Genomic DNA, 56,097 nt, shown 5'->3' with positions numbered 1-56,097 from the left:
CTTGCTGCAACGCTTGCTGCCACAGCAATCGACACTGGAACGGGCGCTGGCGTTGATCTGGCTGCAACGCAGCATCGAGCAGGCATCGCCCACCATTGCATTGGCGCCGGGTGAAGGCTGGAAGAAACAGTACGGGGTTTCTGGTGAGATGTATTGGACGTGGCAGGGGCCTGCGCCAGTGCCGACGGTATTGACGCTGACCGGCGCGCAAGAGCGTCCGCTGCGCGCTGCGTTGAGCTACCGCAGCCAGCAACCGGTGGTCGATCCGATGGCCGTGACCATCACCCGTCGCCTATCGCGACTGGTGCCGGGGGATGAAGCCTTCACCTTCAAACTCGAAGCGGTCGGCAGCGCGCCGCTTTCGAGCGACAACCTCTATCTCGACGAAGTGATCGTCACCAGCAAAGCCGCCAGACCGCTGCGCTACGGCATGCTTGAAGTGCCGCTGCCCCCCGGCGCCGATGTCGAGCGCACGACCTGGGGCATCAAGCTCATGGGCAAGGTCGGCACCGAGCCGACGGCGCTGGAGAAGGCGCGTTTCGAACCTGGGCAAATGGCTTACGCCATTCCGGTCGATGCCTTGAGTGGTGAATTGCGTCTGCGGCATTTGGTGCGTTTCTCGCAGAAGGGCCAGTTCAACTTGCCGCCGGTGCGTTTCACTCAGGTTTATGCGCCACAGCATCAGGCACTGGAACAAAAGGCAGCCCTTGGCCAGGTCACGGTTCACTGAGGTGCACAGGCTGCTGGTGGGTTGGCTGCTGTGTTTGATTCCTGTGCTGGCGACGGCACAGGACGAACCGCTGCGCCTGGCCTTCAACGGCGATTTGCTGTCGCTGAGCCGGACGCAGGTGATCGCCCGCGAGTCGTTGCCGCCGACGTTGCAGACGCCGCTGGGCAGTGTGTGGAAGTTGTTCGTCTACGCCTGGCTGGCGGATACCGGCGCACATGAGCCAGCTTATGAATGTCGCGGCCAGTCGAAGGAAGAGGTTTATTGCTGCACGGCGGGCGGCAGGATCGAGCGCGATCAGGCGTTGGTGAAGTCATGCGGTTTGTATTTCGAACCCGCGCGACTGGGCATCAGCGATGCAGGTTGGCGGGCGTATTGGCAGGCGCATCAAGCACCGCAATGGCTGTTGGATTTACCGTCGTTGCAACCGGCTACACGGGTTTCGGTGGCAGAACTGTTGAAGGTGTTGGCCGTGCTGCCGGCACAGGATCAGGCCCGGCGTGTGCTGCTCGACGTTGTACTTAATGCCGCCGATGGCAACGTCGTCGGCGCGCTCGGTAGCCGTTTGCGCGTGAAGACCTGGAGCTGGCTGGCTGATCAGGATGGCGCGTCGCGCCAGGGCGGATTCGCTGGTTGGGCGGCGGACGGTACACCGATCTGGGCCGGAGGACGGGGCACCAGTCAGCGGGTACTGCGTGATTACACCCAGGCATTGTCTACGGTGATTCCTGTTGCATGGCCTGTGGATGCCGGGAAATGTGTAGAGGTCGACCTGTTCTCCCGCTATCCACTCAAGCGCGTGCTGTCAGAGGGCAGTGTGGTGTCCTCCGGGGCGTTGCAGGGTGACTACCGCGTCGAATTCGCCAATGGTAATGCGCTGGATATTCACAGCGACGGCGAACTGTTTCTGTTCAACGACAAACTTGTCGCGCGACTGGATCGCGAAGAGTACGTCGCCCGTGTGCTCCAGCGCGAAGCCAGTGCCGAACCGGTCGAGGCCGCCAAAGCCCTGGCCGTGGCCATCCGCACGTACCTGCTGCAAAACGCGACGCATAGCGGTGACTGCCTGAGCATTGACGACAGCAGCAGCCGTCAGCGGGTCGCACCGCGTCCGGCGTCGCCCGAATCACGCGACATTGCCGCGTGGACCAGCGACCTGATCCTGGCTGGCAGCTCCGTCACCTACCATTCCGATCAACCCGGCCCGGACAAACTGTCCTGGCAGCAAGCCGTCGAACAGGCCCGTGCCGGCCAGCGCTACGATGCCATCCTGCTGCACGCCTACCCACGCGCCAGTCTCAGTCGCTGGGACAACCCGGTCGCGTCCTGCGAAGCCTTGCCCGCCGCGCAGGCCTGGCTGCAGAAACAACGGCGCGGTTGGCGCCAGAAACTTGAAAGCGAAACCGGCTACAACGAAGTCAGTAGCTTCGCCGTATGCCGGCTGGCCTTCGGCCGCCCCTATGTCGACCGCGAACGCCAGCGCATCTACGTGCGCGGCGCGCAGACGCTGCAAGACCGCCTCGACCTGACCCACGAATACCTGCACCTGGCCTTCGAAGCGCACCCCAATGGCCAGGATGAAACCTACATCGAAGGGCTCGCCCGCCACCTCTTGCTGGAATAGGCCATGAAACTCCGTTATCCACAGGTCTTGCTGTTTCTCCTTTCGCTGACGGCATTGCCGTGGGCGATGGCAGCGGACAGCGTCAAACTCGACACCCCCGCAGGCGGCTGGCGCACTGGCGCGTCCGAGGGCGAAGGGGAAAACTTCCGGCAGACCGTCAACTACCCGGCCTCGTCGGTGAACACCCCGACAGGGCAGGCCAACACCGCTCGTATCAGCGGCCAGATCAAAGCCACAGCCAAATCCGCAGAGCCCGGCCGGCTGATCGTCAACGGGGTGAGCATGCCGCTGAAAATCGACCCGGCAGGCCGCTTCGATCGCCCGTTCTCATTCCCCAATGGCAGCAACAGTGTCGAGGTGCGCAGCCCTGATGGCCAACAACGCCACCGCACGCAATTCCTCAACAGTAGCGGCGGTGCGACCCCGGCCAAACTACGCGTGTTGTTGTCCTGGGACAGCGACAATACCGACCTCGACCTGCACCTGATCACCCCCGACGGCGCGCACATCTGGTACGGCGACCGCGTAGCCCCCAATGGCGCGGCGCTCGACGTCGACGTCACCACTGGCTACGGCCCGGAAATCTTCGCCATGCCCGCGCCAATCAAGGGGCAATATCTGGTGTATGTGAACTACTTCGGCGGCGGGTACAGCAGTGATGAAGAGGGGCAGGAAGACGCGGTGCAAGCGCTGACCACGGCGCAGGTGACAGTGATTACCGAGGAGGGAACGCCGAGCGAAAAAATGGAAACGTTCCCGGTGCCGATGCGTGCGGTGGGGGAGTTGACGTTGGTGAAATCGTTCAGCTATCCGTGAGGTTGAGGTACAAGAGGTCGCTCACGGGTTTAGCCAGAAAAGTCGGCGTCCTTGATCTCACACTTTGTTACCGCATACCCCAGCCGGGTGTAAAAACTTGCTTCGGTAACAGCCCGGCAGCTACCCCAACCTCTACACTCACCTGCCTGCCAAGCCCATCGCAGAGGGCTGTACGCGCTTTCTCAAACGCCCAACCCGCGAATTGGCCGGGTGATTGCATATGCTTGTCTGTACAAGTATCTGCGTGTGCATAGGACATATCGCCACGCAGTACATGCGCTCTTGCGGCACAAGCGCTTTCGATGGTCCCTGGGAATAAAACAATGAAAAAAGCATTTCTCACCATTTCTGCATTGGCTTTGTGTATGGCTGCCGGTTCTGCGCTGGCCAAGGAGTACAAGGAGTTGCGTTTTGGCGTCGACCCCTCTTATGCGCCGTTCGAATCCAAGGCTGCCGATGGCAGCCTGGTGGGCTTCGATATCGACTTGGGCAACGCGATCTGCGCTGAGCTGAAGGTCAAGTGCAAATGGGTCGAAAGTGACTTCGACGGCATGATTCCTGGCCTCAAGGCCAACAAGTTCGACGGCGTGATCTCTTCCATGACCGCCACGCCAGCGCGTGAGAAAGTCATCGATTTCTCAAATGAGCTGTTCTCTGGCCCGACCGCGCTGGTATTCAAGAAAGGCGCGGCCATCGGCACCGATCCGGCCTCCCTCAAGGGCAAGAAAGTCGGCTACGAGCAAGGCACCATCCAGGAAGCCTACGCCAAGGCGGTGTTGGACAAGGCAGGCGTAGAGACCCAGGCCTACGCCAATCAGGACCAGGTGTACGCTGACCTGATCTCCGGACGCCTCGATGCCTCAATCCAGGACATGCTGCAAGCCGAGCTGGGCTTCCTGAAGTCGCCACCAGGCGCCGACTTCCAAGTCGGCGAGCCGGTCGAAAGCCCGCTACTGCCAGCCAAAACCGCCGTGGGTCTGACCAAAGGCAACGCCGAACTCCAGGCCTTGCTGAACAAAGGTATCAAGGCGCTGCACGACAATGGCACCTATGCGGCCGTCCAGCAGAAACACTTTGGCGATCTGAATCTCTACAGCGGCAAATAATGACCCTGCGCTCATTTGCGGATGGGCGCTTTTCGGATTGATGTAGGGCTGCCCAATGTTAGAAAACCTGTTGACGATTCTGGGGCTGTCAGGCTTCAGCCTCAAGGGCTTCGGCCCTCTGCTGCTGCAAGGCTCGTGGATGACTGTCAAATTATCCTTTCTGTGCTTGCTGGTAAGCGTTGGCCTGGGCCTGATCGGCGCCAGTGCCAAGCTTTCGAAATCAGCACTGCTGCGCGTCCCTGCGCAGGCCTACACCACGCTGATCCGCGGAGTGCCGGACCTGGTGCTGATGCTGCTGATTTTCTACAGCCTGCAAACCTGGCTGACTTCGTTTACCGATTTCATGGAATGGGAATACATCGAGATCAACCCCTTCAGTGCCGGGGTCATTACCCTGGGCTTCATCTACGGGGCGTATTTCACTGAAACCTTCCGCGGCGCCATCCTCGCCGTACCGCGAGGGCAGATGGAAGCGGCTACCGCCTACGGCCTGACCCGAGCCCAGCGCTTTCGCTTAGTGGTGTTCCCGCAAATGATGCGCTTTGCCCTGCCGGGCATCGGCAACAACTGGATGGTGATTCTCAAGGCCACCGCGCTGGTGTCGATCATTGGCCTGGCCGATCTGGTCAAGGTGGCCCAGGACGCGGGCAAGAGTTCCTATCAGCTGTTCTTCTTCCTGCTGCTGGCCGCCTTGATCTATCTGGTGATAACCACCGTTTCGAACTACGTCTTGCGCCGGATGGAAATCTTCTACGCCGCAGGCACCCGGGAGGCCGTGCGATGATCGAGCTACTGCAGGAATACTGGAAACCTTTCCTGTTCCAGGACGGCAATCACATCACCGGGCTGGCCATGACCCTCTGGCTACTCAGCGCCTCGATCTTCTTCGGCTTCGTGATGTCGATCCCGCTGTCGATTGCCCGGGTCTCAACCAATGTCTGGGTGCGCTGGCCGGTGCAGTTCTACACCTATCTGTTTCGGGGGACGCCACTCTATATTCAGCTGCTGATTTGTTACACCGGCATTTACAGCCTGGCCGCCGTGCGCGCTCAGCCAGTACTGGATGCGTTCTTTCGCGATGCGATGAACTGCACCATCCTGGCCTTCGCCCTGAACACCTGCGCCTACACCACGGAGATCTTCGCCGGGGCCATTCGCAGCATGAACCACGGCGAAGTCGAGGCCGCCAAGGCTTACGGCCTGACCGGCTGGAAGCTGTATGCCTACGTGATCATGCCGTCAGCCCTGCGTCGTTCGCTGCCTTACTACAGCAATGAAGTGATTCTGATGCTGCACTCGACCACCGTGGCCTTCACCGCGACCATCCCGGACATCCTGAAAGTCGCACGGGACGCCAACTCGGCGACTTTCCTGACCTTCCAGTCCTTCGGCATCGCCGCGTTGATCTACCTGGCAGTCACTTTCTCTCTGGTCGGCCTGTTCCGCCTGGCTGAACGCCGCTGGTTGTCTTTCCTCGGCCCGGCTCACTAATTCAGGATGCTTGTTCATGTACAAACTGACCGTTGAAAACCTGCACAAAAGCTACGGCAACCATGAAGTCCTCAAGGGCGTTTCGCTAAACGCCAAGACCGGCGACGTCATCAGCCTGATCGGCGCCAGTGGTTCGGGCAAGAGCACCTTTCTGCGTTGCATCAACTTCCTGGAAACGCCCAACGACGGCGCCATGAGCCTGGACAACCAGCCGATTCAAATGGTTCATGACCGCCACGGCATGCGTGTGGCCGACGCCAATGAACTGCAACGCATCCGTACTCGCCTGGCGATGGTGTTCCAGCACTTCAACCTGTGGAGCCACATGACGGTGCTGGAAAACATCACCATGGCCCCACGCCGGGTGCTGGGCGTCAGCAAGAAGGATGCAGAGGAGCGCGCCCGGCGTTACCTGGACAAGGTGGGCCTGCCGTCGCGGGTGGCCGACCAATACCCGGCGTTCCTCTCGGGTGGCCAGCAACAGCGGGTCGCCATTGCCCGTGCCCTGAGCATGGAACCGGAGATCATGCTGTTCGACGAGCCGACTTCGGCCCTGGACCCGGAACTGGTGGGCGAAGTGCTCAAGGTGATCCAGGGCCTGGCCGAAGAAGGCCGCACCATGATCATGGTGACCCACGAAATGAGCTTTGCGCGCAAAGTGTCGAACCAGGTGCTGTTCCTGCACCAGGGGCGGGTCGAAGAGCAGGGCGCACCCGAGGACGTATTGGGCAACCCCAAAAGCGAACGCCTGCAGCAGTTCCTCAGCGGCAACCTGAAGTAACCAGAGCACCTTCGAGCGACTCGGCCGCAGGGGCGCTCGAAGGCGCTGGCTCAACTCTCAAAACGCCCGCATTCCACCACCTCAAGATCAAATCCGGTCATGCCGGCTTACTTACCCTCATCGGCCAGGCGCGGAAGGTGTGTTCGCCGGCCCCCTACAAATGGCGTTGAACACCATCGGACAGGGGAATGCCTGAAGCGCCCGGAATAGCTAGGCTGTCGGGAGGATTCCTGGATGGGACGGGATTATTTTGGGCAATTAAAAAGCCGGCTTGTGGCCGGCTTCTCGGGGACTGGCTTGGATCATTTTTGGTAAACCGCGCCAGCCTTCAAAACGTACACCCGGATCTTGCGTCCGGCTGTGGGACCTGGTGAGAAAGTCATCTGTCAGGTCAGTGCATCTGAGCCGCGGGGCGGGTCGATGCGCAAATGTGGGGCGCAGCATACGCAGGTTTGACGGAAATTCCCAGCGGGAAGTGCCATGCAGAGCCGTTCGGCTACCCGGGTGGGTGGCCGTTGGAGGTTCAGGAGCGCTTAAAGAAATGGCACCGCCGGCCGCCGTTTGTTCAGGGTCGACCACCAGAACACCCAACCCAGCACCCTGATGTTCTGCTCTTCGATTTGTGCGGCCCTGAAGATTTCATCCGGGTACTCGGCGCGGTTGTGGCTGCGCAGTCGCAGGGAGTTGCCCGGTAGGCGGTGCAGGTACTTGATGCGTAGCATGCCGTCATGTTCGATGGCGTAGATCTCGCCATCGATAATCTGGGTCAAGCCACGGTCAATCGCCAGGGTCGAACCGTCTTCAATTTTCTCGCCCATGCTATTACCGCTCATGACGGCACAGATGGCGTCGGCGTGGTTGATTTCCAGGGAATCAAGGTGGTTGCGGGGCAGGCGGATGGATTGCCCGGGGTCTTCTATGACGTGGGTTTTGTTGGAGCCCGGGGCGATGACAGCTTCTTTGTACAAAGGCAATTCGACGTCGACAGGCTCGATGACCGTGTAGACACCGCGTATGGTCTGGGCATCGAAGGTGTTGCCGGATACGTCGAGCAGGCGCAGGTGTTGGGCGTCTTTCGAGCCTTCGCCGGTTTTCAGCCAGTCGCTGCTGACGGAGAGTTTTCTGGCGACTTCTTCCATGCAATGGGCGGGCACACCACGGGTGTACCAGTTATGTACATTTTGTGGAGCCGTATCCAGAAATTCGGCAAATCCGGTGGTCGTGATGCTCGCTGCTTCGAGGAGCGCTTTGAAGCGTGGGCCGCTAGTGTTCTTTTTCATGACCGCGAGTCTACTGGCGGCTAACAAGGGTTTGAATAAACGCCTCGTTCAAATTTCGCGGGAAATTTACGACTGGATGTAAGACGCTCTTGGGGAATTTTAAACAAGAAAAAACCGAGATCGAGCCTGGTTAAACACTGTGTTTGGCGTACGAACCAAGCACCCACAAAAAACCCCGGATCAACCGGGGTTTTTCTTGCAGCTTGTCGCTTGAAGCTTGCGACTGCTCTTAACCTTTATAGGCAGCAACCGACCTGGTGATCGCGTCGCGGGCGGCGTCTGCGCCGGCCCAGCCTTCGATCTTCACCCATTTGCCTTTTTCGAGATCTTTGTAGTTCGCGAAGAAGTGCTCGATCTGCTGGATCAGCAGCGCTGGCAAATCGGTGTATTCCTTCACGTCGACGTACAGCTGGGACAGCTTGTCGTGTGGGACTGCGATGACTTTGGCATCGCCGCCGCCGTCGTCGGTCATGTTCAGGATGCCGACCGGACGCGCGCGGATCACCGAGCCTGGAGCAACCGGGTAAGGGGTTACGACCAGCACGTCGAGGGGATCACCGTCGTCGGCCAGGGTGTTCGGGATGTAACCGTAGTTGGCCGGGTAGAACATTGGGGTGGCCATGAAACGGTCAACGAACAGGCAATCGCTGTCTTTGTCGATTTCGTATTTGATCGGCGCGTGGTTGGCCGGAATCTCGATCGCGACGTAGATGTCGTTCGGCAGGTCTTTGCCAGCCGGAATCTTGCTGTAGCTCATTGGGCGTTGCCCCCGTTAGTTGACCAAAAACACTTGGCCGGATTGGCCAAAAAGTGGCGGCGATTATAGGCATATTCCTGGGTCGACGCCATGTACCAGAAGTCGTATGGCGCTCACTGGTGTGCCTGATAGACAGGGTCGTGCGCCTGAAGTTGCTTCAACCTCGCCAGCGGGTCCTGGCGATAGAACAGCTTCAACTGCTGGTACACCTGTGGATAAGCCTCGTGCAGCAAATCCGGGGCGCTGAAGAAGTATTCGCTGGTGACGGCGAAGAATTCGCCGGGATTTTCCGCGGCATACGGGTCGATGGCGGTTTCGGCATCGGGATTGTGGTCCAGTTGCCGGTTGAGGTCTTCGTAGGCCGCTTGCATGACGCTGGCCCATTCGCTGACCCGCATGTCAGGGTGCAGCGGCGGCAGGCCGTTGGCGTCACCGTTGAGCATGTCGAGCTTGTGCGCCAGTTCGTGGATCACCAGGTTGTAGCCTTCCCAGCCACCGCTGGCCATTACGCCGGGCCAGGCGAGGATGATCGGGCCTCGCTGCCAGGCCTCACCGCTGTGTTCACCGTCCCATTCGTGTTCGACGCCGCTGGCATCGCGATGGCGCTGGGGGCTGAGGAAGTCGTCGGGGTAGAGAATGATTTCGTGGAAGCCCTGATACCAGTTCAGGTCGCCGAGGTGCAGCAGCGGCAGTTGCGCCTGGGCGGCGAGCAACAGGCGTTGCTCCTGATGCAGTTCGACACCGGGCAGGGCGGTCAGGTGCTTGTCTTCGAGGAACAACACACAGGCTTCGCGCAGCCATTGGTCTTCGGCGGCACTGATGCCATCGAGAAAGCTCAGGTGATGACGCACCCGTTGCCACATGTCATCGGCAATCGGGTGCTTTGCCAGGGTGCGCCGGCGACGCCAGGCGCTCAGGGACCACATCGTGTCAGCGCGATTCGGCTTTGGAGCTCGAACCCGCCAGGCGGCTACGCACGATGCTAATGATCATCGGCAGCAACGACACCAGGATGATGCCGACTACCAGAAGCGACAGGTTCTTCTTGATGAACGGCACGTTGCCGAAGAAATAGCCGAGCGTCACCAGACCGCCGACCCACAGGACAGTGCCGAAGACACTGAAGGCAAAGAAACGCGGATACGGCATTTTCCCCACACCGGCGACGAATGGTGCAAAGGTGCGGATGATGGGCAGGAAGCGCGCCAGGGTCACGGTTTTGCCGCCATGCTTGTCGTAGAAATCGTGGGTTTGTTGCAGGTAGTCACGACGGAAGATCTTCGAGTCCGGATTGCTGAACAGTTTTTCACCTACCGTTCGTCCAATGATGTAGTTGGTGCTATCACCCAGAATCGCCGCCAGCATCAGCAGACCGCCGAGCAGTACCGGGTCCATGCCGCCACCGGCCGCCACGGCCCCGGCGATGAACAGCAGGGAGTCGCCCGGCAGGAAGGGCATAACCACCAGGCCGGTTTCACAGAAGATCACCATAAACAGAATGGCGTAGATCCATGCCCCGTAGTTGGTTACGAGCATGTCGAGGTAGACGTCGAGATGCAGGACAATGTCGATCGGGTTGAAATCCATGGAAAGCACCTGTGGTAATGGCCCGACTCAGCAGGCCTGTGCGGATGACTTCGCGTAAGACTACGTATAGGGGTAGTTTTTCTTACAAGCCGGGAAGATCGGGATTATACGAGGCGAGAGGTGAAAATCGCGTCGAGATTGTAGCGAGGGATGTCATGACTGACCGATGGCCTGATACCGAACCTGTGGGAGTGAGCCTGCTCGCGATGTCATTGCCTCGGTGGATCAGTGTCACCCAGTCGATGCCATCGCGAGCAAACTCGCTCCCACAGGTTCAGATGCTTCAGAGTTCGTCGCTGATCGGCAGCACATAGTTCTTGAACTCGGTATCTTCCTTGAATCCGATGGACTCGTAGGTTTTCTGCGCGACTTCATTGTTGCTGCTGGTGGAAACACGCATGCGCACGGCATTGGTTTCCTTGGCCATTTTTTTTGCGGTGCGGATCAGGTTATCGGCCACCAACTGACGGCGGGCGTCTTCGGCGACATAAATATCGTTGAGGATCCACACACGTTTGAGCGAAAGCGATGAAAAGCTTGGGTACAACTGGCAGAAGCCCATCAGTTTGTTGCTGTCGTCATCGGACAGCGCCAGGTAGATCACCGATTCCTTGCGACGCAGTCGTTTCTCGAGGAACGCCCGGGACGAGTCCGGATACGGCAGGGAACCATAAAACTCGCGATATTTGACGAACAATGGGGTCAGCAGGTCCAGGTGTTCGAGGGTCGCTTGAATAATCCGCATGGTAGGTCTCGTCTTCAAGTGGCTGTCTAACGTCTCTGACGGCAATGGGAAACCCTTGGCGGCCGCGCAACGATCCTGCCTGAAACTGGTACGAGTGTGCAATGCGCAAGCGGTTCAGGCATTCGGCGGGCCGAGCAGGAAATTACCTTTCATGTCAGTTCCTGCGTCTGACTCCAGTGTCTGAACCTGCGCCTCGTCCTTCAGATTGACCCCTGACAACTGCCGCCGGCAGGCTTCGCGCATCAAATACAGCAAACGGTGTGCCGCCATGCCGTAGCTCAGCCCTTCGAGCCGGACATTGGAGATGCAATTGCGCCACGCGTCCGTCAGGCCGACCTTTGGATTGTAGGTGAAATATAAACCCAGGCTGTCCGGGGAGCTGAGGCCAGGGCGTTCGCCGATGAGGATCACGGTCATTTTTGCGCCAAGCAACTCACCGATCTCATCGGCGACCGCCACTCGGCCCTGTTCCACGAGTATGACGGGCGCGATGGTCCAGTCGTCTGCCATTTGCTCTTCGAAGCGCGCAAGAAACGGCAGGGTGTGGCGATGGACGGCCAGTGCCGACAGGCCGTCGGCGACCACAATCACCAGATCCACGCCACCCGGATGGGCCGCCGCGTAATCACGCAGGATCTGCGCCGATGCATCACTGAGTTTTCGCCCCAGATCGGGGCGTTGCAGGTACATGTTGCGATCCGTCGCCGCGCTGTGCAGCAACAGGCTTTCGCGTCCGCGTTCGGCCAATTGCGAGCTGAGTGCCGCATGTTCGAATGGCAGATGCACTGCATCCCGCGCCTGAGCGTGGGCGTACTGGAAATCCAGTTGTGCGTGGGTGGGAATGCTGGTGCCGGTTCGGCCCAAGGCAATCCGCGCTGGCGTCAGACGCCGCAGTTCCAGCCATGGGTTGTGAGGGTCGAAGGGTAGTTTATCCATGTCATTGCTCATCCCAATTGCGCCAAGGCCTGCCGAAAGGCCGGTGGCAGGCTGTCGCCGAAGAGAATCCTGCCGTCCGCTTGAGTGAATATGCCCATTTTCGCCAGCCATTGTTCGAACTCCGGTGCAGGCTTCAGGCCCAGGGTCTGGCGGGCATAGAGCGCGTCGTGAAACGAGGTGGTCTGGTAGTTGAGCATGATGTCGTCGGAGCCCGGGATACCCATGATGAAGTTGATCCCGGCCACGCCCAGCAGGGTCAGCAGGGTGTCCATGTCGTCCTGGTCGGCTTCGGCGTGGTTGGTGTAGCAGATGTCGCAGCCCATGGGCACGCCCAAAAGCTTGCCGCAGAAGTGGTCTTCTAGGCCAGCTCGGATGATCTGTTTGCCGTTGTACAGGTATTCCGGGCCGATGAAGCCGACGACAGTGTTGACCAGAAACGGTTTGAAATGTCGTGCCACGGCGTAGGCGCGGGTTTCGCAGGTTTGTTGATCGACACCGTGATGGGCGTTGGCCGACAGCGCGCTGCCCTGGCCAGTTTCGAAATACATCAGGTTTTGCCCGAGTGTGCCGCGATTGAGGCTCAATCCTGCGTCGTAACCTTCCTGCAATAGGTTGAGGTTGATGCCGAAGCTGGCGTTGGCCGCTTCGGTGCCGGCAATCGACTGGAACACCAGATCCAGCGGCACGCCGCGATTTACCGCTTCAATCGAAGTGGTGACGTGGGTCAGCACGCATGCCTGGGTCGGGATCTCGTAGCGCTGGATGATCGCGTCGAGCATTTCCAGCATGGCGCAGATCGAGGCGATGCTGTCGGTGGCCGGGTTGATGCCGATCATTGCATCACCGTTGCCGTGCAGCAGGCCGTCGAGAATGCTCGCGGCAATGCCGGCCGGTTCGTCGGTGGGGTGATTCGGTTGCAGGCGTGTGGACAGTCGACCGCGCAGCCCCAGGGTGCCGCGAAACTTCGTGACCACACGGATTTTCTGCGCCACCAGTACCAGGTCCTGCACGCGCATGATCTTCGAAACGGCGGCAACCATTTCCGGGGTGAGGCCGGGGGCGAGGGCGCGCAGGACCTGTTCGTCGGCGGCATCGCTGAGCAGCCAGTCGCGAAAACCACCGACGGTGAGGTGACTGACGACCGCGAAGGCTTGTTTGTCGTGGGTGTCGATGATCAGTCGGGTGACTTCATCGGACTCATAGGGAATCAACACTTCCTGCAGGAAGTGGGTAAGCGGGGTGTCGGCCAGGGTCATTTGAGCGGCCACGCGCTCGCCATCATTAAGGGCCGCAACGCCGGCCAGAAAATCCCCGGAGCGCGCAGGGCTGGCCTTGGCCATCACTTCCTTGAGGCTGTCGAAGCGATAGGTCCGGGCGCCGACGGTATGGGCATATACGGCCATGGGGCGGGGCCTCCTGATCAATTTAAAATGCGATCCGCTTTTCTGTGGGAGCGAGCTTGCTCGCGATAGCAGTCTTACATTCGCCACATGTGCTGAATGACACACCGCCATCGCGAGCAAGCTCGCTCCCACAGGGGAATTGTGTGCACTTCAATAATGCAGGCGCCGGGCAGTGGGCCCGGCGCCGGTGCATTTCATATACCTTCGAGCATAGCGTCTGCCGGTGCCTCGGAACGTTGCCTGGCGGTCAGCTGGAAATACAGGTAACCGGCAACCATGAAACCGAGGAAAATCAGGCCGATCAAGGTGTTGAACCACGCCATTGCCACCAGGCACACCACTGCCAGAAACAGTGCGATCCCTGGCACGATCGGATAACCCGGGGCGCGGAAGGTGCGTTCCAGGTTGGGTTCGGTTTTACGCAGCTTGAACAGGCTCAGCATACTGATGATGTACATCACGATGGCGCCGAATACCGACATGGTGATCATTGCCGCCGTCAGGGTCATGCCTTGCAGGTTGACCAGGCCATCGCTGTAGATCGCCGCAATGCCGATCACACCGCCGGCCAGAATCGCCCGGTGCGGCGTCTGGAAGCGCGAGAGTTTGGCCAGCCCTTTGGGCAAGTAACCGGCGCGAGCCAGGGCGAAGAACTGCCGTGAATAGCCAAGAATGATCCCGTGGAAACTCGCCACCAGGCCGAACAAACCGATCCATACCAGCATGTGCATCCAGGTCGAATTGTTGCCGACCACGGCTTTCATCGCCTGGGGCAATGGATCGTTGATGTTCGACAGTTGACGCCAGTCGCCGACGCCACCCGCCATCACCATCACGCCGATGGCCAGAAACACCAGGGTCAGAATGCCGCTGACGTAGGCCTTGGGGATGGTGCGTTTCGGGTCCTTGGCTTCCTCGGCGGCCATGGCTGCGCCTTCGATGGCGAGAAAGAACCAGATCGCGAAGGGAATGGCGGCGAAAATGCCAGGAATCGAGCCCATCGTGAACTCATTGGCACCTGACCAGCCGTTGAGCACAAAGTTGCTGAAACTGAAGCCCGGCGCGACCACGCCCATGAACACCAGCAGTTCAGCGACGGCCAGCACAGTGACCACCAACTCAAAGGTGGCCGCGATGCTGACGCCGAGGATATTCAGGCCCATGAACACGAAATAGGCGCCAACGGCGGCGATCTTCGGGTCCAGTTCCGGGTATTGCACGTTGAGGTAGGCGCCGATGGCCATGGCGATGGCCGGTGGCGCAAAGACGAATTCGATCAGGGTGGCGATGCCGGCGATCAACCCGCCTTTTTCACCAAAGGCCCGGCGGCTATAGGCAAATGGCCCGCCAGCGTGGGGAATCGCAGTCGTCAGTTCGGTGAAGCTGAAGATGAAGCAGGTGTACATCGTCGCCACCATCAACGCGGTGACAAGAAAACCCAGTGTGCCTGCGGTGCCCCAGCCGTAACTCCAGCCGAAATACTCGCCGGAAATCACCAGGCCGACAGCAATCCCCCATAAATGCAGGGTGCCGAGTGTGGGTTTGAGCTGTGTGGAAGAAGTAGTCATAAGTCCTCTCTATTTTTTATTGTTCGATCTTTTGGACTTTCGGGTACGACGGTTTGGGTGCAATTCCTGAATGACGGGTACGCAAGGCCCGTGCCAGAGCGGCCAGGCTTTTGTTTTGTGTCATTTAAGACGCCATCGCGAGCAGGCTCGCTCCCACAGGGTTATGGGGTGAATTCACTATTGAGAGCCAGCCCGGATCCACTGTGGGAGCGAGCCTGCTCGCGATGGCTGCTTGAAGGGCGACACAGAAACACCTGTGTCGCCCCGGTTTTTAGAAGAAGCCCAGCGGATTGATGTCGTAGCTCACCAGCAGGTTTTTGGTCTGCTGATAGTGGTCGAGCATCATCTTGTGGGTTTCACGGCCGACGCCGGACTTCTTGTAACCACCGAACGCGGCGTGCGCCGGGTACAGGTGGTAGCAGTTGGTCCACACACGACCGGCCTTGATGGCGCGGCCCATGCGGTAGGCGCGGTTGATGTCGCGGGTCCAGAGGCCGGCACCCAGGCCGAACTCGGTGTCGTTGGCGATGGCCAGGGCTTCGGCTTCGTCCTTGAAGGTGGTGATGCTCACCACCGGGCCGAAGATTTCTTCCTGGAACACACGCATTTTGTTGGTGCCTTTGAGCAGCGTCGGCTGGATGTAATACCCGCTCGCCAGGTTGCCCTCGAGTTTTTCCACCTTGCCGCCGGTCAGCAGTTCGGCGCCTTCGCCCTTGGCGATTTCCAGGTACGAAAGGATTTTGTCGAATTGCTGCTCGGACGCCTGGGCGCCGACCATGGTGTCGGTGTCCAGCGGGTCGCCGCGTTTGATCTGCAGGACTTTCTTCATCACCACCTGCATGAATTCGTCGTAGATCGACTCCTGCACCAAGGCGCGAGACGGGCAGGTGCAGACTTCGCCCTGGTTGAAGAACGCCAGTACCAGGCCTTCGGCGGCTTTTTCGATGAAGGACGGTTCGGCCTTCATGATGTCCTCGAAGAAGATGTTCGGCGACTTGCCGCCCAGTTCCACGGTGGACGGAATGATGTTTTCCGCCGCGCATTTCATGATGTGCGAGCCGACCGGGGTCGAGCCGGTGAAGGCAATCTTGGCGATGCGCTTGCTAGTGGCCAGCGCTTCGCCGGCTTCTTTGCCGAAGCCTTGCACGATGTTCAGCACGCCCGGTGGCAGCAGGTCGCCGATCAGTTCGACCAGAACGGTGATACCCAGCGGGGTTTGCTCGGCGGGTTTGAGCACCACGCAGTTACCGGCAGCCAGGGCCGGGGCGAGTTTCCAGGCGGCCATCAGGATCGGGAAGTTCCACGGGATGATCTGCCCGACCACACCCAGCGGTTCATGGATGTGATAGGCCACGGTGTTGCCGTCGATTTCGGCAGCGCTGCCTTCCTGGGCGCGCAGGCAACCGGCGAAGTAGCGGAAGTGGTCGGCAGCCAGCGGGATGTCGGCGTTGAGGGTTTCGCGCACGGCCTTGCCGTTGTCCCAGGATTCGGTGATCGCCAGGGTTTCCAGATTTTGTTCGATGCGGTCGGCGATTTTCAGCAGCACCAGCGAGCGCGCCTGGGCGGAGGTGGCGCCCCACGCGTCGGCAGCGGCGTGGGCGGCGTCCAGGGCCTTGTCGATGTCTTCGGCCGTGGAACGGGGGAATTCGGCAATTGGTTGGCCATTCACTGGCGAGGTATTGGTGAAGTACTGACCTTTGACAGGCGCGACGAACTCGCCGCCGATGTAGTTACCGTATTTGCTCTTGAACGAAACGATAGCGCCTTCAGTACCGGGGTGAGCGTAACGCATGGTGGTTTCTCCTTGCTTTTGTGCTTATAGGGAGTCGCGCATGTGCGCTTGCTTTAAGCGTAGAGCAAGGGCCGGGCCAGTGCGTTGCATGCCAGGAAAATCAAGGCCTTGCGTAGTTTTTGTCGGACAAACGGGGTTGGCTTGTGGCGCTTTCGGTACAGCGCCCGTGACACTTTGTACCGTTTTTGGCACGGTGTGTGACCGAGCGGTCTTGCCGGCATTGCAATGCGGGTCAGGCTGGAGGATGCTCGGCATCACATAACGCAATGCACATGTAGCAGCTGCCGAAGGCTGCGTTCGAGGGCGAAGCACTCGCCTCGGTTCGGCAGTGAAATCCAGGACACAGGTTTTACGACCGCTCCGCGCCCGAATGCAGCCTGCGGCAGCTGCTACACGGAGGCGAGCCAGATCTTTCTGGGAGAATAATAAGAAATGCACGACAACCACTTGAGTCGCCATGCCCAGCAAGTATTGACCGTGACCCAGGGCAAGACCCACCTGCACGGCCCCGGAAGCGATCCGTCCATCGCCCGTTCCTGGCTGCGTTGCCTTGAGGACTATCACCTCGATCCGGCCCTGAGCATCGCGCCGACGGTGCTGGAACATGGCCGTGTCCTCGAAAGCCGCGAACGCTTGCAGCAAGTGCTGCACATCGCCGGCAATGAAATGACCAGCCTGCACCAGCAACTCTCCGGCGCCGGCCATGCGGTCTTACTGACCGACGCCCGCGGCGTGATCCTCAACTGCGTCACCGCGCCCGCCGAGCGACAGATTTTCGAACGTGCCGGGCTCTGGCTCGGTGCCGACTGGAGCGAGGCCTGCGAAGGCACCAACGGCATCGGCACCTGCCTGGTGGAGCGTCAGTCGCTGACCATCCATCAGGACGAACACTTTCGCGGCCGCCACACCGGCCTGACCTGCTCGGCGAGCCCGGTCTTCGATCCCCATGGCGAATTGTTGGCGGTGCTCGACGTGTCGTCGGCGCGGCGTGATGTGTCGCGGCAGAGTCAGTTCCATACCATGGCGCTGGTCAATCTGTCGGCGAAGATGATCGAGAGCTGCTACTTCCTGCGCTGCTTCGACAACCAATGGCTGCTGCGTTTTCACCTGCAGGCCGAGTCCGTTGGCTTGTTCAGCGAAGGGTTGCTGGCGTTCGATGGAGAAGGGCGCATTTGCGCGGTCAATCAGAGTGCGCTGAACCTGCTGGGACACATTCGCGGCGGCTTGCTGGGTAAACCGGTGGAGGCGTTCTTCGATTGCTCGCTCGATGAGTTGTTGGGGCGCGCGAGCCTCAATGCCGCGGCTAGTTGGCCGTTGCGCACCCGTGATGGTCGCAAGCTGTTCGCGGTACTGCGCGGTGAGGCGCGGCGGCCGCTTCCGACTCCGGCGGTGCCTGCTCCCACGGTTGCACAAGCACCGCGCCTGTCGGGCATTTGCCTGGACGATGCGGCGTTGCAGGCGGACTTCCGCAAGGCCTTGCGCGTCTACGAGCGCGACGTGCCGCTGCTGATCAACGGCGAAACCGGGTCCGGCAAGGAGGCCTTCGCGAAAGCGGTGCACCACGCCAGCCAGCGGGCGGAAAAAGCCTTCGTCGCCCTCAACTGCGCGGCCATTCCCGAAAGCCTGATTGAAAGCGAGCTGTTCGGTTATCGCGGCGGCAGCTTTACCGGTGCGCGCAAGGAAGGCATGCGCGGCAAGTTGCAACAGGCCGACGGCGGGACATTGTTCCTCGATGAAATCGGTGACATGCCACTGGCCCTGCAAACGCGGTTGCTGAGAGTACTGGAAGACCGGCAAGTGGTGCCGATCGGTGGCGAGCCGGAATCGGTGAATGTGCGGATCATCAGTGCCACTCACCGCAATTTGCTGGATCGCGTGCAGGACGGCAGCTTCCGCGAGGATTTGTATTACCGGCTCAACGGGCTGGAAGTTGCATTGCCGGCCTTGCGTGAGCGCAGTGACAAATCCCGGTTGCTCGATTTTTTGCTGGCCGAGGAGGCGGGCGGAGAAACCGTGTTGATCGACGAGCCGGCGCGAGAGGCTCTGCTGGGCTTTGCCTGGCCAGGCAACGTACGGCAATTGCGCAATGTGCTGCGTACGTTGGCAGCACTGTGTGAAGACGGACGGATCGGTCTGGAAGATTTGCCGGCGATGATTCGACAGGCGCGTCCGGTGGTGTCGGCGATTGAAGAAGTGTCGGAGCATCCGCTGGAAGATGCCGAGCGGCTGGCGTTGCTCACGACACTGGAGCAGACACGCTGGCATATGACGCATACGGCGGAGCAGCTTGGGGTCAGCCGCAATACCCTCTATCGGAAGCTGCGTAAACACGGTATCGCCCGGTAAACCGTGTCGCGGCCATTCGCGAGCAAGCCCGCTCCCACATTGGTCTTATAGTGAACACAAATTTGTGAACACCTCCGAGCAAATGTGGGAGCGAGCTTGCTCGCGAAGGCGTCTTCGGATCTGAAACATCAGGTGCGATTTTTCCCACCCTACGCTAACCTGCGGCCATGTTTTACGAGGTCGACTAATGCACATTCATATTCTGGGTATCTGCGGGACTTTCATGGGCTCGATGGCGGTTCTGGCCAAAGAGCTGGGCCATCACGTGACCGGCTCCGATGCCAACGTCTATCCGCCGATGAGTACTCAACTGCAAGCCCAGGGCATTGAGTTGACTCAAGGCTATGACCCGGCACAACTTGATCCGGCCCCCGACCTGGTGGTGATCGGCAACGCCATGTCGCGGGGTAACCCGGCCGTGGAGTACGTGCTGAACAAAGGCCTGCCTTACGTTTCCGGCCCGCAATGGCTGGCCGATCACGTGCTGCAAGGTCGCTGGGTGCTGGCGGTTGCCGGTACGCACGGCAAGACCACCACCAGCAGCATGCTGGCCTGGGTGCTGGAGCACGCGGGCATGGCCCCGGGCTTCCTGATCGGCGGCGTGCCGCAAAACTTCTCGGTGTCGGCGCGCCTGGGTGATACGCCGTTCTTTGTCATCGAAGCCGATGAATACGACAGTGCATTCTTCGACAAGCGCTCCAAGTTCGTGCACTACCGTCCGCGCACCGCGATCCTGAACAACCTCGAATTCGATCACGCGGACATCTTCCCGGACCTGCCAGCCATCGAGCGGCAGTTCCATCACCTGGTGCGGACCATCCCGAGCGAAGGCCTGGTGATTCATCCGACCACTGAGCCAGCCCTGCAGCGCGTCATCGAAATGGGTTGCTGGACCCCGGTACAAACCACTGGTGCCGGCGGTCAGTGGCAGGTCAAGTTGCTCAGTGAAGATGGCTCGAAGTTCGAAGTGATGTTCGACGGTGTTGCCCAGGGTGTGGTCGAGTGGGACATGACTGGCCAGCACAACGTCGCCAACGCCCTGGCGACCCTTGCCGCCGCACGCCATGTCGGTGTGGTGCCGTCCATGGGCATTGCTGCGTTGAGCGCCTTCAAGAGCGTGAAACGCCGGATGGAGAAAGTCGCGGAGGTCCGTGGCATCACCATTTATGACGACTTCGCTCATCACCCGACCGCTATCGCCACCACCCTCGACGGCCTGCGCAAGCGCATCGGCGATGCACCGCTGATGGCGATCATCGAGCCGCGTTCCAACTCGATGAAGCTCGGCGCGCACCGTGACGGATTGCCGGAAAGCGTGGTCGATGCCGATCAGGTGATCTGGTACGCACCGGCCAATCTCGGGTGGGACCTGGCGGGCACCGCAGCGCTGTGCACTGTGCCGTCGATTGTCAGTGATTCCCTGGAAGGCATCATCGAGCGCGTGAAGAGCCAGGCCCAACCCGGTACTCACGTGGTGATCATGAGCAACGGCGGCTTCGGCGGCCTGCACGGCAAACTCGCCGAGGCACTGAAATGAACAACGGCCCGGACCGCATCACCCTGGCGATGACCGGCGCTTCCGGTGCCCAATATGGTCTGCGCCTGCTTGACTGTCTGGTGCGGGAAGATCGTGAAGTGCACTTCCTGATTTCCAGGGCCGCGCAATTGGTGATGGCGACCGAAACGGATGTCACGCTGCCGTCCAAACCGCAGATGATGCAGGCGTTTCTCACAGAATACACGGGGGCCGCCGCCGGGCAGATTCGGGTGTACGGCAGGGAAGACTGGATGTCGCCGGTGGCTTCGGGTTCGGGCGCGCCAGCGGCGATGGTGGTGGTGCCGTGTTCCACGGGCACGTTATCGGCCATCGCCACCGGCGCCTGCAACAACCTGATCGAACGAGCCGCCGACGTGACACTGAAAGAGCGTCGGCAGTTGATCCTGGTGCCCCGTGAAGCGCCGTATTCGAGCATTCATCTGGAACACATGCTCAAGTTGTCGAACATGGGCGTGACGATCCTGCCGGCATCACCGGGCTTTTATCATCAGCCGCAAACCATCGACGACCTGATCGATTTTGTCGTGGCGCGGATTCTTAATCTGCTGAATATTCCTCAGGACATGCTGCCGCGCTGGGGCGAGCATCATCTGACCAGCGATGAATAAGTTGCTGATGGTTGTGCTGGCGCTGCAATTGGCCGGATGCGCGACGGCGCGCACGCTCGACGCGGCCAAGCCGGGGGCGCCAGTGGTGTACGCCGGGACGCGGCTGGATTTGTATGCGATGAATGGCGGTTGTTGCGCGATGGACCGTTTCGGCGCGCAAGCGCCGAGCTATCCGGGCGTTGATCTGCCGGCCAGTGCGTTGCTCGACACACTGCTGTTGCCGTTGTCGGTGTTGACGGTTTTGGGCGTGAATTTTCAGGCGACGGGTGGATTGTAAGGGAGCGCTTCGCGCTCAATCGCGAGCAAGCTCGCTCCCACAGGTTTTTCAGCGATTACAAAACTCATGTACGACACAAAACCCTGTGGGAACGGGCTTGCCCGCGATGAGGTCCGCTCGGGCACCATAAAACTACTTGCCCAACTTCCTCAGCTCATCCGACTCGACAACCCGCACGCCATCCTGCTCTTCCAGCGCCAGGCGCCACATTGCGCGGGCCAGCTGGCACGCTTCGATGCCGTGGTATTTGCCAGGAATCAGCCGTGACAACGGCCCTGCGACTTTTTCGCCCAGGCGCGGCTCAGCGCGATCACCCAGCAACAGCGAAGGGCGGCAAATAGTCAGCTGCGGCCAGTTCTGCGCGCGCAATGCGTACTCCATCTCGCCCTTGACCCGGTTGTAGAAAATCGAGGATCTGCGATCGGCTCCCAGAGCACTGATCACGATCAGGTGCCGTGCGCCCATCTCCCGTGCGCGTTTGGCAAAGGCCACAACCATGTCCAGGTCCACCGCGCGGAACGCTTCTTCCGAGCCCGCCTGTTTGATGGTGGTGCCCAGGCAGCAGTAGGCGATGTCGACACGGCCGTTCAATTGCGGCAGAAACACCGCCGGGTCGCCGACAGGGTTTTCAAGGTGGGGATGCTTGGCCAAGGGGCGGCGTGACGGCGCCAAAACCCGCGAAATCGTTGGCTCGTTAAGCAGGCGATCAAGCAGATGTTCACCCGTCAAACCGGTGGCTCCGGCGAGCAGCACATGCTGAGGCGTCAAGTACATAGTGTTTCTCCCTTGATACTGTTCAGCTTAGTTGCTGTTTGTATCCTTGCTTTCCATAGATGCACTTTGCAGTGCTTTTCGTGCCTGTTGTTTGCGCAATAGTTGCCAGTGCGAAAGGACGGTTTTCGGTGCCCAGATCTGTGGTTCGGATGCTTCGAAGCCGTCCGCCAGTTCACGTTCGGCGACAGTGGCCTTGGCCCGTTTGAAGGCTTGTTCCAGATCATCGGTCTGGTTCAGGGCTTGGGCGAACAGGGCGTCGCCGAAGTAGGTGAAGTTGGCTTCCTCTGAGCAGCCGAAGGACACTCGGTCGGCCCGCGAGGCCGTCATGATCAGGGTCCGTTCATCCTTGAGCGCGGGGATGAAACCGCCGGAGTAGCAGGACGAAATCACGATGATCTTGTCGCGGTTTTTCAGCGGGGCAAGCACCGCGGCCATTTCGTCGGCTGGCAGATCGGCCAGTTCCATCCGCGGCTGGTCAAGCACCAGCTCGTGTTCGCTGGTGCCATGGCTGGTCAGGTAGATGAAAATCAGGTCTTCCGGACCGCTGCGTTCGGCCAGCGTCAGGGCGGCGCGGCGCAAGTTTTCCCGAGTCGCCATAGGGCGGTCGGCGAGGTGGTCACGATGGTTCACCAGGCGGATCTGGCCAAAGGTGCCGAACCGGGTGGTGAGCATGTTGGCGACGTAGTCGGATTCGCGCAGAAACACACTTTGCTTGCCATCACCGCCCAGGGTCAACGAATACAGTTCCACCGCCGGGGTCGAGGCCGGAACGTTGGCCAGCACTGTGTCGAGCAGGCGCCCCTGTGCCAGCAGGCCGAGTTCGAGTGTGTCAGGCAGCAGTTTGCCCTCGGCATCGCGCACGCGCTGGCCGTTGATCCAGGTGCCGCTGAGCACGGTACCATCGGTCAGCACCAGCGTGCCGCGCCCCTGGTAGCTGTCGTTGTCGAACTGGCCGGTGTAAAAGCTGCCGTCGGCCAGGTTCAGTCGGCCCTGGCCGGAAAAACGCCAGTCGTTGAACTGGCCGATGTAGTGGCTGCCGTCAGTGCCGATCAACTCGCCCTTGCCGTTCAGCGAGCCTTCCTTGAACTGGCCCAGCCAGACATCGCCGTCCGCGTTTTCATAACGGCCCTTGCCGTGCAGTTGATTGTTCTTGAAGCTGCCGACATAGATGTCGCCATCGGCGCTGTTGAAAGTCCCGTTGCCTTCCAGCTGGCCGTCGACGAAGTGCCCGGTGAACTGATTGCCGCTGGCGTCGCCGCGCTGGCCTTCGCCATTGGGTTTGCCGTGGGCGAACTGGCCCTGGTAGGAGCTGCCGTCTTCGAGTTCGAGACGACCCAGGCCGGCGTATTGATCGGCCTTGAACTCGCCGCGATAGCTCATGCCGTTTTCTTTGAGTGTGCCTTCGCCGTCGCGCCGGCCGGCCTTGAAGCCGCCGCTGTAGCTGCTGGCGTTGGTGGTCAGTGCCCCCTGGCCGTCGAACAGTCCCTGATTGAACTGCCCGCGATAGACTTCGCCATTGCTGCCGTGCCATTCGCCCTGGCCGTGCCACTGGCCTTTGTCGAATTCGCCGGCGTACCAGCTGCCGTTCGGGTAGTCGATACGTCCCTTGCCTTGCAGCAAGCCATTGACCAGGTCGCCGCGATAGCGTCCGCCGTCCGGCAGGCGGGCGTCGGGGGGCAAAGGCGATTCGCCGTCGCCGCAAGCGGTGAGCATCAGGGTCAAGGCAAGGAGTGCAAATGGGCGCATAGCGGATTCCGGGCAATTAGGCGAGGGAGTATGCCGCAGCCATGTGTCCTTATATAGGGCGAGGTACCGCGAGAGGGCGCGAAACAGCAGGAGCTGCTTCGCATCCGGGGAGGTTTACACGAAGCACAGGGACAGGGGTTCGGCGATATACGCCGGTTTGTCCGAACCTTCGATTTCCAGGGTGGTGGTGGCCTTGAGCAGCCATTGGCCGGGTTTTTTCTCGATGACTTCGGTCAGGTCGACCTTCAGCCGCACCCGCGAATTGACCTTGACCGGCTGGATGAAGCGCACACTGTCGAGGCCGTAGTTGACCACCATCTTCAAGCCTTCGGGCATGACGAGGATGTCTTCCATCAATTTCGGAATCAGCGACAGCGACAGGAAGCCGTGAGCGATAGTGCTGCCAAATGGCGTTTGCGCGGCCTTGACCGGGTCGACGTGGATGAACTGAAAGTCCCCTGTGGCTTCGGCGAACAGGTTGATGCGGTCCTGATCGATGGTGAGCCATTCGGAACGTCCAAGTTCCTTGCCGACATAATCTTTGAGCTCTGCAACTGGAACATAGGGCATTGAGACTCTCCTTGGGTTCATCGGTTTTATAGTTTTGAGTTGGGGGGATTTGACCTCCCGGCTTACCACTTTAGATCAACATGGCCAAACGCTCCGGTCAACTGACCATGCTTTTGGCGAATGCCGATCTATAGCGCGAGCATGCTTATAATGCCAGGCCAATGCGGATGACGGATTTTGCAGGAGATCAACAATGTTGTTACGGGGCCTGACATGGCTGGTGTTGTTCCAATTGCTCGGCACTGCGATCAATCATTTGTTTTTGCCGGTGCTGCCGGGGCCGATTGTTGGGTTGCTGCTTTTGCTGGTGTACCTCATCTGCAGGGGCCAGGTCGGCGAGCCACTGAACCTGGCGGCCGGCAGTCTGCTGCGCTACCTGCCGCTGTTGCTGGTGCCGCCAGCCGTGGGCGTGATGGTCTACGCCGCTGACATCGCGGCGGATTTCTGGGCGATTGTCGGTGCGCTGGTGTTGTCGTTGCTGCTTTCGATGGCCTTCGCCGGGGTGCTGATGCAGCGCATGGTCAAGCGTCACGCTCAGCCAGAGGATGGCCAATGATCTTCGACTGGCACGGCGCCTGGGCGTCGGTGATTCACCATCCGCTATTCGGCATTGGCATTACCCTCGGCGCCTATCAACTCGTCCTTGCGGCATTCGAGAAAACCCGCTGGATCTTTTTGCAGCCGGTGCTGGTCTCCATGTTGCTGGTGATCGGCGTGCTGGTGGGCTGCGGCCTGACCTACGCCGAGTACCGCAAGAGCACCGAAATCCTCAGTATTCTGCTCGGCCCGGCCACGGTCGCACTGGCGGTGCCGCTTTACCTCAACCTACGTCGGATTCGGCAGTTGTTCTGGCCGATATTTACTACGCTGGTGATAGGTGGTGTCGTGGCTACTGGCATGGGCGTGTTGCTGGGCTGGTGGTTCGGTGCCGAGCACATGATCCTGATGACCATGGCACCGAAGTCGGTGACCTCGCCGATTGCGATGCTGGTGGCTGAGCAGATCGGAGGCGTCGCGGCGCTGGCGGCGGTGTTCGTGTTGATTACAGGCGTGATCGGCGCGATCTTCGGCCCGAGCCTGTTGACCCGTCTCGGTGTCCACAGTTCCGAGGCGCGCGGCATGGCGCTGGGCATGACCGCCCACGCGGTCGGCACGGCGGTGGCGATGCAGGAAAATGAAGAGTGCGGCGCCTTCGCGGCGCTGGCGATGAGTCTGATGGGCGTGGCCACGGCGGTATTGCTGCCGTTGGCGGTGTCGATGGTGGTGTAAGGAAATGTCTATGAGTCTGCCGCTTTTTCCGCTCAACACAGTGCTGTTTCCAGGCTGCATACTCGACTTGCAGATTTTCGAAGCGCGCTATCTGGACATGATCGGTCGCTGCATGAAACAGGGCGGCGGTTTTGGCGTGGTGTGCATCCTCGATGGCGAAGAAGTCGGAATCGCCCCGGCCGGTTACGCCCTGGTCGGGTGCGAGGCACTGATCACTGATTTCAAACAGCAGGACAACGGCCTGCTGGGGATCCGGGTGCAGGGCGGGCGGCGCTTTCACGTTTTGCGTACCGAAGTACAGCGAGATCAGTTGACCATCGCCGAGGTCGAGTGGCTGGAAGATGAGCCCGAGCAACCGCTGCAGGATGAAGACGCCGATCTGGTGGCCTTGCTCAAGGCGTTGGCCGAGCACCCGATGGTCGAAGCGCTCAACATGGGTACCGAAGCGACCGGTCAACAGTCACTGGCCAATCAGTTGGCGTACCTGTTGCCATTTGCCGAACTGGACAAGATCGACTTGCTGCAACTAGATGATCCGCAGCAACGACTGGATGCGATTCAGGCGTTATTGGATGAGTTGCAGGGAGAGTTGTTTGCCTGAGTAGTACTTCGTAAATGTTGAGCGCTTTAGCTACCATTGCCAGATATCGGCATTTTGATTAGTTTGGCGCTACTCGCATGAAGCGAGTTATTTCATACTCAAAAAGGATTTAAAATCATGAATGTTTACACATCTGAACGCGCGGCCTGGGAAGCAGCTGCTGTGGGCTACCTGCTAAAGATCGCGGGTAACAGTCAATCTTTCGAGGAATACGCAACGACTGCATGCCAGCTCGCCGATGCACTGATTCTGGAAATGCGTAAACGTCCTGGCGGTTCAGGTCGAGCATAAACTCCAATAAAAGAACCCCGGCTGATTGGTCGGGGTTCTTTTATTGGAGTTTCAGATTGGGCTGCCCTCGTTTTTCAATAGGCATACCGCAACATCGTATTTGGCAAATGCCACAACGCGAAGACCCCGAACAGTGCCACCAGCGATGGCAGCATCAGCCACCAGACCTTGGGCGGCATCGCGTTGAGTGAGGTAGTGCGCTGACTTAGCCATAGGCTGGCCGCACAGATACACGCCGCCAACATTGCGCCTGCCAATACATCCGTCGGCCAATGCGCGCCGAGATAGACCCGCGACAGCGAAATCGCCAGCGCCGGCATACACCCTACCAGCAACCAGGTCAGACGCATCCGCGGTGGTTGGCCACGACCGGCCAGTACGGCCAGGGTCAAGAACAGCGCGAAGGAGCCGGAGGCGTGACCGCTGGGCATGCTGTAGCTGGTTAGCGGATCGCTGAGCACTTCGGGGCGCATGCGGGCGAAAAAGTGTTTGGTCACGGTGTTGCCCAGCGCCGTGAAGAACAATGTGTTGCAGGCGAAGATCGCCTGGCGCCATTGCCGGGTAATCAGTAACAACGCGACCAGCAGCGCGCTGAACAGCAGCATGTTGCGGAATTCGCCGATCAGCGTGAAGACCACCGCGACCTCATCGAGCATCGGGCTGCGATGTTCTTGCACCAGCGTCATCACCCCTTGGTCGAGGGCACTCAGGTGCGGAAAACCGATAAACAGCACCACCAGAATCAGACAACTCATGCCGGCAATCAGTGCTGTAGCCCGGCGATGCTGGCGCAGGCTGCTGGTGGCGCTGAGCCCCACCATCACGGCAATGCTGCCGACAACGATTCCGGCCTGAGGCCAGAAACCTTCGGGTAGCGGCAAACGAATCGCCGCACCGGTGGCCCATCCAGGCAACAGATAGGCCACCGACCACCCCGCACCGGCCAGCAGGCTGACGGCGATGAACCGCGGGAAAGGCATGTCGCACATGCCGGCGACCATTGGCAGCATTGGCCGCAACGGTCCGATAAAGCGGCCGACCAGCAGGCTGGCGATGCCATAGCGCTGGAAATAGGTCTCCGCCCCGGCAATCCATTCCGGGTGATGGCGCAAACCGGGCAGGCGCCGGATGTTCTGGTGAAAGTGCCGTCCAAGGAAATACGAAACCACATCACCCAACACACCGGCGAGGAAACCCAGCAGCAAGGTTTCACTCAGCGGCAACGCACCGCTGCCGGCAAGCACCGCTACGGTGAACAGTAAAACCGTACCGGGGACGATCAGCCCGGCAATCGCCAGGCATTCCACAAAGGCCACCAGAAATATTGCTGCCGCCAGCCATTGCGGGTTGACCGTCAACCAACCGGTTACGCTATCGAGCCATTGGCCCATACAAACCACTCCATTGAATTCAATTGGCCCTTGGTGGGCAAACGCAAGTTTTCGTAACGGCGCCGAACCCTGTGGGAGCGGGCTTGCCCGCGAAGGGGCCCTTCCTGTCGATATTTGTGTCGCCTGACACGGCGCATTCGCGGGCAAGCCCGCTCCCACAGGGAGTCACTTTTACTTCAAGCCCAGGGTAGTCAAGTCAGTACAAAATAATCGCGACCTTCGACCTGTCCCCGTCGTAGCGGGTTTCGCGTGCAATAAGCCGCGTAGGCACCGTCGACGAAGCGGTACATCAAGTGCTCGTCGCGCCCGTGTGGGATGCCCAGGCGCGTGGTCTGGATGATGTGGGCGGGCGACTGGCCGACGTCTTCCACCAGCAGCACCTCATGGTCGAAGCGTTTGGCGTCCCACACCGGCACTTTCAGGCCCATTGCCTTGCAGAGCAGGGTTTGCCCGGCGCAGAGCTTTTGTGACGGGCGAGGGTGACCCTGGGCATCGGGATTGTTCAATAGCATCTGTGCCAGGCTGGCCGGCCCGCTCAATTCATCGACCCACGGATAGGCGGACTTGATCAGCACGGCGTTGCCGGGCCCCTGGGCGCTGAAGTTCAGGGAATCGCCGCCCCGGGCGTAATACATATAGATGTGGCCGCCATCCAGAAACAAAGCCTTACGTTTTTCTGTGTAGCCGAGGGAGGCGTGGCTGCCTTTTTCTGCGCAGTAATAGGCTTCGGTTTCGATGATCCGGGCGCTGAGCCACAGGTCGCCAACTCGATGGCGAATGACTTTGCCCAGTAAATCCCGGGCCAGAATTTGCGCGTCACGGTCGAAAAACGCATCCGGGAGGCCCGCGGGCAGGCTCATGGCGGACGCTCGAACAGTCAGATTGGACATGATGGCTGGCGTTTGTCAGGGCTGAGTGAGTCGTGATGATAACAATTTGCAGCTTAATCCCGGCTGAACGTCGGCAAATACCCCTCCATTTCGACCATCCGCCCGTCACCGCTGTTAGTCCCGGGGCGCGACAGCTATAATCTGCCGCTTTACTCTTTACCAAGACCTTATCAAAGACCACGCCAGACCATGACTGAGTCCGTTCTTGACTACATGACCCGCCTGGGTTGCGCTGCCCGCGAAGCTTCCCGCGTGATCGGCCGCGCCAGCACGGCGCAGAAAAACCGCGCCCTGCAGGCTGCCGCCAATGCGCTGGATGCTGCCCGCGCCGAGCTGGCGGCGGCCAATGAACTGGATTTGGCCGCCGGTCGCGCCAGTGGCCTTGAGCCAGCGCTGCTCGAACGACTGGCGCTGACCCCGGCGCGTATCGACGGCATGATCGTCGGCCTGCGTCAGGTTGCGGCTCTGCCGGACCCGGTTGGCGCGATTCGCGACATGAGTTTCCGTCCGTCCGGTATCCAGGTCGGCAAGATGCGCGTGCCACTGGGCGTGATCGGAATCATCTACGAGTCGCGGCCGAACGTGACCATCGATGCCGCGAGCCTGTGCCTGAAGTCCGGTAACGCGACCATCCTGCGTGGCGGTTCCGAAGCCATTCATTCCAATCGAGCCATCGCTGCCTGCATTCAGCGTGGCCTGGCCGAAGCCGGTCTGCCGGCCGCCGTGGTGCAAGTGGTCGAAACCACGGATCGCGCTGCCGTCGGCGCGCTGATCACCATGCCCGAGTACGTCGATGTCATCGTGCCCCGTGGCGGTCGCGGCCTGATCGAACGCGTCAGCCGGGATGCGCGCGTGCCGGTAATCAAACACCTGGATGGCATTTGCCACGTTTACGTGAGTGAACACGCCGATCTGGCCAAGGCCCAGCGCATCGCGTTCAACGCCAAGACCTACCGTTATGGCATCTGCGGCGCCATGGAAACGCTGTTGGTGGATCAAGCCGTTGCCAGGGATTTCCTGCCGGCGATGGCGGCACAGTTCCGCGAAAAAGGCGTCGAACTGCGCGGTTGCGAGCGTACCCGGGCAATTATCGATGCCGTGGCCGCTACCGAAGAAGACTGGAGCACCGAATACCTGGCGCCGATTTTGTCGATCCGGGTGGTCGACGGACTGGACCAGGCCATCGAGCACATCAATCATTACGGTTCCCATCACACCGATTCGATTGTCAGCGAACACCAGGGCGACACCCGGCGTTTCGTGGCTGAAGTCGACTCCTCGTCGGTGATGATCAATACCCCGACATGCTTCGCCGATGGCTTCGAATACGGATTGGGTGCCGAGATCGGCATTTCTACTGATAAGCTGCACGCCCGCGGCCCGGTGGGCCTCGAAGGACTGACCTGCGAGAAGTACATCGTGGTCGGCGACGGGCAGTTGCGCGGACAGGAGCCGGCCTGACTTGGGCGACTTCGACCCGTCAGCCCCGGTTACCGCCAGCGAGCCAGCCCCTCGCCGCATTGGCGTGCTGGGCGGAACGTTCGACCCGGTGCACATCGGCCATTTGCGCGGTGCGCTGGAAGTCGCCGAAACCCTGGCGCTCGATGAGCTGCGTCTGACACCCAGTGCCAGGCCGCCCCATCGGGATACGCCGCAGGTGTCGGCCAAAGACCGTCTGGCGATGGTCGAGTGCGCGGTGGCCGGTGTGGCGCCGTTGGTGGTGGATGCCCGCGAATTGCAGCGGAACAAACCGTCCTACACCATTGATACCCTGGAACTGATGCGCGCCGAACTGGCCGTATCCGACCAGGTTTTTCTGCTTTTGGGCTGGGACGCTTTTTGCGGCCTGCCCACTTGGCACCGCTGGGAAGAGTTGCTCCAGCATTGCCATATCCTGGTGTTGCAACGCCCGGATGCCGACAGCGAACCGCCGGATGCCTTGCGCAACCTGCTGGCAGCGCGCTCGGTGAGCGACCCGCTGGCCCTCAAGGGGCCGAGCGGACAGATTGCATTCGTCTGGCAGACACCGCTCGCGGTATCCGCCACCCAGATCCGTCAACTGCTGGCCAGCGGTAAGTCGGTACGTTTCCTGGTGCCCGACGCGGTCCTGGCCTACATCGATGCGCACGGACTTTACCGTGCGTCGAACTGAATAGGAGTGCTTCAAGGCACGTGGCAACAACGTGTATCGAAGCCCCGAACTACGAGCAAAACGAGTTTTATATGACGAGCAACAACGAAAGCAAAGTAAAACGCAAAGGCACATTCAAGAGTGCCCCGCTGCCGGAAAAAGTCCTCGCCGCCGAGCCGCCTAAAGGCGACGAACTGGTCAAGATCGCCGTAGCCGCCCTGGAAGACGTCAAGGCCCAGGACGTGCTGGTGATTGATGTTCGCGACAAGCAGAGCATCACTGACTACATGATCATCGCCACCGGTACCTCCAACCGCCAGATCGGCGCGATGCTGGACAAGGTCCGCGAAGCGGTCAAGGCCCTGGGCATCAAGCCGTTGGGTGAAGAAGGCAAGGGCGACAGTGACTGGGTCCTGCTGGACATGGACGACGTGATCGTCCACATGATGACTTCCAACGCCCGTCAGTTCTACGACCTGGAGCGCCTGTGGAAAGGTGCCGAGCAGAGCCGTGCGGCCGATGGCAAACACCACAGCCCTGAAGTTGGTCACGAGCACTTCAACAAGCTCAACAAAGACCAGGAATAAGGGACCGCTGTGCGACTGCGACTGATCGCCGTCGGTTCACGCATGCCTAAATGGGTGGAAGAAGGCTGGCATGAATATGCCAAGCGTCTTCCGTCCGAGCTGGCGCTGGAACTGGTGGAAATACCGCTCAATACCCGTGGCAAGAACGCCGACGTGGCCCGTTTCATCCGTCAGGAAGGCGAAGCCATGCTGGCCAAGGTCGGGCCGAACGAGCGGGTTGTCACTCTCGAAGTCCATGGCAAGCCCTGGAGCACCGAGCAACTGGCGGTCGAGCTCGATCGCTGGCGGCTGGACTCGCGTACGGTCAACTTTATGGTCGGTGGCCCCGAAGGGCTGGCGCCGGAAGTCTGTGCCCGGGCTGACCAGCGCTGGTCGTTGTCACCGCTGACCTTGCCGCACCCGCTGGTGCGGATCCTGATCGGCGAACAGTTGTACCGTGCCTGGACCGTGCTGTCCGGTCACCCTTATCACAAGTAGTTCTGCGCTCTCATGACCCAGCCGATCCGCATCAAGGACCACGAAAAAGACGCCCGTCTGGTGCGTGGCCGCGTCGTGTTCGGGGCCATTGCAGTGGTGGTACTGATTGGCGTGTTGATCGCGCGCCTGTATTTCCTGCAGGTGATCCAGTACGAGTACCACTCGACCTTGTCGGAAAACAACCGCGTTCATGTGCAGCCGATTCCGCCGACCCGCGGCTTGATTTTCGATCGCAATGGCGTGGTGATTGCCGACAACCGGCCCAGCTTCAGCCTGAGCATGACCCGCGAGCGTTCCGGCGACTGGCAGCAAGTGCTCGACGTGATCGTCGAAGTGCTGGAACTGACGCCCGAGGACCGGGTGATTTTCGAGAAGCGCATGCGTCAGGGGCGCCGGCCGTTCGAGCCGGTGCCGATCCTGTTTGAGCTGACCGAGGAGCAGATCGCGCGGATCGCCGTGAACCAGTTCCGCCTGCCGGGCGTGGAAGTGGTCGCGCAACTGGTTCGTCACTACCCGCAAGGTGCACATTTTGCGCACTCGGTGGGCTACATGGGGCGGATCAACGAGAAAGAGCTCAAGTCTCTGGACCCGGTCAGTTACAGCGGCACCCATCAAATCGGCAAGACCGGCATCGAGCGCTTCTACGAGCCGGAGCTGCACGGTCAGGTGGGTTACGAGGAAGTCGAGACCAACGCTCGGGGCCGTGTATTGCGGGTGCTCAAGCGTACCGAACCGATTTCCGGCAAGGACATCGTCCTGAGCCTGGACATCAAATTGCAGGAAGCCGCCGAAGCCGCGCTCGGTGGTCGTCGTGGTGCGGTGGTGGCCCTGGACCCGAAAACCGGCGAGGTGCTGGCGATGGTCAGCCAGCCGAGTTTCGACCCGAACCTGTTCGTCACCGGCATCAGCTCCAAGGCCTATTCCGAGCTGCGCGACTCCATCGACCGGCCGTTGTTCAACCGCGTGCTGCGCGGTCTGTACCCGCCGGGCTCGACCATCAAGCCAGCGGTGGCGATTGCCGGCCTGGATTCGGGCGTAGTGACTGCCTCGACCCGAGTGTTCGACCCCGGTTACTACATGCTGCCCAACTACGATCACAAGTACCGCAACTGGAACCGCACCGGCGACGGCTTTGTCGACCTCGATACGGCGATCATGCGTTCCAACGACACCTACTTCTATGACCTTGCCCACAAGTTGGGGATCGATCGGTTGTCGTCGTACCTGTCCAAGTTCGGTATCGGTCAGAAGGTGTCCCTGGACATGTTCGAGGAGTCGCCGGGTCTGATGCCGACCCGCGAATGGAAGCGCGCGACCCGCCGCCAGGCATGGTTCCCGGGCGAAACGCTGATTCTCGGGATCGGTCAGGGCTACATGCAGTCGACCCCCCTGCAGCTGGCCCAGGCCACCGCGCTGGTGGCCAACAAAGGCATCTGGAACCGTCCACACCTGGCCAAGACCATCGAAGGCGAGAAACCGGTGGATCACAACCCGATGCCGGACATCATCCTGCGTGATCCGTCTGACTGGACCAAGGTCAATCACGGCATGCAGCAGGTGATGCACGGCGCCCGCGGTACGGCACGCAAGGCTTCGATCGGTGCGCAGTACCGCATCGCCGGCAAGAGCGGTACGGCCCAGGTGGTCGCGATCAAGCAGGGCGAGAAGTACGACCGTTCCAAGGTCCAGGAACGCCACCGCGACCACGCCTTGTTCGTCGGCTTCGCGCCGGCCGACGACCCGAAAATCGTGGTGTCGGTGATGGTCGAGAACGGCGAGTCCGGTTCCGGCGTCGCCGCGCCGGTGGTGCGTCAAGTCATGGATGCCTGGCTCCTGGACCAGGACGGCCGATTGAAGCCTGAATACGCCAGCCCTATCAGTGCAGAGGCAACTGCCCGTGATGAATAATTTTGATCGCATGCTCTCCAGCGAGGATGTGATGCGTCGTCGTGCGACGCTGCTGCAACGCCTGCATATCGACGGCCCGCTGCTGATCCTGCTGCTGACCCTGGCGGCCGGCAGCCTGTTCGTGCTGTATTCGGCCAGTGGCAAGAGCTGGGACTTGCTGGCCAAGCAGGCCACATCGTTCGGCATCGGTCTGGTGTCGATGATCGTCATCGCTCAGTTCGAACCGCGCTTCATGGCCCGTTGGGTGCCTATTGGTTATGTGATCGGCGTGCTCTTGCTGGTCGTGGTGGATGTCATGGGTCACAACGCCATGGGCGCCACGCGCTGGATCAATATTCCCGGCGTGATTCGCTTCCAGCCCTCGGAGTTCATGAAGATCCTGATGCCGGCGACCATCGCCTGGTACTTGTCCAAACGCACTTTGCCGCCGCAGCTCAAGCATGTCGGCATCAGTCTGATGCTGATCGGTATCCCGTTCATTCTCATCGTGCGGCAACCGGACCTTGGCACTTCGCTGCTGATCCTGGCCGGCGGCGCTTTCGTGCTGTTCATGGGCGGTTTGCGCTGGCGCTGGATCCTCAGTGTGCTGGCCGCCGCCGTGCCTGTGGCAGTTGCCATGTGGTTCTTCATCATGCATGACTACCAGAAGCAGCGAATCCTGACGTTCCTCGACCCGGAGAGCGATCCGCTCGGGACCGGCTGGAACATCATCCAGTCCAAGGCCGCCATCGGCTCCGGCGGTGTGTTCGGCAAGGGGTGGTTGCTGGGCACCCAGTCGCACCTGGACTTCCTGCCGGAAAGCCATACCGACTTCATCATTGCCGTAATGGGTGAAGAGTTCGGTCTGGTGGGGATCTGCGCGCTGCTGCTGATCTACCTGCTGTTGATCGGCCGCGGCCTGGTGATTACCGCCCAGGCGCAGACATTGTTCGGCAAGTTGCTCGCGGGCAGCCTGACCATGACATTTTTTGTTTATGTTTTCGTCAACATCGGTATGGTCAGTGGCCTGCTGCCGGTGGTGGGGGTGCCGTTGCCGTTCATTAGCTACGGAGGAACTTCGCTGGTGACGCTGCTGTCAGCGTTTGGGGTTTTGATGTCGATCCATACCCATCGCAAGTGGATCGCGCAGGTTTGAATAAGGTGAAATTTTCAATGCAAGTAATGCGTGGCTGGGCGACTCGATACGCGCCATGGGTCGGCCTGGTAAGCATCCTTGGCACCGTGCAGGAAGCGTTGGCCGGCGACTACGAAGGCTCACCCCAGGTGGCCGAGTTCGTCGGTGAAATGACCCGCGACTACGGTTTCGCCGGTGAACAATTGATGGGTGTGTTCCGCGAAGCCGAGCGCAAGCAGTCGATTCTGGACGCCATCTCGAAACCCGCCGAACGGGTCAAGCAGTGGAGCGAATATCGCCCGATGTTCATCACCGACGCGCGCATCGCCCGGGGTGTGGACTTCTGGCGTCAGCACGAGGCCGTGTTGGCCCGTGCCGAGCAGGAATATGGCGTGCCGGCCCAGGTGATTGTCTCGATCATCGGCATTGAAACCTTTTTTGGCCGTAATACCGGAAATTTCCGGGTGATCGATGCCTTGTCGACCCTGGGTTTCGACTATCCTCCCCGTGCCGAGTTTTTCCGCAAGGAGTTGCGTGAGTTCCTGCTGCTGGCCCGCGAAGAGCAGGTCGATCCGTTGACGCTCAAAGGCTCCTACGCCGGCGCAATGGGATTGCCGCAATTCATGCCGAGCAGTTTCCGCGCCTATGCGGTGGATTTCGACGGTGATGGCCATATCAACATCTGGACCAATCCGGACGACGCCATTGGCAGTGTCGCTAGTTACTTCAAGCGTCATGGCTGGGTCGCCGGTGAACCGGTGGTCAGCCGCGCCGACATCCGTGGCGAGCAGGTCGACGAAGGTTTGACCACTGGAATCGAGCCGACGAAGACCGTCGGGGAGTTGCGAGCCCTGGGGTGGTCAAGTCATGATGCGCTGCGCGATGATATGCCGGTTACTGCATTCCGCCTGGAAGGCGACAATGGCCCCGAATACTGGATGGGCCTGAAGAATTTTTACGCGATCACGCGTTATAACCGCAGCGTGATGTACGCCATGGCCGTACATCAACTGTCTGAGCAGCTGGTCCAAGCACGGGGCGTCAAGTAATGCGGGCATTGCCTATGAGTAAACCCCTGAAGCTGCTGGCATTCGCCGCGTTGGCAGTGCTGGTCGCCAGTTGTTCGACCAGCCGTGCGCCGGCGCAGAAATCATCCACCGCCGTGCGCTCGGCGCCGGGGCTGGACATCAACCGCGCCCACAAGGATGGCGCGCCATGGTGGGACGTCGATGTGTCGCGCATCCCGGACGCCACACCGACCCTGCACACCGGCCCGTACAAGGCCAACCCGTACACCGTGCTGGGCAAGACTTACTTCCCGCTGCAAGAGTCCAAGACCTACGTGCAGTCGGGTACGGCATCCTGGTACGGCACCAAGTTCCACGGTCAGAACACCGCCAACGGCGAAGTGTATGACCTGTACGGCATGAGTGCCGCGCACAAGACATTGCCACTGCCGAGTTACGTTCGGGTGACCAACCTGGACAACAACAAGAGCGTGATCCTGCGAGTCAACGACCGCGGGCCGTTCTACTCGGACCGGATCATCGACCTGTCCTACGCCGCGGCCAAGAAGCTCGGTTATGCCGAAACCGGCACCGCGCGGGTCAAGGTCGAAGGCATCGACCCGCAGGCGTATTGGGCGGCCAAAGGCCGTCCGGCACCATTAATGCTCAATGAACCGAAAGTCGCGCAGAATAGCGCCCCGGTGATCACGGCCTCGGCCGGCACGGTCGAGCAATGGACACCGCCGCCACAGCAACACGCTGCCGCGGTCGTGCCGGTGCAGCTTGATGCAAAAAAAAACGTTTCTGTACCAGCCTCTGGCCAGTATCTGCAGGTGGGCGCGTTCGCCAACCCGGACGCTGCAGAACTCCTGAGATCGAAGCTCAGCGGGATGGTGAGCGCTCCGGTGTTCATCAGCTCGATCGTGCGCAATCAGCAGACCCTGCATCGGGTTCGCCTGGGCCCGATCGGATCGCCGGGTGAAATCCAGCAGGTGCAGAACAGTGTGCGCCTGGCCAACCTTGGTTCGCCAAGTGTGGTCACGGAATAAGCAATACGTAGAACTTGATTGACGATTCACCAGCGATTAGGGGGTGAATCAGGTTGTTGGCTCGTTGAAGAACAAAAGCCCGGCAAGGGTTACAGAGTGAGCAACTGAACACGCGATGACTCGTTAGAAAGTCATCTGATTAGTTTTGCCCTTGGGCAGTTTCCATTAGCGATTTCGAGAGACGGATGAACATCACCACCTTTGCCAAACGCCTGTTCCTGTTAGTCCCGCTGCTTCTCTCACCCGCCGCTTTTGCGGTCGAGATGATGCCTTCGCCACCACAATTGGCCGCCAAGGCCTATGTGCTCATGGATGCCAGCAGCGGCAACGTGCTGGTCGAGAACAATGGTGACCAGCGTCTGCCACCGGCCAGCCTGACCAAGCTGATGACCGCGTACATCGCGACCCTGGAAATCCGTCGTGGCCAGATCGGCGAAAACGATCCGGTGACCGTCAGCGAAAACGCCTGGCGTACCGGCGGTTCGCGGATGTTCATCAAGGTCGGCTCGCAGGTCACCGTCAGCGACCTGCTGCACGGCATCATCATCCAGTCGGGTAACGACGCCAGTGTCGCGCTCTCCGAGCACATCGCCGGTAGCGAAGACGCCTTCGCCGACCTGATGAACAAGACGGTCGCCGACCTGGGCATGACCAACACCCACTTCATGAACCCGACCGGCCTGCCGAACCCTGAGCACTATTCGTCGGCTCACGACATGGCTGTGCTGGCCCGCGCGATCATCCACGAAGACCCGGCTCACTACGCGATCTACTCGCAGAAAGAGTTCTTCTGGAACGGCATCAAGCAACCCAACCGTAACCTGCTGCTGTGGCGCGACAAGACCGTCGACGGTCTGAAAACCGGCCACACTGACGAAGCCGGCTACTGCATGGTGTCCTCGGCCGTACGTGATGGCATGCGCCTGATCGCCGTAGTGTTCGGCACTAACAGCGAAGTGGCCCGTGCCGCAGAAACCCAGAAGCTGCTGACCTACGGTTTCCGCTTCTTCGAAACCCAGACCTTCTATCAGAAGGGCGCCGAGCTGGCCCAGGCGCCTGTCTGGAAGGGCTCCACCAATCAAGTCAAGGCCGGCCTGGCTGAAGACCTGACCATGACCCTGCCGAAAGGCCAGCTGAAAAAGCTCGCTGCCAGCATGACCATGAACCCGCAACTGGTCGCGCCAATCGCCAAGGGCGACGTGATCGGTAAAGTCGAAGTGAAACTGGACGACAAGGTAGTGCACAGCGCTGACCTGATCGCTCTGGACGCTGTCGAGGAAGGTGGTATCTTCCGCCGCATGTGGGATAGCATCCGTCTATTCTTCTACGGCTTGTTCAACTGAATTTAGTGTGCACCTGCATGGCCCCGTGCTGATCCAGCACGGGGCCATGCCCGTCGCCACGGCTTACGCTCAAGAGGCCGTTACGCCATGACCGATACCGAAGTAAAGGCGCCAAAGATCGAATTCCCGGTCACTGACTATCCCGTTAAGGTAATCAGCGATACCGGTGTGGGCAACAAGGACAAGATCATCAAGATCGTCGAGAAACACGCCAAGATCAACGATGAGCGTGTTGACGAGCGCCAGAGCAGCAACGGCAAATACACCACCATTCAGTTGCACATCGTCGCGACCGACCAGGACCAGCTGTACAACATCAACAGCGAACTGCGGGCCACCGGCTTCGTGCACATGGTGTTGTGATGTCTGGCACGCTGGGCTTTCGCGAGCTCGGCCAGATGGCTTACGAGCCGGTCTGGCATGCCATGCAACGCTTCACCAACGAACGCGGTAGTGATGCCGCCGACGAGATCTGGCTGGTTGAGCACCCCCCGGTGTTCACCCAGGGGCAGGCGGGCAAGGCCGAGCATTTGCTGCTTCCCGGTGATATTCCGGTGGTGCAGGTCGATCGTGGTGGTCAGGTGACCTACCACGGCCCCGGCCAACTGGTGGCTTATCTGCTACTGGACGTACGCAAGCTCGGGTTTGGCGTGCGCGATCTGGTCACCCGTATCGAGCAGTGCCTGATCGAGCTGCTGGCCAGCTACGGCGTGACCGCCGCAGCCAAGCCTGATGCACCGGGTGTCTATGTCAACGGGGCAAAAATCGCTTCCCTGGGTCTGCGGATCCGCCACGGTTGTTCCTTTCATGGCCTGGCCTTGAACGTGGACATGAACCTGGAACCGTTTCGACGGATTAATCCCTGCGGCTACGCCGGGCTGGCGATGACCCAGCTGAGCGATCACGCAGGATCGATTGAATTTGCCGAGGTAAGTGCCCGGCTGCGCGCGCAGCTCGTCAAACACCTCGACTATGCTGAGCAGACGACCCTTACGGGCGGAATCGACTGATATGACTACTGATGCAGTGCAAACCATGATCCCGACGCTTGATGTCACCGAGCGCCCGGCCCCGCGTCCCAAGGTTGAAGCCGGCGTCAAGCTGCGCGGCGCCGAGAAGGTTGCCCGCATCCCGGTGAAGATCATTCCGACCACCGAACTGCCGAAGAAGCCGGACTGGATTCGCGTCCGCATCCCGGTTTCGCCGGAAGTCGACCGTATCAAGGCGCTGTTGCGCAAACACAAGCTGCACAGCGTGTGTGAAGAAGCCTCCTGCCCGAACCTGGGCGAGTGCTTCTCCGGCGGCACCGCGACCTTCATGATCATGGGTGACATCTGCACCCGTCGTTGCCCGTTCTGCGACGTCGGCCACGGCCGTCCGAAGCCACTGGACGTCAACGAGCCGGAAAGCCTGGCCATCGCCATCGCCGACTTGCGCCTGAAGTACGTGGTGATCACTTCGGTAGACCGTGACGACCTGCGTGACGGCGGTGCCCAGCACTTTGCCGACTGCATCCGTGAAATCCGCAAGCTGTCGCCGAACGTGCAGCTCGAAACCCTGGTTCCGGACTACCGTGGCCGCATGGACATCGCCCTGGAAATCACCGCCGCCGAGCCGCCGGATGTGTTCAACCACAACCTGGAAACCGTGCCGCGCCTGTACAAGGCTGCGCGCCCGGGCTCCGACTACCAGTGGTCGCTGACCCTGCTGCAACGCTTCAAGCAGATGATGCCGCACATTCCAACCAAGTCCGGCCTGATGCTGGGCCTGGGCGAGACCGACGAAGAAGTCATCGAAGTCATGAAGCGCATGCGCGAACACGACATCGACATGTTGACCCTCGGCCAGTACCTGCAACCGTCCCGCAGCCACTTGCCGGTGCAGCGCTTCGTGCACCCGGACACCTTCGCCTGGTTCGCCGAGGAAGGCTACAAGATGGGCTTCAAGAACGTGGCCTCGGGTCCGTTGGTACGCTCCTCGTATCACGCCGACGAGCAGGCCAAGCTGGTCAAGGCCGAGCTGATGTCGTCCTGATCGACTGTGAAACATAAAACGCCCGCAAGGTTTCAAAGCCTTGCGGGCGTTTTTTTGCCTGGCCTACGGCCGCGGCCGTTTTTTCCTACAACCTGCGGGACGACTGACCCTCTTCTGTTTGTCCCCGTTCCTGACTACTGTGTGCTGATGTTCTCACGCAGGGAGATTCACGGATGACCGCTCGACCGACCCACACCCTTTGCCCTCACACCCCCGTCCCGGCACTGCCGTCGGAAGGCATGATCGGCGTTATCGCACCCGCCGGTCCCGCGACGCTGGATACCGACAAGGCGCTGCAATGGATGCGTGCCCGGGGTTATTCACTGAAAGTGTATCCCGGGGTCTACGAGAAAGACGGCTATCTGGCCGGTAGCGACGAGGTGCGACTTGGCGACCTGCATGCAGCATTCACCGACAGCGAGGTGGATGCCATCATCTGCCTGCGCGGTGGTTATGGCACGCCCCGGTTGCTCGATCGTATCGATTTCGGGTTGCTGCGCGATAACGCCAAGCCGTTCATCGGTTACAGCGACATCACTGCACTGCATTTGGCGATCAGCCGATATGCAGGTTTCGTGACGTTTCATGGGCCGATGCTCAACGCCGATCTGCTGGGTGGCAAGCAACAACCTACAGAGTTTTCCTTCTTCAACATGCTGCGAGGGCAGGTGAGGGCGGGCACAGTGCTGGCGCACCCGGTAGCCTACCCGCTGACCACGATCGAGCCGGGCATTGCCCATGGACGCTTGCTCGGCGGTAATCTGGCCATGATTACCGCAACCATGGGTACGCCTTACGAGATGGACGCCGAGGGTGTCATTCTGTTGATCGAGGACATCAACGAGCCGCTGTATCGCATTGACCGGTTGCTGACCCAGTTGCGGCTGGCAGGCACGTTGCACAAGCTGCGCGGCGTGTTGGTCGGGGATGTGGCGGGTGTGGATGTGGCAGCGCTGGAGCGGTTGCTCAAGCAGACCTTCGAGGCATTGAAGATTCCGGTGCTGTCCGGATGGCGCAGCGGCCATTGCGACCCGAACCTGACGTTGCCCATGGGGGCGTTGGTGCGGCTGGATGCGGGGAACAAGGAGTTGGTGTTGGAACAGGACGTGGTGGTCAGGCGCTAGATTTTCGCTGTCTGTCAGTCAGTCTTCGCGAGCAAGCCCGCTCCCACATTTAACCGCGTTCCTGCATGGGAATACGGTCGAATGTGGGAGCGGGCTTGCTCGCGAAAGCGGTTTCAGCCGTACAGTTAACTAGCGGTTACGCAAACCTTCCAGCAACTTGTGCGTCGGATAGCCATCCGCCGGCCAGCCAAATGACTGCTGGGCGCTGCGGATTGCCTTGCGAGTATTGGCTCCAATGATCCCGTCGGCGGTGCCGGCGTCGTAGTTTTGCGCACTCAACAGGTTTTGCAGCTCGATCCGCTCGGTACGGCTCAGTGGCAGGTCATCCTTTGGCCACATGCCGCTGATCAGGCCTGTGCCATTGAAGCGTTCGGACAACAGGCTCACCCCCAAGGCGTAGGACGACGAGTTGTTGTATTTGAGAATCGCCCGGAAGTTATCGAGCACCAGGAATGCGGGACCGCGATAGCCGGCCGGCAACAACAGTGCCGCGGACAGTTGCTCCGAGCCTGCCGGGACCTGGCCGCCGTTGGGTAGCGTAATGCCCAGTTGCCGCCATTCGGCGACACTCTTGCGAATCGTGCCATCGGCCAGTACGTAGTTGAAGCCGCTCGGCAGCTGGACTTCAAAGCCCCACGGCTGACCTCTCTGCCAGCCGGAGCTTTGCAGGTAGTGCGCGGTCGAGGCCAGGGCGTCGGCCGAACTGCCCCAGATATCGCGACGGCCGTCGCCGTCGAAATCGACGGCGTGGGTGTTATAGGTGGTCGGGATGAACTGGGTCTGGCCCATGGCGCCGGCCCAGGAACCCAGCATCTTCTCGGGTTCGATATCGCCCTGTTGCAGGATTTGCAGGGCAGCAATCAATTGCGCGTGGGCAAAACCGGGGCGACGGCCTTCGTAGGCCAGGGTCGCCAGCGAGTTGATCACCGACTTGCTGCCCTGGAACTGGCCAAAGTTGCTTTCCATTCCCCACACGGCTACCAGCGCCTGACGGTCAACGCCGTAACGCTGCTCGATGCTTTGCAGAATGTCGGCGTACTGATTGATCAGCGACTGGCCTTTGCGTACCCGCAGCGGCGACAAGGCGCCGTCCAGGTATTCCCACACCGGTTTTGCGAATTCCGGTTGGCTGCGATCGGCACGAATCACACTGGGGTCGAAGCTGACATTGGCGAAAGCGCGATCAAACAGATCGGCGCGGATGCCGGCGGCCAGGGCATCCTTGCGGAAACCCGCCTGCCATTCGGCAAAGGTCTGGGTAGGCTGGATGTCGAGGTTCTCACCTGTCGGAACCACAGGCGGAACAACCGCCGGGGCGGTAGCGACAGGAAGTGTCTGAAGCGGCTGAGCGTCGGCTGCGGTCGGTTTTTCCGCACAGGCGACAAGCAAAACAAGGCTGGATGCAGCGATCAATTGGCGTAAGTGCCAACGACGGGGAAGACAAAAGGGCATGCACGGGTCCAGGGAGTACGAATCAGGTACAGACCTTACCATGTCAAAGGGGTGTTCTGCTTTACGCAGCCAGAAAGTAAGAAGCCTCCCAGCTGTCAGACTGGAAGGCTTCGCGGCGGTAACTGCCTTTGCCCTTGGCGGGGCGTTCCTGACGGCTGCGGAACAGTGGCTGGGCAATGATTGATTTGGCCTTGTTGGGGCCATGCTTTGATGGCTTTTTGCTCATGACGGTGCCTCACAATTGAGTGGTTTTTGCGGGGCAAATCATCGGCCGAAGTTGGAGGGCTGTCTATAGGGCGGATGGATCAGTGTTTTGCAGAAAGCGCGATTACTCTGCAGGCAGCGACAATTTTTGTCCGGCCATCAACAACGTCAACCGACTCAAGCTCATCCACGGTGAGCCGGCAGCCTGACCCTTGATCTGCGCGTCGATGCGCTGAGCTTCGAGCAGCAGTTGCGCCCAGCGTTGCGCCGAGTAGCGTTGCAGGGCTTTGCTCATCAACGGTTTGCGTTTGTCCCAGACCGGAGGTTTGGCCTGGCTGAAGGCCTTGTCCAGCGGCGTCCCCTGGCTGTATTGCAGCGAAATATTGGCCAGCAGGCGTAACTCCCGGGCCAGGGCCCAGAGAATCACCGGTGGCTCGACGCCTTCACCGCGCAACCCTTCGAGCATGCGCAAGGCATGGGCCGCTTCACCATTGAGAACCGCATCGGTCAGGCCGAAGACGTCGAAGCGCGCACTGTCGGCCACCGCAGCCTGCACGGTTTCAACGGTGATCTGGCCCCCTTCGGCCATCAGTTTGAGCTTTTCGATTTCCTGGGCGGCGGCCAGCAAGTTGCCCTCGACCCGCGCCGCGATCAGCTCAACGGCGTCCTGGCTGGCGGAAAGCCCGGCCTGGGACAATCGTTGGCGGATCCAGCTTGGCAACTGGGCGACATCGACCGGCCAGATCTGCACGAACTGGGTCTGCTGGCCTTCGACCAGCGCTTTGCCCCACTTGGTTTTCTGCGCGCTGCCATCGAGTTTCGGCAAGCTGATCAGCAGCACGGTATCGTCGGCCGGGCGCGAGCAGTACTCGATCAGTGCGGCGGCACCTTTGTCGCCGGGTTTGCCGGAAGGCAGGCGCAGTTCCAGCAGGCGCTTTTCGGCGAACAGCGACATGCTGGCACCGGCTTGCAGCAACGTCCCCCAGTCGAAACTGGCGTCTGCGGCAAACACCTGGCGTTCATCGAATCCCTGCTGACGGGCGGCTGCGCGAATGGCGTCGGCCGCCTCCTGGCACAGCAGCGGGTCATCGCCGCTGATGATGTAGACGGGCGCAAGAGCGCCTTGCAGGTGTTTGGCGAGTTGGGCGGGGGCGAGCTTCATAAGAGAGGGCGAACGGGGCGCATGAGCGCCCCGTAAGTCTTACTGCCGCGGCAGTTCGATAGGCGACTGACGCGGGGTTTCCGCTTCAGCCTTGCTTGCCGCTTCCAGTGCCGCGGCTTCAGCTTTGGCCTTGGCTTCGGCAGTCTGCTGCAACTTGTCCAGTTGGCTCGGGGTCAGTTGTTCCAGACGCAGCATCATGCGTTGAACCATCTCCCGGCGGCCTTCTGCACGGGCGTTTGCGGCTTCCTGGTCGGACCCCACCAGGTTGCTGCCGTCGTGCATAAAGACTTTCTGCACTTCAAGCTTGTCGCTCAACAATGGCAGATCACCGCGACCACGGATGTCGTAGTTCAGCACGGTGGTGATCTGGTACTCGCCGGTACTACTGGCGCCTGCGTAGCTGAGGATGCGCTGGCTTTCCTGCTCATTGGTCAGCACCAGTTTGTACGGTGCGCCGGTATAGACTTTGACGCCGCTGCCTTCCAGTGTCCGACGCAACTGGGTCACGGTTTCGCCATAAGCGTTACGGGCGCTCAGGTCGAGTTCCTTGATCGCCAGTTCGTTGGTGCCGGTGCCGCGCAGCTGGAAACCGCAGGCGCTCAACAGAACCGCGAGGCCCATCACCAGCAGATTGCGTTTGATCATCTTGTTGCTCCCCTTGAAACCATGTGGGCCGATCAAGCGGCCCGAAAGGTTTTACTCGGCGCCAGGCTCACCTGGCGCCTGATCCAATTAGCTGGCGACGATATTGACCAGTTTCCCGGGCACTACGATCACTTTACGAATGGTCAGACCGTCGACGAAACGCAGTACGTTTTCGTTGGCTCGGGCGGCGGCTTCGACTTCTTCACGGCTGGCGCTGGCCGGCATTTCGATGTGACCACGCAGTTTGCCGTTCACTTGAATGACGAGCTGCAGGCTGTCCTGTACCAGCGCGCTTTCGTCCAGTGCCGGCCAGCCGGCGTCGATCACCGGGTCGGCGTGCCCCAGGCGATGCCACAGCTCGTGGCTGATGTGCGGGGTGATAGGGGCCAGTAGAAGAGTCACGGTTTCCAGACCTTCCTGGACCAGTGCGCGATCCTGTTCGCTGCCTTGTGCGGCTTTTTCCAGCACGTTCATCAGCGTCATCACCTGGGCGATGGCGGTGTTGAATTTGTGGTTCTGGCCGACGTCGTGGCTGGCCTGCTTGATAGCCTGGTGGATCGAGCGGCGAATGGCTTTCTGATCGTCGTTCAGGCTGGCAACGTCCAGTTTGCCTGGCAGGCCTTGGGTGACGTGGGCTTGAGCCAGACGCCAGACGCGCTTGAGGAAACGGTGCGAACCTTCGACGCCCGAGTCGGACCATTCCGCGCTCATGTCAGGTGGCGAGGCGAACATCATGAACAGGCGGCAGGTGTCTGCGCCGAACTGGTCGATCATCGACTGTGGGTCAACGCCGTTGTTCTTGGACTTGGCCATCTTCTCGGTGCCACCGATTTCCACCGGCAGACCGTCTGCGATCAGCTTGGCGCTGATGACCTTGGCCTTGCTGTCGCGTTCGAGTTCAACATCCGCGGGGTTGAACCAGGTGTAAGCACCATTGGCTTCGCGACGATAGTAAGTCTCGGCGATCACCATGCCCTGGGTCAGCAGGTTCTTGAACGGCTCGTTGGAGCTCACCAGGCCTTCGTCACGCATCAACTTGTGGAAGAAGCGCGCATAGAGCAGGTGCAGGATCGCGTGTTCGATACCACCGATGTACTGGTCAACCGGCAGCCAGTGGTCGGCCGCCGATTTTTCTACCAGGCCGCCTTGATAGTGCGGCGAGGCGTAGCGGGCGTAATACCACGAGGACTCGACGAAGGTGTCCATGGTGTCGGTTTCACGCTTGGCCGGCGCGCCGCATTTAGGGCAGGTGCACTCGTAGAACTCGGGCATGCGTGCCAGTGGCGAGCCGGCGCCGTCGGGTACGACGTCTTCCGGCAGCACGACCGGCAGTTGATCTTCCGGTACCGGCACGTCACCGCAGGTGGTGCAGTGGATGATCGGGATCGGGCAGCCCCAGTAACGCTGGCGGCTGATGCCCCAGTCGCGCAGGCGGAACTGGGTACGCGAGGCGCCCAGTTCTTTCTTGATCAGTGCGACTTCGATGGCGTCGAAGGCACCCGCGAAGTCGAGGCCGTCGAACTCGCCGGAATTGATCAGCGTGCCGTACTCGCCGTAGGCGTCTTGCCATGGCGCCGGGTTGCTGTCACCGGAGCTGGTGCGCACTACCGATTTGACCGGCAGGTTGTATTTGTGGGCGAATTCGAAATCGCGCTCGTCGTGGGCCGGAACCGCCATCACCGCGCCATCGCCGTAGTGCATCAGCACGTAGTTGGCGACCCATACCGGCAGTTTCTCACCGGTCAGCGGGTGCTCGACGAACAGGCCGGTCGGCAGGCCTTTTTTCTCCTGGGTGGCGACGTCGGCTTCGGCCACGCTGCCGCCCTTGCATTCAGCGATGAACGCTTGCAGCTCAGGATTGTTCTGCGCGGCCAGGGTCGCCAGGTGGTGCTCGGCGGCCACGGCAACGTAGGTGGCGCCCATCAGGGTGTCCGGACGGGTAGTGAAAACTTTCAGTGCGCCGGTTTCGCCGATGGAATCAACGTTGTAGGGGAACTGCACTTCCATGCCGCGGGACTTGCCGATCCAGTTGCGCTGCATGGTCTTGACCTGTTCAGGCCAGCCAGTCAGTTCGTCGAGGCTCTCCAGCAGCTCATCCGCGTAGGCGGTGATCTTGAAGTAGTACATCGGGATTTCGCGCTTTTCGATCAGCGCGCCGGAGCGCCAGCCGCGACCGTCGATCACCTGCTCGTTGGCCAGGACGGTCTGGTCGACCGGGTCCCAGTTCACGGTGCCGCTTTTTTTGTAGATCACGCCTTTTTCGAACAGGCGAGTGAACAGCCATTGTTCCCAGCGGTAGTAATCGGGTTTGCAGGTGGTCACTTCGCGCGACCAGTCCACCGCCAGGCCCAGGCTGCGCAACTGGCTTTTCATGTAGGCGATGTTTTCGTAGGTCCACTTGGCAGGCGCTACGTTGTTCTTCATCGCGGCGTTTTCCGCCGGCATGCCGAAGGCGTCCCAACCCATTGGTTGCAGAACATTCTTGCCTTGCATGCGCTGGTAGCGGGAGATCACGTCGCCGATGGTGTAGTTGCGCACGTGCCCCATGTGTAGCTTGCCGCTGGGGTAAGGGAACATCGACAGGCAGTAGTAAGTCTCCTTGCCTGGCTGTTCACTGACTTCAAAGGACTTTTGCTCGTCCCAGAACGACTGGGCGGCGGCTTCGATTTCACGGGGCTGATATTGTTCGTGCATGGCTACTTTTGAACTGAATAGGGGTGGCCTAATCCTCTTCAATGCAACGCTGGACGCTGATCTCGCCACATTGGCGTTTTCGATGCCCAGCCGAGCTGGAAGTGGAGTTACAGGAAGCGCCGTAGCATACATGACCGCGCTCTACCGAGGGAAACCCTGATTGCTGCCGCACGTCCTGCAAAAACCGCCGCGAGGGCCGTTGGTCGCGGCGTTCAGCCGGATTGTTCATGGAAGCTAAGCTCTAACTGGGGAGTAGGTCTTATCTTCCAATGAGGTGAGGGATGGTTGAGTCACAGCAAAAAGCTACAAAACCGGAGCTGTACGAAAGGCTGATCGATCGGTTGGCCTTGGCCCTGGACGCGGCAAGAACCGCTGGCCGGTTGCGCGACGAACGCCCTCTGGAACTGGAACTGCGCGGCCTGAGCCCCGCAGAGTTTGCACTGGTCAAGGCATATCTGGATCGCAGTGAACGTGAAACACACGGATGCTTGTCAGAAGCGGTAAAGCAACTCGACGCACCACGTTCGGCCAAGATCATCTGGCTCAAGGACAAGGTTCCCGGCAAAGACGCGGTAAAGGTCCGGTCTTTGCATTTCAAATAGGCCGCAGAGCCATGCTCCATGATTTTTTGAAGCATAGTCCCTCTGTATTCATTGTCGCATCGCGCCAACCCACTTAGGCTTCGGGCATCTCCGGGAGATGCTCGATGCCTTTTCGTTATTTCGTGAAACAACTTCTTTTGCCACCCGGCATTCTGTTGCTGCTGCTTTTGCTTGCCTGGTGGTTGCGTCGCTCAAGACCAAGGCTTGCCAGTGTGTGCTTTGCTCTGGGGTTGGGTGGTTTCTGGCTGATGAGCCTGCCGGTGGTGGTGCAGTGGAGTGCCGGCCTGCTCGAGCGTGAGCCACCGCTGACCCGCGAGGAATGGGCGGGACTGGGGCAGCGCGCAGACGCGATCGTGGTCCTCGGTTCGGGGCGCGAGCGTGGTGACGTGGCCTGGGGTGCCGACCAGCCCACGGGTGTCGGTCTGGAGCGCCAGCGCTTTGCCGCGCGGCTGGCCAAGGCTTCCGGGTTGCCGGTACTGGCCAGTGGTGGCCTGCATTACGGCACGCCGCCCAGCGAGGCGCAGATAATGGCTGACTCCTTGCGTGACGATTTTGGCGTGAGCGTGCGCTGGCAGGAAGGGCGTAGCCGCACGACCTGGGAGAATGCGCAGTTCAGCGCTGAGGTGTTGCTTCCACAGGGCATCAAGCGTGTAGTGCTCGTGACTCAAGCCTGGCATATGCCGCGAGCGGTCTGGAGTTTCCGCAAGGCCGGATTTGAGGTGGTGCCGGCGCCAGTGGGGTTTCTGGGCGGCGACAACGCGCAGCCACTGGGAGGGTGGATGCCGGAGTTCAAGGCGATCTGGCAGAACGGGCAGTTGATGAACGAGGCGGTGGGGCAGATCGGTTATTCGTTGTTCTATTGAGGTGATGTCGGCACTGATTGATGCGGTGCCTGTGATGCCGCCTTCGTCGGATCGCCGCCCGGAGCAAGCCCGCTCCCACATTTGATCGGCGTCGTACACAAATACTGTGACCGACTTAGATCCAGTGTGGGAGCGGGCTTGCTCGCGAAGGCAATCCGACGAAGCTTTTAAACGGTCTTGGCCATCCGGCTCGCAATCAGCGCCCAGCCAAACAACAACACGCAGGCAATGAGCAATGGCCACGAGCGCCATTCCAGGTACGGTGTGAAGTTGTGCATCGGCACCACTTCGCCATACAGGATGCCGCGTTCGAACTGCGGGATCTGATCGGTAATCTGACCGAACGGGTTGATCAGGCCGGACACACCGTTGTTGGTGGCGCGGATCATCCAGCGGCCAGCTTCCAGTGCACGCATCTGTGCCATCTGCAGGTGTTGCAGCGGGCCGATGGAGGTGCCGAACCAAGTGTCGTTGCTGATGGTCAGCAACAGGTCGCTGCGGGCGGCAAGGCTGGCGGCGAACTCCGGGTAAACCACTTCATAGCAGATGAACGGCGCGATCTGATAACCCTTGGCCTGCAGCAGCGGCTGGTCGGCCGGGCCGCGGGCAAAGTCCGACATCGGCAGGTCGAAGAATGCGATCAACCCGCGCAGCACATCCTGCAGCGGAACATATTCACCAAAAGGCACCAGTTTTTGCTTCAGGTAAGTGCCGTCGCCTTCACCGGTCACGGTGATGCCATTGAAGAAACGCTTTTCGTGGCGTACCTCCATGCGGACCGGGACACCGGTAATCAGCGCTGATTTACGCTCGGCCGCGAAGCTGCCCATCATGTTCAGGTAGCCCTCGGCGGACTCCTTGAGCACCGGGATCGCCGTTTCCGGCCAGATGAGAAGATCGACGCGCCTGGAGCTGAAACTCATGTCGCGGTACAGCGCCAACTGCGCGTTGAGCTGCGCCGGGTCCCACTTCATGCTTTGTTCGATGTTGCCCTGAATGGCGGCAACGCTCAGTGGCGGGCCTGACGGGCTGGTCCAGGCGTGGTGCTTGAGTGCCATCCCGAGCAGCCAGGGGCCGACCAGCAGCAATACACCGGCAGCAATGAAGCCTTTGCGCCCCGTGCGAACCAGGCGCAAGCCGTTGTAGATCAACGCGGCCGTCAGGGCCAGGGTGAAGGAAATCAGCCACATCCCGCCGATGGGCGCGAGCCCGGCCAGCGGGCCATCTAGCTGGCTGTAGCCGGAATACAGCCACGGGAAGCCTGTCAGGAACCAGCCGCGGAAGGCTTCCTGGGCGACCCACAGCGCAGCGAAGGCGAGGGCGTCAGCCAGCGGCGCTTCATTGCGGCGCAGCCAGCGCGCCCAAATCCAGGCGGGCAGGGCAAAGAACCAGGCAATCGCCGCCGTGAAGATCAACATCAGGAACCCGGCCAGCAACACCGAGGCGCCGCCGAAATGGTGAATGCTGTAGTAGATCCAGCTGGTGCCGGCACCGAACAGGCCGAAACCGAAACACCAGCCGCGACCCAGCGCCTGGCGTGGGCTCAGCTCGCGCAGGCCCGCATAGAACAGGCCGACGGCGAGCAGTGCCAGTGGCCAGATATCGAACGGCGCCAGGGCCAGGGTGGTGATTGCACCGGCCGCCACGGCCAGCAGGTTACCGGGCCAGCCGGGGCGGGTTGTCCAGCGCATTTCAATCCTTAGCGAGCAATGGGCGTCAGGCGAAGCAAGTGAATCCGACGGCTGTCGGCGTTCAGGATGCGGAAACGGTACGGGCCGATTTCAGTGATTTCGTTACGTTTTGGCAAATGCCCGAACGCGCTCATTACCAGACCGCCAACGGTGTCGAACTCGTCGTCGGAGAATTCACTGTCGAAAAACTCGTTGAAGTTCTCGATCGGTGTCAGGGCCTTGATCAGGAAATCACCGCTGGGCAGCGGCTTGATGTAGCTGTCTTCTTCGACGTCGTGTTCGTCTTCGATGTCGCCGACGATTTGTTCCAGCACGTCTTCGATGGTCACCAGACCGGCCACGCCGCCGTACTCGTCGATGACGATGGCCATGTGGTTGTGGTTGGCGCGAAATTCGCGCAGCAGCACGTTAAGGCGCTTGGACTCCGGCACGAAGGTGGCCGGGCGCAGCAGGTCCTTGATGTTGAAGCTTTCGCCGTTCTCCTTGAGGATCAACGGCAGCAGGTCCTTGGCCAGCAACACGCCCATCACGTCATCGTGGCTTTCGCCGATCACCGGATAGCGGGAGTGGGCCGAGTCGACCACGGCAGGCAGGAACTCGCGGGGTGTCTGGGTCGCCTTGATGCTGACCATTTGCGAGCGCGGAACCATGATGTCCCGGACCTGCAAGTCAGCCACCTGGATGGCGCCTTCGACGATGGCCAGCGCTTCGCTGTCCAGCAGTTTGTTCTGGTGTGCATCGCGCAGCAGCTCCAGCAGCTCCTGGCGGTTTTTCGGCTCGTGGGCAAAAGCCTGGGTGAGCTTACCCAGCCATGACTTCTGCCCGTTGCTCGATCGATCTTCGCTCATAGCGATTACTCTGAATCCTTTGTTGTTTCGGTAGGGGATAAATCGGCTTCGTCGTCCGCGTAGGGATCGGGAAAGCCCAGTTCTGCAAGCAACGTTCGTTCCAGTGCTTCCATTTCTTCGGCTTCGTCGTCATCAATATGGTCGTAACCAAGCAGATGCAAGCAGCCGTGAATCACCAGGTGTGCCCAATGGGCGTCGAGTTGCTTGCCTTGTTCGGCGGCTTCACGCTCGACCACGGCGACACAGATCACCAGGTCGCCCAGTAGCGGGATGTCGAGGAACTCATCCGGCACATCGGCCGGGAATGACAAGACGTTAGTTGCGTAATCCTTTTGCCGCCAGGTGTGGTTCAACTCGCGGCCTTCGGCTTCGTCGACCAGACGAATGGTCATCTCCGAATCGGCGGTACGCTGGCGCAGGGCCAGTTCGCACCACTGGCGGAACTCGGCTTCGCTGGGGGAGCAGGCTTCGGTAGCGATTTGCAGGTCAAGCTCAAGCATCGCGGCGGCTATCCTTGACGGCTGCATCATCGGCCGCATGGGTTTCGAAACGCTCGTAGGCTTCGACGATGCGCTGCACCAGCGGATGGCGCACGACGTCCTTGGGCTGGAAGTGGGTAAAGCTGATGCCCGGCACATCCTTGAGCACTTCGATCACGTGGCGCAGGCCGGACTTGGTGCCGCGGGGCAGGTCGACCTGGGTGATGTCCCCGGTGATGACGGCCGTGGAGCCGAAGCCGATCCGGGTCAGGAACATCTTCATTTGTTCGACCGTGGTGTTCTGGCTTTCGTCGAGAATGATGAAGCTGTTGTTCAGCGTACGGCCGCGCATGTACGCCAGTGGCGCGACTTCGATCACCTGGCGCTCGATCAGCTTGGCGACGTATTCGAAGCCGAGCATTTCGTAGAGCGCGTCGTAGAGCGGGCGCAGGTACGGGTCGATCTTTTGGGCGAGGTCGCCGGGCAGGAAGCCGAGTTTTTCACCCGCTTCGACCGCCGGACGAACCAGCAGGATGCGGCGAATCTGCTCGCGCTCCAGTGCATCGACCGCGCAGGCGACGGCCAGGTAGGTCTTGCCGGTACCGGCCGGACCGATGCCGAAGTTGATGTCGTTACCGAGGATTTCCTTCACGTAGCGTATTTGATTCAAGCCTCGGGGGCGAATCATGCCTTTCTTGGTGCGCAGGGCCACGGACGGTTCGGCGGGGGAGTGATTGTCCAGCTCTTCGACGGCCGATTCCTGCAGGAACAGGTGAACCATGTCCGGCGACAGCTCGGTACCCTTGGTTTCCCGGTACAGGCGGCGCAGGAGGTTTTCCGCGGAGGTGGTGTGTTTGGGTTCGCCGATCAGCTCGAACTGGTTTCCGCGATTGCGGATCTCGATGGTCAGGCGCTGTTCGATCAAGCGCAAATGCTCGTCGAATTGCCCGCACAGATTGGCGAAGCGGCGAGCTTCAAAAGGCTCGAGGATGAAACGATGTGGTTCTATGGGTGCGTTCAAGGTCGTATTTAGCCGCCCTGGGGCAATTGGGATGAAATCAAGGATAACGCCAGTGGGCTGGGTGCGAAAGCTCTTAAATATTGCAATCCGATCCCTGTGTCTGGCGTGGCCCCGGTGGGAGCGAGCTTGCTCGCGATGACGGCCTTACATTCAACAAATGAGTTGTCTGGCCTGACGCTATCGCGAGCAAGCTCGCTCCCACAGGGATCTTCGGTGTTACTGAATTAGCGAACCCCGCAGAGAGTGCGGCTGCGCGGCATCGATGTGCACGTCGGCGAACTGGCCGATCAGGGTCGGATTGTCGCAGCGGAAGTTGACGATACGGTTATTTTCGGTCCGGCCTTGCAGCTCGCCCGGGTCTTTTTTCGAGTAATCGGTTACCAGGATCCGCTGGATCGAACCGACCATTTGTCGGCTGATCTCGAAACCTTGCTGGTTCAAACGATGCTGCAGGGCGTTCAGGCGTTCTTTTTTCAGTTCTTCAGGTGTGTCATCGGCCAGGTCGGCGGCCGGTGTGCCCGGGCGCTGGCTGTAGACGAACGAGTAGGAAAAGTCGAAACCGACGTCGGCAATCAGCTTCATGGTTTGTTCGAAGTCTTTTTCGGTCTCGCCCGGGAAGCCGACGATGAAGTCCGAGCTGATGCAGATCCCCGGCACGGCGGCGCGCAGCTTGCGCAGTTTGGATTTGTACTCCAGCGCGGTGTGGTTGCGCTTCATCGCCGCGAGGATGCGGTCCGAGCCCGATTGCACCGGCAAGTGCAGGTGCTTGACCAGCTCCGGTACGTCGGCGTGGGCCTGGATCAGGCTGTCGGAAAACTCCAGTGGATGCGACGTGGTGTAGCGGATGCGGTCGATGCCGTCGACAGCGGCGACCACGCGGATCAGCTCGGCCAGATCAGCCAGGCGCCCGTCATGGGTGAGGCCGCGGTAGCCGTTGACGTTCTGCCCCAATAGCGTCACTTCCCGCACGCCGTTTTCGGCCAGGTGGATGATCTCGGCAATCACGTCGTCGAACGGCCGGCTGACCTCTTCGCCGCGGGTGTAGGGGACCACGCAGAACGTGCAGTACTTGCTGCAACCTTCCATGACCGACACATAAGCGCTCGGGCCGTCGACGCGGGGCTCGGGCAAATGGTCGAATTTTTCGATTTCCGGGAACGAGACGTCGACTTGTGGCAGCTTGCTGATGCGCGCGGCGTCGATCATTTCCGGAAGGCGGTGCAGGGTCTGCGGGCCGAAGACCACGTCGACGTACGGCGCGCGGTCACGGATGGCTGCGCCTTCCTGGCTGGCCACGCAACCGCCGACGGCGATCACCATGTCCGGATTGGCCAGTTTCAGTTCGCGCCAGCGTCCGAGTTGGGAGTAGACACGGTCCTGCGCACGTTCGCGGATCGAGCAGGTGTTGAGCAGGATCACGTCGGCGTCTTCAGCGCGAGCGGTGACTTCCAGGGCCTGATGTTCGCCCAGCAGATCGACCATGCGCGAGCTGTCGTACTCGTTCATCTGGCAACCGTGGGTTTCGATGTAAAGCTTCTTGGCCATGGAAAGAGTCATCACCTGATTCAAAGAACCGCACATTATAGGGAACATGTCCCGTGGTTCCTACCGTTGCGCGTCCGACGGCTGTGCTATAGTTTGCGCCCTCATTTTTACCCCGATGTGTTACCCGCCCACCATGACCAAACGTGAAGCTCCAATCTACAAGGTGATTTTCCTCAACCAGGGCCAGGTGTTCGAAATGTACGCCAAGCAGATCTATCAAAGTGATCTGTGGGGCTTTCTGGAAGTGGAAGAGTTCGTCTTTGGCGAGCGCACGCAAGTGGTCGTCGATCCGAGCGAAGAAAAGCTCAAGGCTCAGTTCGAGGGCGTGGTGCGCAGTTTTGTGCCGATGCATTCGATCGTGCGTATCGACGAAGTCGAGCGTCTGGGGACACCGAAAATCAGCGAAGCCCGTGGCGCGGTCGGCAATGTAATGCCGTTTCCGATGCCGATGCCTGAGAAGTAAGGCTCAAGATCGAGTCGCCCCTATCGCGAGCAAGCTCGCTCCCACAGTTGATCGAGTTCTCATATGGGAATGCAGTCGAATGTGGGAGCGAGCTTGCTCGCGATGGCGCCAGTCAGATCAACGCAAAAATCAGGGCAGCGGCGCGAACGGCGTACGCCCGTCAGCGCTCTGCAATTCCATCAGATATTTACGGAAAATTTGCCCGAGCACCTGGGTGGCGAGTTCGAGCTCTTCGCGGGGCATTTTTTCGGTGACTTCGTCGGCGGTGTCCAGTGCGTCTTCGGCGCCGTTGACCGCCGCCATCTTCAGCAGGATGTACGCCTGAACGTTATTGGCCGGCACGCCTTCGCCGTGGAAGAACATGGTACCGAGCTTGAATTGCGCCTGGGCATGGCCTTGCAGCGAAGCCTTTTCGAAATAGCTCAGGGCTTGATTGAGGTCGCGTGGCGCGTTTTTACCTTCGTAGTAGAACTCACCCAACTCGTATTGCGCTTGTGCATCCCCTTCATCCGACGCTTTCTGGCAGGCGGCGAGCGCCTGTTCCAGGTCTTGCGGCTGGGTATTGAGGGTGCAGCGACCCATCGCTGGGATTAACAACGAGTTGCCGCCTGCTTGTGCGTGCGCGAGCAGGGGCTGAAGAAGCAACAGGCAGCCCAGTGCAAGGGCGCGGCCGGTGCGGTTCATGGGAATCGACTTACCTCTGAAGGGCGCGCGGACCCA

56 protein-coding genes (1 of these 56 only partly in view) are annotated in these 56,097 nt (G+C 60.4%); 31 read left to right on the top strand and 25 right to left on the bottom strand.

Features of this window, described 5'->3' with window-relative positions:
• The 7 genes from ACEN8Z_RS28460 to ACEN8Z_RS28430 form a co-directional block, all read left to right on the top strand.
• Positions 1–730, top strand: partial view of an alpha-2-macroglobulin family protein gene (locus ACEN8Z_RS28460; protein ID WP_495596359.1) — the 3' portion only. Its footprint begins 3,830 nt before the window's first position; only the last 730 of its 4,560 coding nucleotides appear in the window; the start codon falls outside the window, past its left edge; its stop codon occupies positions 728–730.
• Position 731: 1 nt separating this feature from the next.
• Positions 732–2,351, top strand: a complete 1,620-nt coding sequence (locus ACEN8Z_RS28455) for a DUF2300 domain-containing protein (RefSeq protein WP_495596358.1) — start codon at positions 732–734, stop codon at positions 2,349–2,351.
• Positions 2,352–2,354: 3 nt separating this feature from the next.
• Entirely contained in the window at positions 2,355–3,167 is an 813-nt protein-coding gene (locus ACEN8Z_RS28450; RefSeq protein WP_495596357.1) for a YfaP family protein, read from the top strand.
• Positions 3,168–3,490: 323 nt separating this feature from the next.
• On the top strand, positions 3,491–4,273 hold the full coding sequence (locus tag ACEN8Z_RS28445; protein ID WP_495596356.1) for a transporter substrate-binding domain-containing protein: 783 nt from the start codon (positions 3,491–3,493) through the stop codon (positions 4,271–4,273).
• Positions 4,274–4,328: 55 nt separating this feature from the next.
• A complete protein-coding gene (locus tag ACEN8Z_RS28440; protein WP_007994171.1) occupies positions 4,329–5,057 on the top strand; it encodes an ABC transporter permease in 729 nt (242 codons plus the stop codon).
• Complete coding sequence (locus ACEN8Z_RS28435; RefSeq protein WP_007994172.1) at positions 5,054–5,764, top strand: ABC transporter permease; 711 nt, start codon at positions 5,054–5,056, stop codon at positions 5,762–5,764. The genes ACEN8Z_RS28440 and ACEN8Z_RS28435 overlap by 4 nt, the downstream gene beginning before the upstream one ends.
• A 16-nt stretch (positions 5,765–5,780) precedes the next feature.
• Positions 5,781–6,545: an ABC transporter ATP-binding protein gene (locus ACEN8Z_RS28430; protein WP_116263859.1), complete on the top strand. Its 765-nt coding sequence runs from the start codon at positions 5,781–5,783 to the stop codon at positions 6,543–6,545.
• Between the two features lie 533 nt (positions 6,546–7,078).
• Here the strand turns inward: ACEN8Z_RS28430 and ACEN8Z_RS28425 are convergent.
• The 9 genes from ACEN8Z_RS28425 to exaC form a co-directional block, all read right to left on the bottom strand.
• A complete protein-coding gene (locus tag ACEN8Z_RS28425; RefSeq protein WP_495596355.1) occupies positions 7,079–7,825 on the bottom strand; it encodes a LexA family transcriptional regulator in 747 nt (248 codons plus the stop codon).
• A 229-nt stretch (positions 7,826–8,054) separates the two neighbouring features.
• On the bottom strand, positions 8,055–8,582 hold the full coding sequence (ppa, locus tag ACEN8Z_RS28420) for an inorganic diphosphatase (RefSeq protein WP_495596354.1): 528 nt from the start codon (positions 8,580–8,582) through the stop codon (positions 8,055–8,057).
• A gap of 113 nt (positions 8,583–8,695) precedes the next feature.
• Positions 8,696–9,508, bottom strand: a complete 813-nt coding sequence (locus ACEN8Z_RS28415) for a M90 family metallopeptidase (RefSeq protein WP_495596353.1) — start codon at positions 9,506–9,508, stop codon at positions 8,696–8,698.
• Positions 9,509–9,512: 4 nt separating this feature from the next.
• Positions 9,513–10,169, bottom strand: a complete 657-nt coding sequence (locus tag ACEN8Z_RS28410; RefSeq protein ID WP_495596352.1) for a DedA family protein — start codon at positions 10,167–10,169, stop codon at positions 9,513–9,515.
• 283 nt (positions 10,170–10,452) lie between these two features.
• A complete protein-coding gene (locus ACEN8Z_RS28405; protein WP_007990572.1) occupies positions 10,453–10,914 on the bottom strand; it encodes a GNAT family N-acetyltransferase in 462 nt (153 codons plus the stop codon).
• A gap of 114 nt (positions 10,915–11,028) precedes the next feature.
• Positions 11,029–11,862 (bottom strand): ethanolamine ammonia-lyase subunit EutC, encoded by an 834-nt coding sequence (eutC, locus tag ACEN8Z_RS28400; RefSeq protein ID WP_495596351.1) that lies wholly within the window; start codon positions 11,860–11,862, stop codon positions 11,029–11,031.
• The gene (locus ACEN8Z_RS28395; protein WP_495596350.1) at positions 11,859–13,253 is read right to left on the bottom strand and encodes an ethanolamine ammonia-lyase subunit EutB; all 1,395 of its coding nucleotides are present in this window, start codon (positions 13,251–13,253) and stop codon (positions 11,859–11,861) included. Before ACEN8Z_RS28395 ends, eutC begins: the two co-directional genes overlap by 4 nt.
• A gap of 194 nt (positions 13,254–13,447) precedes the next feature.
• Positions 13,448–14,821: an ethanolamine permease gene (eat, locus tag ACEN8Z_RS28390; RefSeq protein WP_277532117.1), complete on the bottom strand. Its 1,374-nt coding sequence runs from the start codon at positions 14,819–14,821 to the stop codon at positions 13,448–13,450.
• A 271-nt stretch (positions 14,822–15,092) separates the two neighbouring features.
• Complete coding sequence (gene exaC, locus ACEN8Z_RS28385; RefSeq protein ID WP_116263865.1) at positions 15,093–16,613, bottom strand: acetaldehyde dehydrogenase ExaC; 1,521 nt, start codon at positions 16,611–16,613, stop codon at positions 15,093–15,095.
• Positions 16,614–17,045: 432 nt separating this feature from the next.
• On the opposite strand from exaC, the gene ACEN8Z_RS28380 reads away from it, so the two are divergent.
• From ACEN8Z_RS28380 to ACEN8Z_RS28365, 4 genes are all read left to right on the top strand, one after another.
• Positions 17,046–18,959 (top strand): sigma-54-dependent Fis family transcriptional regulator, encoded by a 1,914-nt coding sequence (locus ACEN8Z_RS28380; RefSeq protein WP_495596349.1) that lies wholly within the window; start codon positions 17,046–17,048, stop codon positions 18,957–18,959.
• A gap of 187 nt (positions 18,960–19,146) precedes the next feature.
• Positions 19,147–20,496 (top strand): UDP-N-acetylmuramate:L-alanyl-gamma-D-glutamyl-meso-diaminopimelate ligase, encoded by a 1,350-nt coding sequence (gene mpl / locus ACEN8Z_RS28375; RefSeq protein WP_495596348.1) that lies wholly within the window; start codon positions 19,147–19,149, stop codon positions 20,494–20,496.
• On the top strand, positions 20,493–21,125 hold the full coding sequence (ubiX, locus tag ACEN8Z_RS28370) for a flavin prenyltransferase UbiX (protein ID WP_008001739.1): 633 nt from the start codon (positions 20,493–20,495) through the stop codon (positions 21,123–21,125). The genes mpl and ubiX overlap by 4 nt, the downstream gene beginning before the upstream one ends.
• Entirely contained in the window at positions 21,118–21,402 is a 285-nt protein-coding gene (locus tag ACEN8Z_RS28365) for a YceK/YidQ family lipoprotein (RefSeq protein ID WP_116263868.1), read from the top strand. The genes ubiX and ACEN8Z_RS28365 overlap by 8 nt, the downstream gene beginning before the upstream one ends.
• Before the next feature lie 132 nt (positions 21,403–21,534).
• Here the strand turns inward: ACEN8Z_RS28365 and ACEN8Z_RS28360 are convergent, their stop codons facing one another.
• From ACEN8Z_RS28360 to ACEN8Z_RS28350, 3 genes are all read right to left on the bottom strand, one after another.
• Entirely contained in the window at positions 21,535–22,176 is a 642-nt protein-coding gene (locus ACEN8Z_RS28360; protein ID WP_310061309.1) for an oxidoreductase, read from the bottom strand.
• A gap of 27 nt (positions 22,177–22,203) precedes the next feature.
• A complete protein-coding gene (locus ACEN8Z_RS28355; RefSeq protein WP_495596347.1) occupies positions 22,204–23,922 on the bottom strand; it encodes a C13 family peptidase in 1,719 nt (572 codons plus the stop codon).
• A gap of 114 nt (positions 23,923–24,036) precedes the next feature.
• Positions 24,037–24,492 carry a MaoC family dehydratase gene (locus ACEN8Z_RS28350; protein ID WP_008001099.1) on the bottom strand — a complete coding sequence of 152 codons (456 nt, stop codon included), beginning with the start codon at positions 24,490–24,492 and terminating at the stop codon, positions 24,037–24,039.
• A gap of 193 nt (positions 24,493–24,685) precedes the next feature.
• Between ACEN8Z_RS28350 and ACEN8Z_RS28345 the strand changes: the two genes are divergently transcribed.
• The 4 genes from ACEN8Z_RS28345 (at position 24,686) to ACEN8Z_RS28330 (ending at position 26,653) form a co-directional block, all read left to right on the top strand.
• Positions 24,686–25,048, top strand: coding sequence for a CidA/LrgA family protein (locus ACEN8Z_RS28345; protein ID WP_108231150.1), 363 nt, complete (start codon positions 24,686–24,688; stop codon positions 25,046–25,048).
• Entirely contained in the window at positions 25,045–25,761 is a 717-nt protein-coding gene (locus tag ACEN8Z_RS28340; protein ID WP_442097863.1) for an LrgB family protein, read from the top strand. Before ACEN8Z_RS28345 ends, ACEN8Z_RS28340 begins: the two co-directional genes overlap by 4 nt.
• A 10-nt stretch (positions 25,762–25,771) precedes the next feature.
• Entirely contained in the window at positions 25,772–26,362 is a 591-nt protein-coding gene (locus ACEN8Z_RS28335) for an LON peptidase substrate-binding domain-containing protein (protein ID WP_085726023.1), read from the top strand.
• 117 nt (positions 26,363–26,479) lie between these two features.
• The gene (locus tag ACEN8Z_RS28330; RefSeq protein WP_495596346.1) at positions 26,480–26,653 is read left to right on the top strand and encodes a hypothetical protein; all 174 of its coding nucleotides are present in this window, start codon (positions 26,480–26,482) and stop codon (positions 26,651–26,653) included.
• 74 nt (positions 26,654–26,727) lie between these two features.
• Here the strand turns inward: ACEN8Z_RS28330 and ACEN8Z_RS28325 are convergent, their stop codons facing one another.
• Entirely contained in the window at positions 26,728–28,044 is a 1,317-nt protein-coding gene (locus ACEN8Z_RS28325; protein WP_495596345.1) for a bifunctional DedA family/phosphatase PAP2 family protein, read from the bottom strand.
• Between the two features lie 191 nt (positions 28,045–28,235).
• Positions 28,236–28,934 (bottom strand): DNA-3-methyladenine glycosylase, encoded by a 699-nt coding sequence (locus tag ACEN8Z_RS28320; protein ID WP_495596344.1) that lies wholly within the window; start codon positions 28,932–28,934, stop codon positions 28,236–28,238.
• A 189-nt stretch (positions 28,935–29,123) separates the two neighbouring features.
• Between ACEN8Z_RS28320 and ACEN8Z_RS28315 the strand changes: the two genes are divergently transcribed.
• The 13 genes from ACEN8Z_RS28315 to ACEN8Z_RS28255 all read left to right on the top strand — a co-directional run bounded on the left by ACEN8Z_RS28315 (position 29,124) and on the right by ACEN8Z_RS28255 (position 41,708).
• Positions 29,124–30,395, top strand: coding sequence for a glutamate-5-semialdehyde dehydrogenase (locus ACEN8Z_RS28315; RefSeq protein ID WP_495596343.1), 1,272 nt, complete (start codon positions 29,124–29,126; stop codon positions 30,393–30,395).
• Between the two features lies 1 nt (position 30,396).
• Entirely contained in the window at positions 30,397–31,086 is a 690-nt protein-coding gene (nadD, locus tag ACEN8Z_RS28310; protein ID WP_007990602.1) for a nicotinate-nucleotide adenylyltransferase, read from the top strand.
• 71 nt (positions 31,087–31,157) lie between these two features.
• Positions 31,158–31,652, top strand: a complete 495-nt coding sequence (rsfS, locus tag ACEN8Z_RS28305; protein ID WP_007975896.1) for a ribosome silencing factor — start codon at positions 31,158–31,160, stop codon at positions 31,650–31,652.
• 9 nt (positions 31,653–31,661) lie between these two features.
• The gene (rlmH, locus tag ACEN8Z_RS28300; protein WP_007937439.1) at positions 31,662–32,129 is read left to right on the top strand and encodes a 23S rRNA (pseudouridine(1915)-N(3))-methyltransferase RlmH; all 468 of its coding nucleotides are present in this window, start codon (positions 31,662–31,664) and stop codon (positions 32,127–32,129) included.
• Positions 32,130–32,141: 12 nt separating this feature from the next.
• Positions 32,142–34,037 carry a penicillin-binding protein 2 gene (gene mrdA, locus ACEN8Z_RS28295; RefSeq protein ID WP_007998428.1) on the top strand — a complete coding sequence of 632 codons (1,896 nt, stop codon included), beginning with the start codon at positions 32,142–32,144 and terminating at the stop codon, positions 34,035–34,037.
• 31 nt (positions 34,038–34,068) lie between these two features.
• On the top strand, positions 34,069–35,172 hold the full coding sequence (rodA, locus tag ACEN8Z_RS28290; protein ID WP_050548075.1) for a rod shape-determining protein RodA: 1,104 nt from the start codon (positions 34,069–34,071) through the stop codon (positions 35,170–35,172).
• A gap of 17 nt (positions 35,173–35,189) precedes the next feature.
• Positions 35,190–36,200: a lytic murein transglycosylase B gene (gene mltB, locus ACEN8Z_RS28285; protein WP_495596342.1), complete on the top strand. Its 1,011-nt coding sequence runs from the start codon at positions 35,190–35,192 to the stop codon at positions 36,198–36,200.
• Positions 36,200–37,207: a septal ring lytic transglycosylase RlpA family protein gene (locus ACEN8Z_RS28280; protein WP_007998426.1), complete on the top strand. Its 1,008-nt coding sequence runs from the start codon at positions 36,200–36,202 to the stop codon at positions 37,205–37,207. Before mltB ends, ACEN8Z_RS28280 begins: the two co-directional genes overlap by 1 nt.
• A gap of 185 nt (positions 37,208–37,392) precedes the next feature.
• Positions 37,393–38,550 (top strand): D-alanyl-D-alanine carboxypeptidase family protein, encoded by a 1,158-nt coding sequence (locus ACEN8Z_RS28275; RefSeq protein ID WP_007990613.1) that lies wholly within the window; start codon positions 37,393–37,395, stop codon positions 38,548–38,550.
• A gap of 87 nt (positions 38,551–38,637) precedes the next feature.
• Complete coding sequence (locus tag ACEN8Z_RS28270; RefSeq protein ID WP_007990615.1) at positions 38,638–38,913, top strand: DUF493 domain-containing protein; 276 nt, start codon at positions 38,638–38,640, stop codon at positions 38,911–38,913.
• Positions 38,913–39,560, top strand: a complete 648-nt coding sequence (gene lipB, locus ACEN8Z_RS28265) for a lipoyl(octanoyl) transferase LipB (RefSeq protein ID WP_007998424.1) — start codon at positions 38,913–38,915, stop codon at positions 39,558–39,560. The genes ACEN8Z_RS28270 and lipB overlap by 1 nt, the downstream gene beginning before the upstream one ends.
• Positions 39,561–39,585: 25 nt before the next feature.
• Positions 39,586–40,584 (top strand): lipoyl synthase, encoded by a 999-nt coding sequence (gene lipA / locus ACEN8Z_RS28260; protein ID WP_162130289.1) that lies wholly within the window; start codon positions 39,586–39,588, stop codon positions 40,582–40,584.
• Between the two features lie 173 nt (positions 40,585–40,757).
• Positions 40,758–41,708: a S66 peptidase family protein gene (locus ACEN8Z_RS28255; protein WP_495596341.1), complete on the top strand. Its 951-nt coding sequence runs from the start codon at positions 40,758–40,760 to the stop codon at positions 41,706–41,708.
• A gap of 129 nt (positions 41,709–41,837) precedes the next feature.
• Here the strand turns inward: ACEN8Z_RS28255 and ACEN8Z_RS28250 are convergent, their stop codons facing one another.
• The 5 genes from ACEN8Z_RS28250 to leuS form a co-directional block, all read right to left on the bottom strand.
• The gene (locus ACEN8Z_RS28250) at positions 41,838–43,160 is read right to left on the bottom strand and encodes a lytic murein transglycosylase (RefSeq protein WP_007998420.1); all 1,323 of its coding nucleotides are present in this window, start codon (positions 43,158–43,160) and stop codon (positions 41,838–41,840) included.
• A gap of 61 nt (positions 43,161–43,221) precedes the next feature.
• Positions 43,222–43,386, bottom strand: a complete 165-nt coding sequence (gene arfA / locus ACEN8Z_RS28245) for an alternative ribosome rescue factor ArfA (protein ID WP_007990624.1) — start codon at positions 43,384–43,386, stop codon at positions 43,222–43,224.
• A gap of 102 nt (positions 43,387–43,488) precedes the next feature.
• Positions 43,489–44,526 (bottom strand): DNA polymerase III subunit delta, encoded by a 1,038-nt coding sequence (holA, locus tag ACEN8Z_RS28240; RefSeq protein WP_108231164.1) that lies wholly within the window; start codon positions 44,524–44,526, stop codon positions 43,489–43,491.
• 39 nt (positions 44,527–44,565) lie between these two features.
• Positions 44,566–45,171, bottom strand: a complete 606-nt coding sequence (locus ACEN8Z_RS28235) for an LPS-assembly lipoprotein LptE (protein ID WP_495596340.1) — start codon at positions 45,169–45,171, stop codon at positions 44,566–44,568.
• 87 nt (positions 45,172–45,258) lie between these two features.
• Complete coding sequence (leuS, locus tag ACEN8Z_RS28230; RefSeq protein WP_007998414.1) at positions 45,259–47,865, bottom strand: leucine--tRNA ligase; 2,607 nt, start codon at positions 47,863–47,865, stop codon at positions 45,259–45,261.
• 281 nt (positions 47,866–48,146) lie between these two features.
• On the opposite strand from leuS, the gene ACEN8Z_RS28225 reads away from it, so the two are divergent.
• Positions 48,147–48,467 (top strand): hypothetical protein, encoded by a 321-nt coding sequence (locus ACEN8Z_RS28225; RefSeq protein WP_495596339.1) that lies wholly within the window; start codon positions 48,147–48,149, stop codon positions 48,465–48,467.
• A 104-nt stretch (positions 48,468–48,571) separates the two neighbouring features.
• Entirely contained in the window at positions 48,572–49,330 is a 759-nt protein-coding gene (locus ACEN8Z_RS28220) for a YdcF family protein (protein WP_495596338.1), read from the top strand.
• A 167-nt stretch (positions 49,331–49,497) separates the two neighbouring features.
• Here ACEN8Z_RS28220 and lnt read toward each other — a convergent pair whose 3' ends face one another.
• From lnt to miaB, 5 genes are all read right to left on the bottom strand, one after another.
• Positions 49,498–51,021, bottom strand: a complete 1,524-nt coding sequence (lnt, locus tag ACEN8Z_RS28215) for an apolipoprotein N-acyltransferase (RefSeq protein ID WP_495596337.1) — start codon at positions 51,019–51,021, stop codon at positions 49,498–49,500.
• An 8-nt stretch (positions 51,022–51,029) separates the two neighbouring features.
• Positions 51,030–51,869, bottom strand: coding sequence for a CorC family transporter (locus tag ACEN8Z_RS28210; RefSeq protein ID WP_007990639.1), 840 nt, complete (start codon positions 51,867–51,869; stop codon positions 51,030–51,032).
• Between the two features lie 5 nt (positions 51,870–51,874).
• On the bottom strand, positions 51,875–52,369 hold the full coding sequence (gene ybeY, locus ACEN8Z_RS28205) for an rRNA maturation RNase YbeY (RefSeq protein ID WP_495596336.1): 495 nt from the start codon (positions 52,367–52,369) through the stop codon (positions 51,875–51,877).
• Positions 52,362–53,369 carry a PhoH family protein gene (locus ACEN8Z_RS28200; protein WP_108231171.1) on the bottom strand — a complete coding sequence of 336 codons (1,008 nt, stop codon included), beginning with the start codon at positions 53,367–53,369 and terminating at the stop codon, positions 52,362–52,364. The genes ybeY and ACEN8Z_RS28200 overlap by 8 nt, the downstream gene beginning before the upstream one ends.
• A gap of 216 nt (positions 53,370–53,585) precedes the next feature.
• Positions 53,586–54,914 (bottom strand): tRNA (N6-isopentenyl adenosine(37)-C2)-methylthiotransferase MiaB, encoded by a 1,329-nt coding sequence (gene miaB, locus ACEN8Z_RS28195; protein ID WP_177413800.1) that lies wholly within the window; start codon positions 54,912–54,914, stop codon positions 53,586–53,588.
• A gap of 133 nt (positions 54,915–55,047) precedes the next feature.
• Here miaB and ACEN8Z_RS28190 point away from each other — a divergent pair, with 133 nt between their 5' ends.
• The gene (locus ACEN8Z_RS28190; RefSeq protein ID WP_003185742.1) at positions 55,048–55,377 is read left to right on the top strand and encodes a DUF1820 family protein; all 330 of its coding nucleotides are present in this window, start codon (positions 55,048–55,050) and stop codon (positions 55,375–55,377) included.
• 129 nt (positions 55,378–55,506) lie between these two features.
• Here the strand turns inward: ACEN8Z_RS28190 and ACEN8Z_RS28185 are convergent, their stop codons facing one another.
• Positions 55,507–56,061 carry a tetratricopeptide repeat protein gene (locus ACEN8Z_RS28185; protein WP_007993995.1) on the bottom strand — a complete coding sequence of 185 codons (555 nt, stop codon included), beginning with the start codon at positions 56,059–56,061 and terminating at the stop codon, positions 55,507–55,509.
• Positions 56,062–56,097 lie beyond the last annotated feature (36 nt).

This window comes from Pseudomonas sp. Pseusp10, assembly GCF_059492225.1.
This window is presented reverse-complemented; position numbering and strand designations above follow the sequence as displayed.

Bases quoted from the DNA above. Each gene is read 5' to 3' on its own strand.
- ACEN8Z_RS28450 (WP_495596357.1), top strand. From the start codon at position 2,355: ATGAAACTCCGTTATCCACAGGTCTTGCTGTTTCTCCTTTCGCTGACG.
- ACEN8Z_RS28445 (WP_495596356.1), top strand. From the start codon at position 3,491: ATGAAAAAAGCATTTCTCACCATTTCTGCATTGGCTTTGTGTATGGCT.
- ACEN8Z_RS28440 (WP_007994171.1), top strand. From the start codon at position 4,329: ATGTTAGAAAACCTGTTGACGATTCTGGGGCTGTCAGGCTTCAGCCTC.
- ACEN8Z_RS28435 (WP_007994172.1), top strand. From the start codon at position 5,054: ATGATCGAGCTACTGCAGGAATACTGGAAACCTTTCCTGTTCCAGGAC.
- ACEN8Z_RS28430 (WP_116263859.1), top strand. From the start codon at position 5,781: ATGTACAAACTGACCGTTGAAAACCTGCACAAAAGCTACGGCAACCAT.
- ACEN8Z_RS28425 (WP_495596355.1), bottom strand. From the start codon at position 7,825: ATGAAAAAGAACACTAGCGGCCCACGCTTCAAAGCGCTCCTCGAAGCA.
- ppa (WP_495596354.1), bottom strand. From the start codon at position 8,582: ATGAGCTACAGCAAGATTCCGGCTGGCAAAGACCTGCCGAACGACATC.
- ACEN8Z_RS28415 (WP_495596353.1), bottom strand. From the start codon at position 9,508: ATGTGGTCCCTGAGCGCCTGGCGTCGCCGGCGCACCCTGGCAAAGCAC.
- ACEN8Z_RS28410 (WP_495596352.1), bottom strand. From the start codon at position 10,169: ATGGATTTCAACCCGATCGACATTGTCCTGCATCTCGACGTCTACCTC.
- ACEN8Z_RS28405 (WP_007990572.1), bottom strand. From the start codon at position 10,914: ATGCGGATTATTCAAGCGACCCTCGAACACCTGGACCTGCTGACCCCA.
- eutC (WP_495596351.1), bottom strand. From the start codon at position 11,862: ATGAGCAATGACATGGATAAACTACCCTTCGACCCTCACAACCCATGG.
- ACEN8Z_RS28395 (WP_495596350.1), bottom strand. From the start codon at position 13,253: ATGGCCGTATATGCCCATACCGTCGGCGCCCGGACCTATCGCTTCGAC.
- eat (WP_277532117.1), bottom strand. From the start codon at position 14,821: ATGACTACTTCTTCCACACAGCTCAAACCCACACTCGGCACCCTGCAT.
- exaC (WP_116263865.1), bottom strand. From the start codon at position 16,613: ATGCGTTACGCTCACCCCGGTACTGAAGGCGCTATCGTTTCGTTCAAG.
- ACEN8Z_RS28380 (WP_495596349.1), top strand. From the start codon at position 17,046: ATGCACGACAACCACTTGAGTCGCCATGCCCAGCAAGTATTGACCGTG.
- mpl (WP_495596348.1), top strand. From the start codon at position 19,147: ATGCACATTCATATTCTGGGTATCTGCGGGACTTTCATGGGCTCGATG.
- ubiX (WP_008001739.1), top strand. From the start codon at position 20,493: ATGAACAACGGCCCGGACCGCATCACCCTGGCGATGACCGGCGCTTCC.
- ACEN8Z_RS28365 (WP_116263868.1), top strand. From the start codon at position 21,118: ATGAATAAGTTGCTGATGGTTGTGCTGGCGCTGCAATTGGCCGGATGC.
- ACEN8Z_RS28360 (WP_310061309.1), bottom strand. From the start codon at position 22,176: ATGTACTTGACGCCTCAGCATGTGCTGCTCGCCGGAGCCACCGGTTTG.
- ACEN8Z_RS28355 (WP_495596347.1), bottom strand. From the start codon at position 23,922: ATGCGCCCATTTGCACTCCTTGCCTTGACCCTGATGCTCACCGCTTGC.
- ACEN8Z_RS28350 (WP_008001099.1), bottom strand. From the start codon at position 24,492: ATGCCCTATGTTCCAGTTGCAGAGCTCAAAGATTATGTCGGCAAGGAA.
- ACEN8Z_RS28345 (WP_108231150.1), top strand. From the start codon at position 24,686: ATGTTGTTACGGGGCCTGACATGGCTGGTGTTGTTCCAATTGCTCGGC.
- ACEN8Z_RS28340 (WP_442097863.1), top strand. From the start codon at position 25,045: ATGATCTTCGACTGGCACGGCGCCTGGGCGTCGGTGATTCACCATCCG.
- ACEN8Z_RS28335 (WP_085726023.1), top strand. From the start codon at position 25,772: ATGAGTCTGCCGCTTTTTCCGCTCAACACAGTGCTGTTTCCAGGCTGC.
- ACEN8Z_RS28330 (WP_495596346.1), top strand. From the start codon at position 26,480: ATGAATGTTTACACATCTGAACGCGCGGCCTGGGAAGCAGCTGCTGTG.
- ACEN8Z_RS28325 (WP_495596345.1), bottom strand. From the start codon at position 28,044: ATGGGCCAATGGCTCGATAGCGTAACCGGTTGGTTGACGGTCAACCCG.
- ACEN8Z_RS28320 (WP_495596344.1), bottom strand. From the start codon at position 28,934: ATGTCCAATCTGACTGTTCGAGCGTCCGCCATGAGCCTGCCCGCGGGC.
- ACEN8Z_RS28315 (WP_495596343.1), top strand. From the start codon at position 29,124: ATGACTGAGTCCGTTCTTGACTACATGACCCGCCTGGGTTGCGCTGCC.
- rsfS (WP_007975896.1), top strand. From the start codon at position 31,158: ATGACGAGCAACAACGAAAGCAAAGTAAAACGCAAAGGCACATTCAAG.
- mrdA (WP_007998428.1), top strand. From the start codon at position 32,142: ATGACCCAGCCGATCCGCATCAAGGACCACGAAAAAGACGCCCGTCTG.
- rodA (WP_050548075.1), top strand. From the start codon at position 34,069: ATGCGTCGTCGTGCGACGCTGCTGCAACGCCTGCATATCGACGGCCCG.
- mltB (WP_495596342.1), top strand. From the start codon at position 35,190: ATGCAAGTAATGCGTGGCTGGGCGACTCGATACGCGCCATGGGTCGGC.
- ACEN8Z_RS28280 (WP_007998426.1), top strand. From the start codon at position 36,200: ATGCGGGCATTGCCTATGAGTAAACCCCTGAAGCTGCTGGCATTCGCC.
- ACEN8Z_RS28275 (WP_007990613.1), top strand. From the start codon at position 37,393: ATGAACATCACCACCTTTGCCAAACGCCTGTTCCTGTTAGTCCCGCTG.
- ACEN8Z_RS28270 (WP_007990615.1), top strand. From the start codon at position 38,638: ATGACCGATACCGAAGTAAAGGCGCCAAAGATCGAATTCCCGGTCACT.
- lipB (WP_007998424.1), top strand. From the start codon at position 38,913: ATGTCTGGCACGCTGGGCTTTCGCGAGCTCGGCCAGATGGCTTACGAG.
- lipA (WP_162130289.1), top strand. From the start codon at position 39,586: ATGATCCCGACGCTTGATGTCACCGAGCGCCCGGCCCCGCGTCCCAAG.
- ACEN8Z_RS28255 (WP_495596341.1), top strand. From the start codon at position 40,758: ATGACCGCTCGACCGACCCACACCCTTTGCCCTCACACCCCCGTCCCG.
- ACEN8Z_RS28250 (WP_007998420.1), bottom strand. From the start codon at position 43,160: ATGCCCTTTTGTCTTCCCCGTCGTTGGCACTTACGCCAATTGATCGCT.
- arfA (WP_007990624.1), bottom strand. From the start codon at position 43,386: ATGAGCAAAAAGCCATCAAAGCATGGCCCCAACAAGGCCAAATCAATC.
- holA (WP_108231164.1), bottom strand. From the start codon at position 44,526: ATGAAGCTCGCCCCCGCCCAACTCGCCAAACACCTGCAAGGCGCTCTT.
- ACEN8Z_RS28235 (WP_495596340.1), bottom strand. From the start codon at position 45,171: ATGATCAAACGCAATCTGCTGGTGATGGGCCTCGCGGTTCTGTTGAGC.
- leuS (WP_007998414.1), bottom strand. From the start codon at position 47,865: ATGCACGAACAATATCAGCCCCGTGAAATCGAAGCCGCCGCCCAGTCG.
- ACEN8Z_RS28225 (WP_495596339.1), top strand. From the start codon at position 48,147: ATGGTTGAGTCACAGCAAAAAGCTACAAAACCGGAGCTGTACGAAAGG.
- ACEN8Z_RS28220 (WP_495596338.1), top strand. From the start codon at position 48,572: ATGCCTTTTCGTTATTTCGTGAAACAACTTCTTTTGCCACCCGGCATT.
- lnt (WP_495596337.1), bottom strand. From the start codon at position 51,021: ATGCGCTGGACAACCCGCCCCGGCTGGCCCGGTAACCTGCTGGCCGTG.
- ACEN8Z_RS28210 (WP_007990639.1), bottom strand. From the start codon at position 51,869: ATGAGCGAAGATCGATCGAGCAACGGGCAGAAGTCATGGCTGGGTAAG.
- ybeY (WP_495596336.1), bottom strand. From the start codon at position 52,369: ATGCTTGAGCTTGACCTGCAAATCGCTACCGAAGCCTGCTCCCCCAGC.
- miaB (WP_177413800.1), bottom strand. From the start codon at position 54,914: ATGGCCAAGAAGCTTTACATCGAAACCCACGGTTGCCAGATGAACGAG.
- ACEN8Z_RS28190 (WP_003185742.1), top strand. From the start codon at position 55,048: ATGACCAAACGTGAAGCTCCAATCTACAAGGTGATTTTCCTCAACCAG.
- ACEN8Z_RS28185 (WP_007993995.1), bottom strand. From the start codon at position 56,061: ATGAACCGCACCGGCCGCGCCCTTGCACTGGGCTGCCTGTTGCTTCTT.